Source organism: Ruegeria sp. B32, assembly GCF_025141855.1.
In the GTDB taxonomy this organism is placed as follows: domain Bacteria; phylum Pseudomonadota; class Alphaproteobacteria; order Rhodobacterales; family Rhodobacteraceae; genus Ruegeria; species Ruegeria arenilitoris.
Genome location: NZ_CP081107.1, coordinates 57,672 through 114,350, shown reverse-complemented (window position 1 = coordinate 114,350; position 56,679 = coordinate 57,672). Strand labels below are relative to the sequence as shown.

The window sequence follows — 56,679 nt, the reverse complement described above, 5'->3', positions numbered from 1 at the left end:
TGCGCGATCCTGTTCGGCGAAGAGTTCATGGAGGATCACCCCGTCACCACCGGCAACTGCAACGGCAACTCGCCGCTGGTCTGGGACGAGACCATGCTGGGGGCGATGCGCGCCTTCTGCCGCCGCAACCAGCCGGTGCTGTGCTCGCCGTTCGTTCTGGGCGGGGCCAACACGCCGGCCAGCGTGCCGGCGACGGTCGCGCAGCTGAACGCCGAGGCGCTGAGCGCGCTGGCCTATACGCAGGTGATCCGGCGTGGCTGTCCCGCTATCTACGGGCACTACCTGTCGACCGTCAGCATGAAATCCGGCGCGCCGATGGCGGGCACGCCCGAGATCAGCCTGATGAACTTCATGATCGGCCAGATGGCCCGGCACTACGGCGTGCCGTGGCGCAGTTCGAACACGCTGGGCGGGGCCAAGACATTCGATGCGCAGGCGGGCTACGAATCCGCCACCACGCTGTCGGCGGTGATCCATGCGGGGGCCAACTATATCTGGCATTCGGCGGGCTGGAACGAGGCCGGGATGCATTGTTCAACCGCCAAGTTCGTTGTTGATGCCGAGCAATGCGCCATGGCCTACCGCATGGCCGAGGGCCCGAAATGGCACGATTTCGGCGAGGCCGTTGCGGCCGTATCCGATATCGGCCCCGGAGGGCATTACCTGGGCCATCCGCACACGCAGGACAATTTCCAAGAGGCGTTCTTCATGCCCGAATTGTTCGACAACAACTCGATCGAACAATGGGTGACCGAGGGCGAGGTCGAAATCACCGAGCGCGCCCTGAACCACGCCCGCAAGCTGTTGGCCGAATATCAAGAGCCCCGGCTGGACCCGGCCACCGACGAGGCGTTGCGCGACTACATCGCCCGGCGCGAGCGGGAAATCCCGGCCGCCGACGAATTGAACCAGCACTATTAGGAAACACTCCACTTGCCCGCCTGCCTGTCAGGCGGGCATTTTTTCATTCGTCGCGCGCGCGCCATTCCTTCCAGCGCAGCACCATGTTGGCACCGATCTCAGACAACGGCCGGGGCGGCAGGCGTTTGGGACGATCCTCGGCGCCGAAATGCAGGCTGATCCCGGACCGCACGCCGCAGGCCATTTCGGCCGCGGCGATCCCGGTCAATGTGCCGCGCGCAGTGCCCAACCCGTTCTGGACGCAGGCGGAATAAACGCCAGTCTCGATCTCGCGGGTGACCGAGACGCCGTTCAGGCTCAGGCACAGATGGCCGGCCCATTCGTACTCCATCGCGATGCCGCGCAACTGCGGAAAGCGCCGGTCGAATTTGCGCCGCATCACCGCAGCCGCGCGCCGCAGGTCCGATGCCCGCGCCTCCATGCCCGGGCGCAGCACGGCGCAGGTGCGGGTGATGATCCGGTTGCCGCCCTGCCCGGTGTCGATCCGGCGCATGGTGGTGCCCATCGGATCGGACGGAGTCACGCCCCAGCGCGGCTGGCCACCCACCCGGGCCAGCGCATCGGCCTCCAGTTCTCGCGTCATCGCCGCGAACAGAAACAGCTGCATCAGCCGGCCACGCTCCACCCCGAAACTTTCCAGATGGCCGTTCACCGACAGGATCAGCCGACCGGTCGACACCTGCCCTTGCGCAGTCTGCACGCGCCAGCCTGCCCCGTCGCGCTGGAACCCCGTGACCGCACTGTTTTCAAATATCTGCACCCCATCGGTCGCCAAACCCGCCGCCAAACCGCGCACATAGCCCGCCGGCTGCAGCATGACCGTGCCCGGCGTATACAGACCCGAGACATAGTGCCCGGACCCGGTGAGTTCCTGCATCTGCTGCCGGTCCAGCATCTCGGACCGCTCGCCAAGGCTGTCCAGATAGCGGGCATAGCTTTGGTTGTGCGCGTGTCCCGCCGTGCTGGCCGCGCCGTTCACCTTGCCCGCCGGATCGAAATAATTGGGGTCAATGCCGTATTCCTCGACCGCCGCGCGGGCAAAGGCGATGGCCCGCCGGTTCAGACTGATCATCGCCCGGTCATCGCCCGCCCCGGCATAGTCGTCCGAGGCCAGATCATGCGGCAGATCGATCATGAAGCCCGAGTTGCGCCCCGCCGCGCCTTCCGCCACTCGCCCAGCTTCAAGCACCACAATCCGCGCATCGGGAACCAGCTGCCGCAGACGCCGCGCCGCAGACAGGCCGGAAAAGCCTGCGCCCACGATGGTGAAATCTGCGGTGATTTTGTCCGAAAGCTGACGCGCGGCAGGTTGCGGGTCCAGCAGGGCATTCCACGCCGCCGGGCCGCGCTGCACCGGCAGGCGGCAAGCGGTGAACCGCGTCAATCCACCGCCTCGTCGGCATCATCCGACAGGTCGATCCACAGCGTCTTCAGCTGCGTGTACTGGTCGTGCGCGTGCAGCCCGTTGTCCCGCCCGCCAAAGCCCGACTGCTTGTAGCCGCCGAACGGGGTCGAGATGTCGCCCTCGCCAAAGCTGTTCACCGTCACGGTTCCGGCCCGGATCGCGCGGGCACCGCGCAGGGCACGCTTGGCATTGGCGGTGAATAGCGACGCGCACAGCCCATATGGCGTGTCATTGGCCATCGCGATGGCCTCATCGAACCCCGCGACCTCGATCACCGACAGGACCGGCCCAAAGATTTCCTCGCGCGCCAGCAGCGCGTCATTGTCCGGAATCTCGACCACGGTTGCTTCGACGAACCCGTTCTCGGCCTTGCCGCCCAGAAGAACTGACGGTGCCTTGTCCAGATAGCCGCAGACCTTGTTGAAATGGTCTTTGCTGACCAGCGCGCCCAGCCGGGTTGCAGGGTCCAGCGGATCGCCCACAGTCCACTGGCGGGCGTGATGGGCGATGCGCTCCAGCAACTCGGGTTTGACCGCGCGGTGCACGATCAGGCGCGACGTGGCCGAGCAATTCTCGCCCATGTTCCAGAACGCCCCGTTCACCACATGGGCGGCAACCCGGTCGAGGTTCTCGGCATCCTCCAGCACGATGGCCGGGTTCTTGCCGCCCATCTCCAGCACCACCTCCTTGGCGTTGCTTTCGGCGGCATAGGACAGGAATTTCTTGCCCGTTACGGTCGAGCCGGTGAAGGACACCATGTCGACATCCATATGCCGCCCGATGGGTTCGCCCACCTCGGCGCCGCCACCCGGAACCACGTTCAGAACCCCGCGCGGCAGCCCGGCCTCGGCCGCCAGTTCGGCCAGACGCAGGGCGGTCAGCGGGGTTTCCGTCGCCGGCTTCACAACAACCGAGCACCCGGCCGCCAGCGCCGGGCCGATCTTCCAGGCCAGCATCAGCAGGGGGAAGTTCCACGGCAGCACCAACCCCACCACCCCGATCGGTTCTCGCAGGATCATCGCGATGTGGTCGTCGCTGGCGGGCGCGACCTGGTCATAGATCTTGTCGATCGCCTCGGCATGCCATTTCAGGCAGTGGATCGCCTCGGGCACATCGACGGTTTCGCAGTCATGGATCGTCTTGCCGCTGTCGACGCTCTCCATCACCGCCAGTTCGCGGGCATTGCGGGTCATGAGCTTGGCCAGGCGAATCAACACATCCTTGCGCGCCGACGGGTGCAGGCGCGACCAGCGGCCGTCGTCGAAGGACTCGCGTGCCTTTTCCACGGCTAGGTCCACATCGGCGGCGGCGCAGGCCGCGACCTCGGTCAGCACCGCGCCGGTGGCCGGGTTCACGGTGGGAAACACCGCGCCCGATATCGCCGGGCGATAGCCGCCGTCGATGAAGGCGCCGGTGGGCAGGTCCAGCCCGGCGGCGATGGACGCGTATTCGTCCCGTGTCAACAAGCCCATGCCTCAGCCCTCCGCCATGATGTCTGCAATCTTGCGTTTCAACACGCGGGTCACCTGTTCCAGCGCGCGCTTGTCATCCTTGTTCAGCCCCTTCAGAGGCGGCCGAACCGCGCCTGCCGGGATGCCGTTCATCGTGACCCCATGCTTGATGGTGTGGATGAACTTGCCGCCCTGTTCGAGGACCCGCATCAACGGCATCAGCGCCGACATGATCCGGCGGCCCTTGGCGAAATCGCCTTGCAGCACGCAGGCCTCATAAAGCGCCACATGCTCGCGCGGCAGAAAATTCGACCCGCCACAGACCCAGAACGGCGCGCCCCAAGCGAAGAATTCCAGCGCCTGATCGTCCATGCCGCAGCCGAGCTGAATATGCGGATAGTCCCGCGCCAGCATGTGTACACGGTTGATGTCGCCCGAGCTTTCCTTGATGCCGCAGAAATTGCGGCTGCGCCCGACACGGTCGAGGAACTCAGCCCCCATCATCGTGCCGGTGCGGTGCGGATAGTTGTACAGCATCACCGGCAGATCGGCCGCCTTGTCGATGGCCAGCGCATTAAGGGCGTTTTCCCGGTCGGTCGGCACCGAATAGGGCGGGCTGGCCAGCAGGATGGCATCGGCCCCAATCTGGCGCGCTCCTTGGGCCAACGCGATCGAATCCGGCGTCAACATCGCGCCGGTCCCGACCACCAAAGGCAGCCGACCCTTCAGACGCTGGTGGGTAAAACGCGCCAGTTCCAGCCTTTCATCAACGGTCTGGGCATAGTTTTCGCCCGTGGACCCGCCCGAGATCAGACCGTGCACGCCATTCTCGACCAGGTATTCGATCACCTCGGCCAGCGCATACCAATCGACGCTGAAATCATCCGCATAGGGCGTCACCACCGGGGTATAGATCCCCTGAAATCTGAACACGGGCGTCATCTCAATCCTCTTGCCGGGCACGCATGAAGCTTGCGCCCGACACCAAGGCTAAGAAAAATACAAGATGTGCACAATGCAGATTCCCGACATGAACGGCCCAGGGTCCGACATGTCGAGGAAAATCAGACGACCATGGGTCGGCCTGAACACCGTCAGCTGAGTGCGTGACCTTCCTGCCAGACCTGGAGCAGCCCGTGGTCGGAGACATGCAGCACATTGGCGCGGGCACCGGCCGCCAAACGGCCAAGATCTGATCTGCCGATCAGGTCTGCGGGCAACCGGGTCGCCATGTCGAAAGCAGCTTGCAAAGGCAGTTGCGCGAAGGCAACAACGTTGCGAACCGCGTCCAACAGCTCGAGATGCGCACCGGCGAGCGTTCCATCGGCGAGGGTCAACCGGTTGCCGTCGCGCAAGATCTGACGGCCGTTCAGCAGGAAGCTGTCGATATCCGACCCGGCGGTCGCCATCGCGTCGCTGACAAGAAAAACACAACCCGGCCCTGTTTTGGCCCGGATGGCATTGCGCACTGAAACCGGGTGGACGTGAATTCCATCCGCGATCAGGCCCGCAGACAGCTCACCAAGCGCCAACGCTGCGCCTACGACGCCGGGCTCTCGGTTACCCATCTGGCTCTGAGCATTGAACAAATGTGTGACGCAACGCGCGCCGGCCTGAGCCGCTTTCTGACAGGTTTCAAAACTCGCATCCGTATGGCCCAGCGAGACGACGATCCCCGCTTGGGTCATGGCATGTATCTGATCATCGGTCACGCTTTCCGGCGCCACCGTAACCTTGAGAACCGGCAACCGTGCGGCTGTGTCCAGCAACAAATCCAGATCAGCCTGCGCCATTGGTCGGATCAGGGCAGCATCATGTGCACCCTTTCGGGCTTGGGACAGGTGCGGACCTTCCAGATGAAGCCCGACAATGCCGGGAACACCCTCGTTCACGGCTGCAATCGTGGCCGCGATGGCCCGGCGCGTGACCTCAGGCGTATCCGTGATCAGCGTTGGCAAGATCGACGTTGCTCCGATACGAGCATGGGCCCGCGACATGGTCCGGAGCGTTTCCAGTTCGGGGGCGTTGTTCAGCATTGCCCCGCCCCCGCCATTCACTTGCAGATCGACGAAGCCCGGAACCAGCAGGCCACCGTCCAGCCGCGACACCCTCGCTGTGCCAGGAGTGTTCGAGACAGGCGTCACGCCCTCGATACGCCCTTCCGCGAACAGAAGGGCATGATCCTGCAGGATACCTGCAGGGGTCAGAATGTCCGCGCCCGCCAGAGCCTGCAGTTCGCTGGTCATACGGTTTCCGTCACCTTGTTCAGATGCCGCGGTGCGTCCGGATCGATCCCGCGCGAGGCGGCAAAGGCCTCGACCATCGCGTAGAAGGAGACGATCAAGCTCAGCGGATCAGTCAGGGCATGCCCCGTGCGGACATGCGGAATGCGCGTCGCGGCAGTAACCCTGTCCGTGGTCGCAAAGACACGGGCACCCTTGGCGCTGATCGCGTCGGCCACCTCCGCCAACGCAGGCTCTGCCGCATCTGCCGCTGCAAAGCTGAGTACCGGAAAACCGTCCTCGACGATGGACACCGGCCCGTGCAGAACCTCGGCCGAGGAATAGCTTTCAGCGTGCAACTGGCAGGTCTCCTTGAACTTCAGCGCAGCTTCGTTCGATACGGCCAGTGCCTGACCTCGGCCAAGCGTGAACAATGACGGGTGAGCACCGATAGCGTCACGCACTTCGGGCCAATCGATCCGGGCCGCCTGATCCAGCTGCTCGGGCAGGTCGCGCAACGCCGCCAGCAACGCCGCATCCTGCCCCCACTCTGCCAACAGCCACAAGCCGGCCACCGCCGATGTGACGAAGGTCTTGGTGGCTGCAACACTCAGTTCGGGGCCCGCCTGTATATCTATGGCGTGATCGCTGACCTCGGCCAATGGTGAAGCGGCGTCGTTGGTCAACGCTACTGTCAATGCGCCGTCGCGTCGGGCATTACGGGCCATGGCCACGATGTCGGGGCTTTTGCCGGATTGCGACACCGACAGGCACATCGCCTGGCGCATGCGCAGAACCGAGTCGTAGATCGATCCGATCGACGGCCCGACCGAGGCCACCGGCACACCCAACAGGATTTCCGAGGCGTATTTGAGATAGGTGCAGACGTGATCGGAAGACCCGCGTGCGACCGTCACGACAAATGTCGGGTCCAGTTCGCGGGCAACCGAGGCGACCGCCTCAATATCTACCTGACCCCGACTCAGAAGCCGCTCTACGGCCACGGGGATTTCATCAATTTCCCGGCGCATCCGGGTGATCTGCTGTTGCATGATGTGTCCTAGCTGTTGGCCAACCGCAATTCGGCGACAAAATCATAGGCGTCGCCGCGATAGATCGACCGAGTGAATTCAACGACCCGCCGATTGGACAGGTATGATGTTCGAACGATGCGCAGTCCGGCCGCACCGGGTTCGACCCCAAGCAAACCCGCGTCGGCGCTGTCCAGATTGATCGCCGATATGCGCTGCAGCGCCCGTACTGGCCGGTTTCCATCCCGCTCCAAGACTTCGTACAACGAAGCTTCGACTTCTTGCGGGCGCGGCAGAATGTCGATCGGCAGCGAGGCCCGTTCGATCGCCATGGGCCGATCATTGGCCATTCGCAGGCGCGAGATGCGCGCAACCGCTTCACCCGAGGACAGGGCCAGCGCCATCACCTCCTCGGGCGACGGAGTGTGCACACCGCGCTCAAGCCACTCGCTTGAGGATTCAAGACCGCGCCGGTTCATGTCCTCAGTGAACGAGGTCAGCCGTGACAGAGATTGCTCGACCCGAGGCGTGCCGTCGGCCACGAAACTGCCCGAACCCTGGCGCTGAATGACGATTCCCCGATCTACCAGATCCTGCATCGCCCGACGCACGGTGACGCGGGAAAGGCCCGTGAGGTTTGCGATCTCGCGTTCGGCCGGGAGCGGTGCACTTTCCGCCAGCAGACCATTCTCGATGCCCTCTTCGATCCGCTTGCGCAACCGAACGTACCGCGGCCCCACGGCCTGCTGCATCCAGTCACCGGTCCTGAGGAAGGTTTCGATCGTTTCGGCGGTCATGCTGCCCCCAATCTGGCGCGCTCCGCCAGCTGTGCGGCGAGCTGCAGCGCCCCGTCAAGGGCGGAGCCCTCCGGTTCGATCATCGCGCTCTGCACCTCGGCGGAAAGATAGGCGGTGTAATGCGATGCCACCCCGCCCACTGCACAGACCGGCTCGGCATCATCGCGACCAAGGGCCTGCAGCCCTGCAGCGACATAGTCGGCGCCCTCGCGCATCAGGGCCACGGCCACCACATCGCCTTTTTGAGCCGCCGCAATGATTTCGGGTGCGAAGTCTGCGATTTCGGCCGGCCGCGCCTGCCCCGCAAATCGCACGATCTGCATCGGGTCTTCGTCAAAACGTCTGCGTACGGATCGTGTCAGCGCGCTGTCGGGGGCTATTCCGTCCGCTGCAAGCAACACCCGCCGCAGCAGCTGCTGTCCCAGCCAATACCCGGACGCATCATCACCGATGAGCGCCCCATATCCGCCAATCAACCGGATTTCGCCATCGCTTTGCCGCGCCAGGAACGATCCAGTGCCGATCCCGATCAAACATCCATCGACCGCCCCCAACGCCCCGACCACGGCCGAGCGGCGGTCATCCTCGATCTGCACAATGCGCGATGGCAGGTGCCGTGCGATTTCAGCGCCTGTGTCCGCGTCGGTCACGCCAGCAAGCCCTGCGTAGATCGGAATCCCGGTCAAAGCCGCTTCGGGCATCGCTGCACGCTCGGCCAGAGCCCGCAGCCCGGCATTCAGCGTTGAGATAGCCGCCGCACGATCGGAATAGACATTGGCGCTTCCCAGAACCAGATCATGCCGCCCGGTGGGGCCGGCCATGGCAAACCGGCAGCGTGTACCGCCACCGTCAATTGCAATGAGATATGGGAGGGACTCATCCATATAGATACCTTTACAATACCTTTCGGCTGAAAAAAAGACCTCTTATGGCCAAGACTCGCTATTTTTTGCGCTTTTTGGTGGGTATTTGGCGATTTGAAACGAATGGTAGACAAAAGGTATTATATAGGTATTATCTTCGGTGCCAAAGGGGAATCACATGACGCCGCACATGCTGCCGCAAACCGAAATGCTGCGCGACGAATCCGAGGGGCTGGACCTGCGCCCGGACACCGAAGTTCTGCGCCTGCTGCTGGATGCGCAGAAAGCCGCGCTGAACGGGCTGGATGCTTGCCTTCCGGATATCTCGAAAGGTGCGGCATTGATGGCAGAAACCATCCGCGCCGGGGGGCGGCTGTATTATGCCGCCGCCGGGTCGTCCGGGCTGATGGGCTTGGCCGATGGGGCGGAAATACCGGGGACATTCGGCCTGTCACCAGAGTCGATCGCCATCTGCATGGCCGGCGGCATACCAACCGGGGCAGAGATGCCGGGCCACACCGAAGATGACACTCGGACGGCCGAAATCGCCGCTGCCGACCTCCGCCCCACGGACACGGTGATCGCGATATCCGCCAGCGGCACCACGCCCTACCCGCTGACCTTCGCCGGAATTGCAAAGTCCCGCGGCGCCAAAACCATCTGCATTGCCAACAACGCCGACGCACCGCTGTTCGAGCACGCCGATTGCGCAATTTGCCTGAACACCCCGCCCGAAGTCATTGCCGGATCGACCCGACTGGGCGCCGCAACCGCGCAAAAGGCGGCGCTCAACATGCTCTCGACCCTCATGGGTGTCAGGTTGGGCCATGTACATGACGGCATGATGGTCAACGTGGTGGCCGACAATGCCAAGCTGCGTCAGCGCGCAGAAGGAATCATCCGGAACATAACAGGCGCCACACCTCAGCACGCCGCTGATGCCCTCGATCGCGCCGAAGGCAACCTGAAGCTTGCCGTACTTTTGGCCGCCGGCGCCGCAACACGGGCGCAGGCCAGTGAACTGCTGACGGCATCGGGCGGCCATCTGCGCCCTGCGCTGGACCAGATTTGAACCAAGAAGAAGACCAAAAGGGAGAATACATCATGAGAACAACCACACTGACCGCCGTGCTGCTGGCGTCATCGGCCCTTGCCGGTACGGCAATGGCCGAAACCACGCTGACCATCGAAAGCTGGCGCAACGACGACCTGGCCCTGTGGCAGGAAAAGATCATCCCGGCCTTTGAGGCCAAGCATCCCGACATCAAGATCAAGTTCACCCCGTCGGCCCCGGCGGAATACAACGCCGCCCTGAATGCCAAACTGGATGCCGGTTCGGCCGGAGACCTGATTACCTGCCGTCCCTTCGACACCTCACTTGGCCTGTACGAGGCGGGCAAGCTGGCCGATCTTTCGGACCTTGAAGGCATGGCGAACTTCTCGGACGTCGCCAAATCGGCGTGGCAGACCGATGACGGCTCGGCCACCTTCTGCGTGCCGATGGCCTCGGTGATCCATGGGTTCATCTACAACAAGGACGCGTTCGACGAGCTGGGCCTTTCGGTTCCGGAAACCGAAGCCGAGTTCTTTGCCGTACTGGACAAGATCAAGGAAGACGGCACCTATATCCCCATGGCCATGGGCACCAATGACCAGTGGGAAGCGGCCACCATGGGTTACAACAACATCGGGCCGAACTATTGGAAGGGCGAAGAAGGTCGCCTCGCCCTGATCGAAGGTTCTCAGAAACTGACGGACGAGCCGTGGGTCGCCCCCTACCGCCAGCTGGCCAAATGGGGTGCCTATCTGGGCGACGGGTTCGAAGCGCAGACCTATCCCGACAGCCAGAACCTGTTCACACTGGGCCGCGCCGCCATCTATCCGGCCGGCAGCTGGGAGATCAGCGGCTTCAACAACCTGGCCGATTTCGAGATGGGCGCTTTCAAGCCGCCAGTCCAGAATGCCGGGGACGAGTGCTATATTTCGGACCACACCGACATCGCCATTGGTCTGAACGCGGCGTCGCCCAACGCCGATGCGGCACGCACCTTCCTGAACTGGGTCGGTTCCGAGGAATTCGCGCAGATCTATGCAAACGCGCTGCCCGGCTTCTTTTCTCTCTCCAGCTTCGATGTGGCGATGGAGGACCCATTGGCACAGGAATTCGTCAGCTGGCGGAACGAGTGCAACTCGACCATCCGGTCCACCTATCAGATCCTGTCGCGTGGAACGCCCAACCTTGAGAACGAGACATGGAACGCCTCGGCTCAGGTGATCAAGGGCGAGGAATCGCCCGAGGACGCCGGCAAGCGCCTGCAGGACGGGTTGGCCAGCTGGTACGCCCCGCACCAGTAACCCGTCTTTCGTGACGCAAACGGCTCTGGCCAGACGGCCAGAGCCACCCTGAGCTTTCGAGGAACAACATGGGCAATCGCCGGATCAAATGGCACATCGTGGTGTTTCTGGCACCCGCAGTGCTGGTCTACTCGGCCGTCATGGTCTTTCCGCTGTTCAACACGCTGCGGCTGGCGCTTTACACCGAGGTCGATCAGGCCCGTGTGTTCGTAGGCTTGGACAACTTCCGCACCCTGTTCGGCGACCCGATTTGGTCGGATGCGTTCTGGAACGCACTGGGCAACAATTTCTGGTTCTTCTTCATCCACATGCTGGTGCAGAATCCGATCGGGATCGCACTGGCAGCGATCCTCAGCCACCCTCGCCTGCGCTTTGCGGCGTTTTACCGTTCGGCCATCTTCATCCCGACGATCCTGTCCTTCGTGATCGTTGGCTTCGCCTGGAAGCTGATCCTGTCGCCGATCTGGGGCATCGCCCCCGATATGCTGGCCGCGGTCGGACTCAAATCTCTGTTCGCGCCTTGGCTGGGCAAAGAAGAATACGCGCTGACCACGCTGGCCCTGATTTCGGTCTGGCAGTTCGTGGGCATTCCGATGATGTTGATCTATGCCGCCCTGCTGTCGATCCCCGAAGAGATCCTGGAGGCTGCCGAAGTCGAAGGCATCACCGGCATGTCCGCCTTCTGGAAGATCAAGCTTCCGCTGATCCTACCTTCGATCGGCATCATCTCGATCCTGACATTTGTCGGCAATTTCAATGCGTTCGATCTGATATACGCATCTCAGGGTGCGCTGGCGGGGCCGGACTTCTCGACCGACATCCTTGGCACGTTCATGTACCGAACCTTCTTCGGCTTCCAATTGCAGCTCGGTGACCCGCATATGGGATCGGCCATCGCAACGGGCATGTTCGCCATCATCCTGACGGGGGTCTGCATCTATCTGTTCCTGATCCAGACCCGCATCCGCCGGTATCAGTTCTGAGGGGCCCGAGGAGAATGAACAAAGCCCGCAGAAACCCCTTCAACATCGCCGCCATGCATGGCGCGCTGATCCTCTATACGCTGATCGCCCTGTTTCCGGTCTTCGTGATCGTGATCAACAGCTTCAAATCGCGAAAGGCGATCTTCCGTGAACCGTTGGCGCTGCCGGATGCCGACTCGTTCTCGATGATCGGATACCAGACGGTGATGAAACAGGGCGACTTCTTCCTGTATTTCCAGAATTCGATGATTGTCACCGTCGTGTCGCTGTTCCTGATCCTGCTGTTCGGTGCAATGGCGGCTTTCGCGCTCAGCGAATACCGGTTCAAGGGCAACACGCTGATGGGCCTGTACCTTGCATTGGGCATCATGATTCCAATCCGCATCGGCACGGTTGCGATCCTCGACATGATGGTGGCGACCGGTCTGGTCAACACGCTGATGGCGCTGATCCTCGTCTATACCGCACAGGGCCTGCCGCTGGCCGTATTCATCCTGTCCGAGTTCATGCGGCAAGTCAGCGACGACCTCAAGAATGCAGGCCGCATCGACGGGCTGAGCGAGTATACCATCTTCTTCCGCCTTGTTCTGCCGCTGGTACGTCCGGCGATGGCGACCGTGGCCGTTTTCAACATGATCCCGATCTGGAACGATCTTTGGTTCCCGCTGATCCTGGCCCCGGCCGAAGAGACCAAGACCCTGACCCTCGGTAGCCAGGTCTTCATCGGGCAGTTCGTCACCGACTGGAACGCGGTGCTTTCCGCGCTCAGCATGGCGATCCTGCCGGTCATGGTTCTGTATGTCATCTTCTCGCGGCAACTGATCCGCGGGATCACCTCGGGGGCGGTCAAATGATCCGGGTTCTGATCGCAGGTTTGGGCAACATGGGTCTCAGCCACGCGCTGGCGCATCATCACCATCCCGACGCCCAGATCGTGGGTCTGGTGAACCGATCCGGGACAGTGGATCAACCGGATTTGCAGGGGTATCCGGTCTTCACCGATTTCCATACGGCGCTTGCGGACACCAACCCTGATCTGGCCGTGATTGCCACCTATTCCGACAGCCATGCCGATTATGCCTGTGCCGCAATGGACGCCGGTGCGCATGTGTTCGTCGAGAAACCCTTGGCCACCACCGTCGCGGACGCACGCCGTGTCGTCGAGAAGGCCACTGAAGCCAACCGCAAGCTGGTGGTTGGGTACATCCTTCGGCATCACCCCTCTTGGATGCGGCTGATATCCGAGGCGCGCGACCTGGGCGGCCCCTATGTCTTTCGCCTGAACCTGAATCAGCAGTCCGACGGCCCGACATGGGAGACGCACAAGGCGCTGATGCAAACCACCTCACCCATCGTGGACTGCGGTGTGCATTACGTCGACGTCATGTGCCAGATTACCGATGCCCGGCCCGTTCGGGTCAACGGCATGGGCCTGCGTTTGTCAGATGAGATCGCGCCCGACATGTACAATTACGGCCAGTTCCAGGTGGTGTTCGAAGATGGCTCGGTTGGTTGGTACGAGGCTGGTTGGGGTCCTATGATGTCCGAAACGGCGTTCTTCGTGAAAGATATCGTTTCACCCAATGGCGCGGTTTCCATAACCGAGGGCAACAAGGGCGCATCCGACGATGTGGACGGCCACACGAAGGTAGGCGGCATTCTGGTGCACAAAGCCAGCGGCGACACCATGATCGAGATGGATGGCGAACCCGGCCACCAGGAACTGTGCGACGCCGAACAAGCCTACATGCTGCAAACCATCGCGCAGGACATCGACCTGACCCGCCATATGAATGACGCGGTGCAATCCCTGCGGATCTGCCTTGCCGCCGACCAAAGCATTCGATCCGGCCAGCCGGTCGACCTGAAGGAGACGTGACGTGACCGCCCTGAAACTGACCAATGTGTGCAAGTCCTTCGGACAGGTAAACGTGCTGAAAAACATCGACCTGACCGTCGAGGAAAACGAATTCGTGGTCTTTGTAGGCCCCTCGGGATGCGGCAAGTCCACCCTGCTGCGCGTGATCGCGGGGCTTGAAGAGGCGACCTCGGGAACGGTCGAAATCGATGGCCAGACCGTCAACGAGGTCCCACCCGCCAAGCGCGGCATCGCAATGGTGTTCCAGTCTTATGCGCTGTATCCGCATCTGACTGTTCGGGGGAACATGGAACTGGGCTTGAAGCAGGCCGGGCATCCCAAGGACGAGATCGCGCGCCGCATCACCGAAGCCAGCCGCATGTTGTCGCTGGATCCCTATCTTGAACGTCGCCCGGCCGAGTTGTCCGGCGGTCAGCGCCAGCGCGTCGCGATCGGCCGCGCGATCGTGCGCAACCCCAAACTGTTCCTGTTCGATGAACCGCTGTCGAACCTGGATGCCGCGTTGCGCCTGAACACCCGGGTCGAAATCGCAAACCTGCACCGCCAGATCGACGCCAGCATGATCTACGTGACCCACGACCAGACCGAGGCGATGACTTTGGCGGACAAGATCGTCGTGTTGCGGGACGGCCGAGTCGAACAGATCGGCAGCCCGATGGAGCTGTACAACAACCCCGCCAACCGGTTCGTGGCCGAGTTCATCGGGTCTCCGGCGATGAATTTCGTGCCCGCCGATCGGATCGGTGGATCTGGCCGGCAACTTATCGGCATTCGCCCTGAATACGCTCGCCTTGGGCAGACGGGTCCGCTGTCAGGCACAGTCGTTCACGTGGAAAACCTTGGCGCAGATACCAACGTGTTGGTCGATATCGGTACCGAAAAGCCTTTTACCGTTCGGGCCTTTGGTCAGCATCAGGTGTCCCCGGGGACACAGGTCGGCATCGACTATGATCCGGCCAATGCACTGACCTTCGGAGAGGACGGGTTGCGGGTTTGACCGGGCGCGTTCAGCGCCCCCAATTGTCGGCCGGGTCGCTGTCGGCATAGTCTCGCAGCTGCGGAATGTTCGAGATTTCCGCGTGGTTGCGGTTGATCTTTACTCCCACCGCCTTGAGCCGTGAAAACGCACGGCTCAGGCTTTCGGGCTTCATGCCCAGACGCCCGGCGATCAGCATCTTGTCATAGGGCAGCTCAACTTCGCAGGCACCTTCGTCGCAGTCACACAGGTTCAGCAGGAACTCGGCTACCCGCTGCGCCCCGGTCTGGGCCTTGAGCTGTTCCAGCTGGGACACCAGCGAATGCAGATGGGTGAAGGTCGAAGCCAGGATCGATATCCCGATCTCGGGGTCGGTCTTCATCAAGGAAATCAGCACCGGGCTGGGAATGTGCATGATCTCGCAGGCCGAGACCGCCTCGGCCGAAACCGGATAGGGCACGTTGCGCAGCGCTACCGCTTCGCCAAAGCTTTCGCCGCGGGTAAAGACGCTGACCACGGCCTCAGCCCCGGTGGGCGACATGCGGAACAGCTTGACCCATCCGGCCAGCACCACATGCACGGCCTGGGCGCTTTCTTCCTGCACAAAGATCGTCTCGCCACGGTCATACTGACGCCAGATCGCGTGGCTCAGCAACGTTTCGACATGCTGATCCGGCAGGCTTTTGAGCAGCAGCGACTGCCGCGCAATGGCTTTTTGTGCTTCATGCGCCACGAAGGCATCCCCTTTTGTCCGGCCGAAAACCCGGCCCATCCATCCCTGCGCCAGCCTATGCCAAACCCGCGCGCCGCGCACCACCCTTTTCCCGGCGTCGCTTGACTATTGTCATGTTCCCGGCGTGCGCGCACCCATAGTCTGCCCGCCAACAGCCAGTTTTCCGGGGAGATCGAGACATGGATTACGAGCGTTTCTTCAGCCAGAGCCTCAGCGACCTGAAGGCCGAGGGCAACTATCGTGTCTTCATCGACCTGCAGCGCAAATGCGGCGCCTTCCCCAATGCCCGCCAGACCGATGGCGCGGCGGCACGGGACGTGCGCATCTGGTGTTCGAACGACTATCTGGGCATGGGCCAGCACCCGTCGGTTCTGGCGGCAATGCATGATGCGCTGGACCGCTGCGGCGCCGGTGCGGGCGGCACCCGCAACATTTCCGGCACCACCCACGACCACGTCCTGCTGGAGCAGGAACTGGCCGACCTGCACGGGAAAGAGGCGGCGCTGCTGTTCACCTCCGGCTACGTCTCAAACTGGGCCGCGCTGGGGACGCTGGCGGCAAAGATCCCAGGCCTGATCGTGTTCTCGGACGCGCTGAACCATGCCTCGATGATCGAGGGCATCCGCCATTCGCGGGCGCAGAAGGTGATCTGGAAGCACAACGATCTGGACGACCTGCGCGCCAAGCTGGCCGCCGCCGACCCCGAGGCGCCCAAGATGATCGCCTTTGAATCGGTCTATTCGATGGATGGCGACATCGCGCCGATCAAGGAAATCTGCGACCTGGCCGATGAATTCGGCGCCATGACCTATCTGGACGAGGTCCATGCCGTCGGCCTCTACGGCCCGCGCGGCGGCGGCATCGCCGAACGCGAGGGTCTGATGGACCGCCTGACCGTGATCGAGGGCACGCTGGGCAAGGCCTTCGGCGTGGTGGGCGGCTATATCGCCGCGTCGGCCGCGCTGTGCGATTTCGTGCGCAGCTTTGCCAGCGGCTTCATCTTCACCACCGCCCTGCCCCCGGCAATCGCCGCCGGTGCGGCGGCCTCGATCCGGCATCTGAAGCAATCGAATGCGGAACGCGACCTGCAGAAGGCGCGCGTGGCCCAGGTGCGCGCCCGGCTCGACGCCGAGGGCATCCCGCATCTGCCCAACCCCAGCCACATCATCCCGGTGATGGTCGGCGACCCGGTCAAGTGCAAGTTCATCTCTGACACGCTGCTGGAGGAGTTCGGCATCTACATCCAGCCGATCAACTATCCCACCGTACCCAAAGGAACCGAGCGGCTGCGCATCACGCCCTCGCCCGTGCATACCGATGCGGATATCGACCATCTGGTCGGCGCGCTGTCGGCGCTGTGGCAGCGGTGCCAGATCGCCCGGATGCCGATGGCCGCGCAATAGATTTCTGTCCCTGAACTGGCAAGCCGCCGTGCCCCTGTGCGCGGCGGTTCTTTTTGCCTCAAACCAGGTAGAGCGCGAAGATCAGTGCCGCAAAGCTGCTCAGCACCAGCGTGAAGCCCCGCAGCCAGGCCGGGCTGCGTTCAAGGTCGAGATACCGCGCCAGGATGATGCGGGCCTTGAACAAGGCCAGGAGCAGGATGCCGCCCCCGACCAGCCGGGGCCCAACGGGCACGAGGGTCAGCAGGGCCGAGGCCAGGCTGAGCGCGATCAGGCTGGCCCAGGCGCGGGTCATGCGATCCGCATGGGTGTCTCGGGCAAAGAAAAACCTCGGCATCGCGTCACCCCAGCAGGTAGATCACCGGAAACAGCAGGACCCAGACCAGATCGACCATGTGCCAGAACTGGCCCCCCGCCTCGATATTGCGGGGATCGTCGCGCCAGGCGACCAGCAGCAGAATGGTGACCCCGGCCAGCACATGCGCGGCGTGAAACCCGGTGAGAAGGTAATAGAACAGGAAAAACGGGTGGGTCTCATAGCTGATGCCTTGCGCGGCCTTGCCGGCATATTCCGCGCCCTTGATGATCAGGAAAACCACGCCCAGCAGGGCCGCACCGATCAGGGCCAACCGCGCTGCGCCGCGGCGCGCGGCCTGTCGCCAGCGCAGGGCCCGCGCCGCCAGAAAGCCCGAGGTGACTAGAACCCCCGTATTGAGCGCGGCCCCGGTGCGGTAGAGATGTGATTGCGCCTCGGCAAAGCCTGCCGGGTCGGTCAGGCGGACGCCCATGAAGGCGACCAGCCCGGCCCCGAACACCAGCAGTTCCGAGACGATCAGAACCCACATCAGCAGTTCGCCGGGCAGCTCGTCGATCAGGGAAGTATCGCTCATGCGCCGACCAGTTGGCGATAGATCTGCGGCAGGGCCATGGTCAGGCGGTTGGGGTCGGGGATCACCGCGAACCCGCCCTGCCCGAACATGCGCGGGAACCAGCTTTTGCCTGTCTTGTCGATGGTCACGCCAAAGACCGACTGCCCCGCCCGGCGCGCCTCGCGCACGGCCATGCAGGTGTCTTCGATGCCGTGGCGGCCCTCGTAGTGGTCCAGATCATTGGGCTTGCCATCGGTGATCACCAGCAGCAGCCGGCGTTTGCGCGCCTGCGCCGCCAGATCGGCCGAGGCATGACGGATCGCCGCCCCCAGCCGCGTGTAATGGCCCGGCCGCAGAGACGCGATGCGCTGCTCCACGGTTCCGGTCATGGGCTCATTGAACTTTTTGCAGCGCTGCACGTAGACCCGCTGGCGTTTCAGCGAACTGAAGGCGTGAATGGCGAAATCGTCGCCGCAGGCGTTCAGACCCCAGGCCAGCGCCGCCAGTGCCTCGCGTTCGATATCGATCACCGCACGCCCCGCGACCGCGCTTTCGGTCGAGCGGCTTATGTCCAGCAGGATCGACACCGCCAGGTCGCGCGCTTCGGGCCGGGATTGCATCCAGATGCGCTCATTGCCCTCGCCATTGGCGTGGCGGTCCACGGCGCTGCGCACGGCGGCCTCGATGTCCAGCTGGTCGCCGTCCAGATGGCTGCGGGTCATCACCCGGCCCGGGCGCAGCGCCTCGAACTGGCGTTTGACGGCGCGGATGCGGCGGGCGGTGGCCGGGTCCTTGCCGAACTCGGCGGCATCCTCGCGAATCTCGGCATCCGAGGTCAGAACGTTGGCGTGATCGGGCAGATACTGCCCCGTGCGCACATCCCATTCCGGGTACAGCACACGTCCCGAAAGGCGCTCGCGGTTCACGTCCTCGGGTGCCAGATCGAGATGCAGCTTCAGCCGCGTCGGCGGCGCCTTCGATATCTGGCCCAGCCCGATCTCGTCCTGATCATCGGCGGCCTTTTTCGCGTTGTCCGGGTCGTCATCGTCGATGCGGCGGTTGAGATTGAGGAATTCGGCCCAGCTGAGGATCGCTTCGAACTTGTGCAGGATCAGGCTGTCCTGCCGCTCGGCCTGATCGGATTTGCGCCGGCGGGCGCGGTGGGTCTTTTCCCCCGATTCCTCGGGTGGACCGTCGGTATCTCGGCTTTCGACCTCGGTGTGTTCGGAAAAGGCGACCGCGCGCAGTTCGGGCCACAGCGGCACCGGGCGAAACGGCTGGTACCCGCGCGGGGCGGCCACGTCGTCACCCAGGGCGTCGTAGGCCCGGGCGCGGGCGGACAGGGGGGCCGGGTCGCCCAGCATCCGGCGGATCAGGTCCTCGACGGCGGCCTCGGCCGGGGGCAGGCCGGGCAGGTCGCGCTGATACAGCACGCCCTTGCACAGCTCGGTGTAAAGCGGGCGCAGGCCCGGCGCGTCCTCGAGCGTGTCGGCGACCATCGCGCGGGCCGCCTGCAGGGCGCGGATGTCGGCGCGCAGAGGATCGTCCTCGTCGATGCGGGTTCCGGCATGGGCCGCCACCGCCGCCAGCCAGACATAAAGCGCGCCGTTGGCTTCGCGCGCGGGAAACACCGCCAGCCGGTCGGGCAGGCGCAGGACCTCGCCGTCGAAACTGGCGCGCGGGATCAGTTCGGCCTCGGTGGCCAGCTTGCGCCGCCAGCCTAGCCGGTGGCGCGAGAGCTCGGGCGAAACCGGGCGCAGCTCGACGCCCGGACTGCCCCCAAGCCCCCGGAAAAGAACGGCCAGCCGCCCCGCGACCTGCGACAGGTCGACCGCGGCTCCTTCGTGCACCTCTGGTGCATCAAGGCGGCTGGCAAGGGTGTGCCACAGTTTCCCGATGGTTTCTTCGGGTTCCCATGGCTCAAAGTCGATCCTGACCATCGCCGGCCTCACCCAAAGACGGCGGTGACAAGATCGAGGAGCCCGCGTTTGATATCCTCGTCATCAGTCAGAGGTTCGATCATGGCGGCAAGGATGGCGCGGTCGGTGGACATGCCCTGCGCGATCAGAGTCGCGGCATAGACGACCAGGCGGGTGGATACGCCTTCCTCGAGGTCCTGACCCTTGAGCCCGCGCAGCTTGCCCGCCAGCCGCACCAGCGGCTTGCAGCGCTCCAGCGGCAGACCGCTTTCCTGCGCGACCACCTCGGCCTCCATCTGAGGCGAGGGGAAGTCGAATTCCAGCGAGATGAACCGTTGCCGGGTCGAGGGTTTGAGGGTTTTCAGAATGTTCTGATAGCCGGGGTTGTAGGAGGCCACCAGCATGAAGCCGGTCGCGGCCTCAAGCTCTTCCCCGGTGCGATCGATCGGCAGGATGCGCCGGTCGTCGGTCAGCGGGTGCAGCACCACGGTCACGTCCTTGCGCGCCTCGACCACCTCGTCCAGGTAACAGATCGCGCCCTCGCGCACCGCGCGGGTCAGGGGACCATCGACCCAGACGGTCTCGCCGCCTTTCAGCAGGTAGCGCCCGATCAGGTCGGCGGCGGCCAGGTCGTCGTGGCAGGCCACGGTATAGAGCGGCCGACCCAGACTGGCGGCCATATGGGACACGAAGCGGGTCTTGCCGCAACCTGTCGGGCCTTTCAGCAGGACCGGCAGCTTGTTGGTATAGGCGGCGGCGAACACGTCGCATTCGTCGCCCTGGGGCAGGTAGAAGGGGGCGTCTGCCGCCCCCGTTCCCAGTTTCATGGAGCCGTCCATATTCATCACTCCGCCGGGGTTTCCGCGACGCCGGGTTCGATGACCTCTTTGCGCGGAACCCAGATCGAGTAGATGAACAGCAGCGCACCGATGACCACGACCAGACCGGAGCCGAAGCGCATCCAGTAGAAGATCGCGACCTGATCCTGCACATCCATGTAGTAGTCACCCACCACGCGCTGCATATGCGTCTGGACGGTGCCGGCAAAGGTCAGCACGAAGGTCATGAAGACCATGCCGCCGGTCATCAGCCAGAACGAGGCCATGTTCAGCACCTGGTTGTAGGGATCGCGGTTCTTCAGGATCGGCATCGCATAGGTGAAGATCGCCAGGTTGAGGCAGACATAGGCGCCGTAGAAGGCCAGGTGCCCATGGGCCGCGGTGATCTGCGTGCCGTGGGTGTAGTAGTTCACCCCGTGCAGCGTGTGCAGGAAGCCCCAGACACCGGCGCCGAAGAAGGCCAGCGTGGCACAGCCCAGCGACCACAGCAGCGCGGCCTTGTTGGGGTGGTCCCGACGGCCTTTCCAGACCATGACGAAGGCAAAGGCCATCATCGCAAAGAACGGGATCACCTCGAGGCTCGAGAAGATCGACCCGATCCACTGCCAGTACCCCGGCGTGCCGATCCAGTAATAGTGGTGGCCGGTGCCCAGAATGCCCGAGAACAGCGCGGCGGCGACGATGACATACAGCCATTTCTCGACCACTTCGCGGTCAACGCCGGTCAGCTTGAGCATCAGGTAGGCCAGGATCGAGGCCATGATCAGCTCCCACACACCTTCGACCCACAGGTGGACGACATACCACCAGTACTGCTTGTCGAGGCTCAGGTTGCCCGGGTTGTAGAAGGCGAACAGGAACAGCAGCGCCAGACCCCACAGGCCCAGCAGCAGGATGTTGGTAATGGCCGTCTTCTTGCCCTTCAGAACGGTCATCGACACGTTGTAGAGGAAGATCAGAGCCGCCACGACGATGCCGGCCTTGACCCATTTGGGTTGTTCAAGGAACTCGCGCCCCTCTTTGCCCAGCAGCCAGTTGCCTTCGAACAGGTTGAAGACATAGGTCAGCACCACACCCAGCGTACCCAGGATCAGGATCGCCAGCTGGATATAGGCCAGCTTGGTCGAGTGGATCTCGCGCTCGGCCTCTTCGGGGATCAGGAAATAGGCCGCGCCGAAAAAGCCGGTGATCAGCCACACGATCAGCGCGTTGGTGTGCAGCATCCGCACGATGTTGAACGGCAGAAGCTCGCTCAGAAAGTTGGGGGATACATAGATCCAGCCGGCCAGCAGACCGCCGATCACCTGGATCGCGAACAGGCCCATTGCGAATGCGAAATAGGCATAGGCCACTTTTTGGGATTCGTATTTCATTGCTCCGTTCCCTTCTCAGCCCGCGTCATTCGGGGGCCAGTCCTGAGCGTCGATGTTGTCCGTCCAGATCAGGAAGTTCGCCAGATCACGGATCTCTTCGTCGCTGAGGTTGAACCTTGGCATCTGCCGGCGACCGGGAATGCCGGTGGGTTGCGCCTCCATCCAGCCCTTGAGGGATTCAAAGGCCGATTCCGGGTCGTCCAGAACGCCCCAGCGGGTCATCACGTTGGCGACCTCGGGGGCGAAATAGGCACCCTCACCCATGATCGAGTGACAATTGATGCAGGCGTGTTTTTCCCAGACGTGTTTGCCCCGGATCACGCTCTCATCCAGCTTCGCCGAGTTCGGCGAATTGACGATGTACAGGTGTGAGTGGGCCGACAGGGCCAGAAAGATTAAGATGAAGAACAATGACCCGCCATAGAATATGTTGCGGGCCATGCTCTTGGTCATGACTTCTCGCATTGCGCTCTCCTTTGCGCCGCTTTGCTGGTGGAGGGACAATGGCGAGATGGGCGGTTTGCCGCCTTAACGAAAGTCAAGACTCCGTCCTGGCGCGCGGCCAATAGGCTACATTCCCTTAAAATAAGCGTGAAATGCCCCGAAATCGCCTTGAACCGCGTATATCAGAGTGCGAAGTCAGATGGAGTTTCCGGGTCCGTGATGTGCTGTTCCGGTGTCTTTGATTGAGCGAGTGAACGAGTAAGAGATGGCGAACTATTCCTATATCGGCTACGCGCCAGGGGTGATTTCACTTAGTTTTACCGGGTTTAACTCCGGTACCATCACTCTGAGTTCAGGCTATGATCCGAACACCGATCGCCGGGTATTTGACGTAACCGACGCGGCCGGTGGAACGCTCGTGAACGGAGATCCGGACAACGGAACTGATTTCAACGGCGACCGTTTCAACAACGAAGTCGGCGATGACCTGACACAGACAGGCGTCGTCACCAGCCTTGACGGATCAACCACCTTTGATTCCGGCGCTATCTATCTGGAAGAATCCTATGCCCTGACCAAACCGGGCGGCGGTACGATCGATGTTTTCCGGGTCGAGGTTGAAGGAAATCTTGTCGGATACATCACGTCCGAACCTTTGGTACCCGGTACCGCCTATTCCTTCATTCGTTCGAATGTGACCCCTTCAAACGCTCCGGACACCACCGATCCCACAGCCATTGTCGACGTGCCCTGTTTTACCGCCGGTACGCTGATCGAAACACCCACCGGCGCCAAGGCGATAGAAGATCTGGCCGAAGGCGATCTGGTGCTGACGCTCGATCACGGCCCGCAACCGATTCGCTGGGTCGGCTCGCGCATCCTGACGTCGGTCGATTTGCAGGCCAACCCACGCCTGCGTCCGATCTGTGTATCAGCCGGAGCGCTGGGGGCGGGTCTACCGCGGCGCGACCTGCGGGTCTCTCCGCAGCACCGGATGCTGGTTCGCTCGGCGATTGCCGTGCGCATGTTCGACGCCCAAGAGGTGCTGATCCCAGCCCACAAGCTGGTCGGCGTTCCCGGCGTTCATGCCGATGAAACCGTCAGCAGCGTGACGTACTACCACATTCTGTTCGACCGCCATGAAATCGTGACCGCCGAAGGGGCTCCGTCGGAAAGCCTGTACACCGGGCCCGAAGCACTCAAAAGCATTGGCCGCGATGCCCGAGACGAGATATTCGAGATTTTCCCCGAGCTTGACGACCCGGATCATGTCCCGATCGCCGCTCGGCCCATTCCCGAAACCGGCAAGCGTGCGCGGCACATGATCCATCGGCATGTCAAAAACGCGCGACCTTTGATCGACCGGGCCTGAGCCGCTCAGGACGGTACCGCACGCGGACCCACCAAGGCCGGCCACATCGCCACCACATACAGCGCCATCGCGCTGATCCACAGCCCGTCGGCAACCAGCATGGCAGTCAAGAATTGCGCGTCCAACCCGGACCCAATCCAGCGCAGAATCGCAGCCAGAGCCATAGCTCCGTAGGCGACGACCACCGGCGCGGGGGCGACCAGCGCCCGTCCGCTATGGCCAAGCGCCGCGCGGCTCATGACCGCCAGCGTCATGCCACCGACGCAGCCGATGCCCAACACATGCAGCGCACCAAGTTCACTGCCGAGGCCCAACAAGCCCATTCCCCACAGAACCAGTCCAAGGCCCAGCATCCCCAAGGCCAGATGCAGCGCAAACAGAATCGGCTGCCGGACAGCCCAAGCCCCCCGCCAACCTGACAGGCGCAAGCCCTGTATCGCTCCGAGGACCAGCGCCAAAATCGCGACCGCGTGCCCGGCCCCGAAGATCAGCATCACAGCGGGCAGCAGCAGGGCCAGCACCATGTTGCTTTTTTCCATCCAATCGCGACTGACAGGCCACTCAGCTTCGGGCACGCCTGCGCGCTTCATTGCGTTGCGCGTAAAGGCCGGAGTGATCCGACCACCCAGAATGGAGATCATGGAACACAAGGCCAGCAGTCCTGTACGCAGACCGACATCGAGGGTTCCGACCGTCACACCGATCCAGTCCAGATGGGTCAACAGGTTGGACACCCAGATGTAGGCCAGCAACAGAAGAAAGATCATGTTCTGCGGTTTTGGTCGCCGGATCAGCTGGGTGGCGATCTTGGCCGCAAGAACCGGCACGAAGGCGAGATCGAGCACCGCGACAATCACCGGGTCGATCACACCCGAAAACCACAGCGCCACGCGCCCGGCCAACCACAGCGCCGCTGCAGCGGCAATAAACAAACGCCGCGCCTCAGGGGCACCGGTCCAGTTGGGAACGGCGGTCAGAAAGAACCCGCCCAGTGCGGCACTGGCATAGCCGAAAATCATCTCGTGCGCGTGCCACATCGGCGGGCTCATGGCATAGGGCGCCTCGGTCCACATTTCGACCCCGGCCAGCGTTGCCAGCCACCCTCCCCAGGCCAGACCGGCAAACACGCCGTAAAGACCTGCAAACAGAAAAAAGACCCGGAACCCCTCACCCATAACGCGCGTGATTGCCGATGGCATGCCTGCTCTCCTTGGCCAAGCTGTTCGATGGCCAAGCACTAGCAACCGGCGGACCCGCGCCCCTTAACCAAAATCAAGCGTCGGCGAAAACATGACCCCAAAAAGCACTTATTTTCATGGCTTTTTTCCGCGTCATTTCCGTCTGAACACCCCCTCCGTTGACTTTCGTCAAGGAGAAGACGCCCGTCCCGGCGCAGTGTCCGGCCTGCCTCACCAGCAAACGGAGAGTGATCATGTCACTTGGAATCAGCCATTACACCACCGGCCGCGCCTTCAGGGTCGGTCTGGCCATGTTGTTGGGCAGCGTCGCTGCTCCGACATTCGCCGAAGAGCCAACCCTGAGCGACGAAGCCTTCGAGGCTTCGAAACAGCTCTACTTCGAACAATGTGCCGGCTGCCACGGCGTGCTGCGCAAGGGCGCCACCGGCAAGAACCTCGAGCCACACTGGAAGAAAACCGCAGCCGACGGCACCGTGACCGAAGGCGGCACCTTGCAACTGGGCCAGGAGCGCCTTGAAAAGATCATCGCGTGGGGCACCGAAGGCGGTATGAACAACTTCTCGGACATCATGACCGAGGAGCAGATCCGCGACATGGCGACCTACATCATGATGGACCCGCCCAAGCCGCCGGAAATGTCGCTGGAACAGATGAAGGCGACCCGCAAGGTCTATGTCGAAGAGGCAGACTATCCGACCGAGCCGCTGCACGGTCGCAACTGGGAGAACTTCTTCGTCGTCATCGAACGTGACGTGGGCAAGGTGGCCGTAATCGACGGCGACACCAAAGAGGTGCTGACCCACATCCCCACCGGCTATGCCGTGCACGTTCTGAAAGCGTCCGAACACCATAGCCTGACCGAACCGGAACATCCCGGCCGCTTCTGGTACACCATGGGTCGCGACGGCAAGATGACCAAAATCGACCTCTGGCAGACGCCGGACAAGATGTTGGTCTCTGAGGTCAAGATCGCCTATGACGCCCGCGACGTCGCAGTTTCCGGCGATGGCAAATACGTCATCGGTGGTGGTTACTGGCCGCCGCACTTCGCGATCGTTGACGCCAAAACCATGGAACCGCTCAAGGTCGTTTCGACCCGCGGCGTGAACGTGGACGGCGACTATGTCGAAGAAAGCCGCGTGGCCGCGATCTACACGACACCGAACGAACCGACCTGGATCGTCGCCGTGAAAGAGTTGGGCCAGTTGTGGCAGGTCGATTACACGGACCTCGACAACCTGCGCATCGACAAGATCGACAGCGCCAAGTTCCTGCATGACGGTTTCTTTGACCCGACAGGCCGCTATTTCCAGATCGCCGCGAACGCGTCGAACAAAATGGTGGTCGTCGATACTGAAACCCACAAGCTGGAGGCGATGATCGACACCGCCGCCCTGCCGCACCCCGGACCGGGCGCAAACTGGGTCGATCCGAACTGTGGACCGGTTGCCGGCACGACCCACCTGGGTGTGGGTACCGTGACCGTTTGGGGCAACGACCCCGAAGGCCACCCGGATCAGGCTTGGAAGGTCTGCTACGAAGTGGAGACGGACGGCCCCGGCCTGTTTGTCCGCACCCACCCGAACTCGGACTACATCTGGGCTGACCAGACCAAACACCCCGAGCCGGAAATCCAGCAGTCGGTGCAAGTCATCTCGAAAGAGACCGGCGAGATCGTGAAAACGATCCAGATCACCGAAGACGAAGGCAGTGCCGCCGTTCACTTTGAATTCAATGCCGACGGCACCGAGGTCTGGGTCTCCAAGTGGAACCTGTCGGACTCCAAGGAGCCCAACGGTCAAATCGTGATCTTCGACGCCAAGACGCTCGAAGAGATCGGCCGTATCGACGGGCTCTATGCGCCGACCGGCAAGTTCAACGTCTACAACCGCTCGAACCACGTCACCTGACGGGTTGGCAGCAAGCACAGGAAAGGGCGGGCCCCTCGCCCGCCCTTTCCACGTTTGTCCGCGGCGCCCTGCCCGGCATCCCAACCGCCATTCCAACCGGCCTGAAATCCAAGGCCAGACATGACAGCCAAAACGGAGCCTGGACATGACCCAGTCCGAACCGGAAAAGAAAAAACCGATCTGGCGCCGGTATTTCCTGTGGGGAATGCCCGTGGCCGGCATCGCCGCGGCCTTTGTCGCCGGCATCATCTTCTGGGGCGGGTTCAACACCGCCATGGAAGCCACCAACACCGAGAAATTCTGTGTCTCGTGCCATGAGATGCGCGACTATATCTACACCGAGTACAAGGGAACGATCCATGACGTGAACCGCTCGGGCGTGGGCGCGGTCTGTTCGGACTGCCACGTGCCCAAGGACTGGACGCACAAGATCATCCGCAAGATCAAAGCTTCGAGAGAGCTGTACGGCAAGATGGTCGGCTCGATCAGCACGCCCGAGAAATTCGAGGCCAAGCGCATCCATCTGGCCATGAACGAATGGCAGCGGATGAAAAAGACCGACTCGCGCGAGTGCCGCAACTGCCACGATTTCGAGTCGATGATGCCCGAGTTCCAGAAGCCACGCGCGCGGCAGCAGCACCTGAACGCGATGGAGGTGGGCCAGACCTGCATCGACTGCCACAAGGGTATCGCACACTCGAACATCCGTGACCGCGCACCCGAAGATTTTCTGGAAGAGCTCGAAGCCCCGAACCCGGCCTTCGCCCGTCCGATCCCGCCGGAATACCTGGCCAGCCTGGAGCGGATCGAAGCCAAGGAGGCCGCCGAGGCCGAAGCCGAGAAAGCCGCCCGCAAAGCCCAGCAGGAGGCGGTGCAGGCGCAGATCGCTGCAGCGGTCGACACCGCCTTGGCCGAGGAACGCGCCAAGGCCGATGGCACAGCAACCGACGCCGCGGCCTCGGGCGGCAGCGACGTTGGTGGCAACATCGACTGGAACGCCGTGGCCAGCACCGATCTGAAACTGTTCTATCCGGGACAGGCTTCGTTCGAATGGGTGCAGAACGGCAAGACCCACGGTGGCGCACGCCCTCTGACCAAGGGTGGCGACCAGTGCTCGACCTGCCACGCCAAGGAGCTGGACGCGATCGGCAACAAGATCGTCGCTGGCGGTGATCTCGAACCGACCCCCATCCCCGGCAAGCGCGGGGTGATCGACGCTACGGTTCAGGCCGCGCATGACGACGAAAACCTGTATATCCGGCTGCAATGGGCGGATGCGGGCCACAATCCCGTGCCCTTCGTCGACGGCGGCAAGATGGACCCGGACAACCCGATCAAGGTCGCCATGATGATCACCGGCACCGGGATCGAGCTGGGCGAACAGGTGGGGTGCTGGGCCTCGTGCCACGCCGACAACACCTATATGCCCTTTGCGCCCGATGCCGAAACCATCGCCGCCAACCCGGACGTGGCCGCACGCCTGACGGCCAAGGACACCGTCACCAAGTACATCAGCGAAAGCCGCACCGAGGTCGAAGTCAAAGGCCGGCGCGGCAAGCCGCTGGGCGGCTGGGACAAGCTGCAGGCCGAAGAGCAGATCGCGCAATACCTGCAGGACGGCACATTCCTTGACCTGATGCGCGTCTATGCCGACGGCAGCGCCACCAATGGCTATCTGCTGGAACAGCGCGTGGTCAACGATGGCGAGATCTCGGCCTCGGCCAGCCTGTCGGGCGGCATGTGGACGGTGGTGTTCTCGCGGCCGCTGAACTCGGGCGCACCGGGCGACGTGCCGCTGGAGCCGGGCAAGACCTACACGGTGGGCTTTGCCATCCACGATGACCACTCGGCCGCACGGTTCCACCACGTCACGCTGAACACCAGCCTCGCGCTGGATGACGACAGCGCCGACATCAACGTGGTCAAACAGTAACGAAAAGGGGCCGGCGATACGGCCCCTTTTCCACGGCCGAGGAGACACGCGACCATGACGACCAAGCCCCTTCTGACCGCAGTCCTGACCCTAGCGATGGTTCTGCCAGCCCTAGCCGATGAAGCCGACCAGATCTGCGCCGAGGCCGAGGAAAGATATGTCGAACTCTTCGGCGATCCTTCCGACGCCGTGCTGGATGCCGAGGTGGTGCTGATGTACAAGTACCACTTCTGCCCGGCCCAGATCACGGTCAAGCCCGGCACCACGGTGCGCTGGGTCAACGTGGACAAGCGCACCAGCCATTCGGTGCTTTTGAAGGACGGCAGCCAGCCCGAATCCGACCGCATCTTCCCTGAGGAATCGGTCGAGATGACGTTCCTTGAACCCGGCCCGCAGAACTATCTGTGCGGCCCGCATTGGGAAACGCAGAACATGGTCGGCATGGTCACCGTCGAGCCCTGAACGCAGGCAGACATACAGGCAAACTAAAGGAGCGCGGGCGCAAATCCCGCGCTCCTTAACTTATGTCAAGGAGGCCTCTTTGCGAATGCGCCAGTCTGCGGCCATGACACGCCCGGCCATCCCAGCAACGTCCCGATCCGCCGCTCTGTCCGCGCTCGGAACCGACCGGAACACCCGGGTCCCGATGACATTCAGACCAAGCGAGATTGCACCATGAGCGGTAAGGTTTTTCTGATCGGCGCCGGACCCGGAGACCCCGAATTGATGACCCTGCGCGCCTTGCGCATGCTGCGCGAGGCGGATGTGGTGGTCTACGACCGTCTGGTTTCGGAGGAGATCCTGGCCATGCACGCCCCCGGTGCGCGGCTGATCCCCGTGGGCAAGGCGCCCAAATGCCATACCGTGCCGCAGGACCGGATCAACCAGATCCTGCTGGAACAGGCCCGCGCGGGCCACAGGGTTGCCCGCCTCAAGGGGGGCGATCCGATGATCTTTGGCCGCGGCTCGGAAGAGGCGGCGTTTCTGATGGACCATGGCATTGCGGTTGAATACGCGCCCGGCATCACCGCGGCGCAGGGGGCAAGCTGTTCGACCGGCGTGCCGCTGACCCATCGCGGGCTGGCCACCTCGGTTCAATATGTCACCGGCCATCGTCAGGCCGATAAGGTGCTGGACCTCGACTGGAAGCGCCTGGCGGACCCTGACACCACCCTGGTCATCTACATGGGCGTCGCCAATATTGGCCAGATCGCCATGGGCCTGATGACCGAGAACCTGCCGGGAACGACCCCCGTCCTGGCCGTCGGCAAGGCGACAACCCCGGACGAACGCCGCCTTGTCTCGCGTCTGGACCGTGTCACCGCCGACGTGCGCGCGGCCGGTCTGGCCGCCCCTACCCTGTTCATCATCGGCAAGGTCGTATCGCTCTATGCCGAACGGCCGGTTGCCGAATTGCTGGAGCACGCTCATGGCTAGGACTCTGCCCATTGAACCGGCCCGCCGGGACTGGCCCGGGCGCGCGGTCCTGACCGCCGCCGTGCTGGTGGCCACCTCAGCCTTTGCCGCCGACACGCTGGACCCCAACGCGCTGAAGCGTCTGGTGCATCAGGATTGCGGGTCCTGCCACGGCCTGACCCTGAAAGGCGGGCTGGGCCCCGATCTGCGGGCGGGAAACCTGCAGCACTATGACCCCGAAATCCTGACCGGCGTAATCCTGGACGGCATCCCCGACACGGCCATGCCGCCGTGGCGGCCCCTCATCAGCGAGGAAGAGGCCGAATGGATCGCCCGTTATCTGCTGAAACCGGAGGCCCAATGAAACAGTTTGTCCTTGGCCTCGCGGCCTCGTTGCTGATGACCGCAGCCCATGCCGAGCCCACCGCCACCGGAGACCTGGGGCTGGTGATCGAACGGGCCACCGGCTCGGTCCTGCTGGTCGATCAGTCCGACCGTGCCGCGCTGGCCCGGATCGAAGGACTGGGCGATCTGTCCCATGCCTCGCTGGTCTATTCGCCGGATGAACGCTTCGCCTATGTCTTCGGGCGCGACGGCGGGCTGACCAAGGTCGATATCGTGACCCGTCAGATCGCCAAGCGGGTCGTGCAGGCCGGAAACGCCATCGGCGGGGCGATCTCTGACGACGGAACGTTGGTGGCGGTGTCGAACTATGAACCCGGCGGGGTGCGCGTCTTTGACGCCGACACGCTGGATCTGGTGGCCGACATCCCCACCGGCAGCAAGACCATCGGCCTGGTCGATGCGCCCGGCCGCCGTTTCGTGTTCACCATGTGGGATACGGGCGAAACCTGGATCGCCGATTTCGCCCGCGGCACCGACCCGCAAATCACCAAGATCACCGACATCGGCAAAAACCCCTATGACGCGCTGATCACCGCCAATGGCCGCATCTACATCACCGGCCTTTTCGGGCAGGACGGGCTGACCGCGCTGGACCTGTGGGACGAAACGCCCGAACCGATCCGGGTACTGCCCGGATATGGGCGCGGCCAACAAGAGATGCCCGTCTACAAGATGCCCCATCTGGAAGGCTGGGCGCATACGGGCGCCGAATTCGTCTTGCCGGCCGTCGGCCATCACCAGGTGCTCTGGGTCGATGCCGACACACTCACGGAAACCGGGCGCACCCAGACGTATGGCCAGCCCGTCTTTGCCATGGCGCGGCCCGACGGCCGGCAGGTCTGGGTGAACTTCGCCCACCCGCTGAACGACACGATCCAGGTGATCGACACGGTCAGCAAACAGGTCATCCACGAGTTCAAACCCGGCCCGGCGGTGCTGCACATGGAGTTCACCCCGCGTGGGCACGAGGTCTGGATCAGCGTGCGCGATGCCAACAAGATCATGGTCTATGACACCCACAGCTTTGAAAAGCTGCGGGAAATCCCGGCCGACAGCCCCTCGGGCATCTTCTTCACCGCGCGTGCGCACAGAACGGGGCTGTAAGCGATGTGCCATATCACCGACCCGATCGACCGAAGGCTGCTGGATGACTGGCAGCGCGATTTTCCCGTCACGGACCGGCCGTTCCAAGTGCTGGCCGCGGCGCTGGGACTGGATGAGGCCGAAGTGATCGACCGCCTGAACCGCATGCGCGCCGCCGGGCGCATCACCCGCGTCGGCGCGACGGTCGCGCCCGGCGTGGCCTCGGCCAGCACCCTGGCCGCCGTCGCCGCGCCCGAGGAGAAGGTGGAACAGATCGCCGCCCTGATCGACGCCGAACCGGGCGTGAACCACAATTACCAGCGCGAGGATGACTGGAACCTGTGGTTCGTGGCCACCGGCCCCGACCGGGCGCATGTGGATGCCACACTGGCCCGGATCAGCGACCGCACCGGGCTGCGCGTGCTGGATCTGCGTCTGGTCCGCCCGTTCAACGTCGATCTGGGTTTTCGCATGTCCGATTGTTCGCGCCGCGTGCCTCGGCCGCGTACGGTCGACCGGAGCGTTCTGCGGCAAGGCGACCGCGACATCCTGCAGGCGCTCAGCGCGGGGCTGCCGCTGATGGCCGACCCCTATGCGGCGCTGGCCCAATCCCTGAACCGCACTCCTGAGGACGTGATGGATCGCATCCGGGTGTTGCACAAGGCCGGCGTCATCTCGCGCCTGGGGGTCATCGTGCGGCATCGGGCGTTGGGGTGGTCGGCCAACGCCATGGTCGTGTGGGACCTGCCCGCCGACCGGATCGACCACGCGGGCCCCGCACTGGCCGCGCATCCCGGCGTGACCCTGTGCTATGAACGCCAGCCGGTCGAGGGCGTATGGCCCTATCGGCTCTACTCCATGATCCACGCCCGGTCGCGCTCCGAGGCGCGGGGTATCCTGGCCGGCGCCGCCGCCCTGCCCGAACTGGCGGGCGCCGCGCACAAGGTTCTGTTCTCGACCCGGTGCTTCAAACAGACCGGCGCATTGATCAAACCGAAAGAGGCCGCCGCATGACCCCGCTGGACGACACCGACCGCCGCCTACTGAACCGCCTGCAGGAGGACCTGCCGCTGACCCCCCGCCCCTATGCCGACGTGGCGGCCGAACTGGGGATCACCGAACAGGACCTACTGGACCGGCTGGCGCGGATGAAGGCCGACCGGGTCATCACCCGGTTCGGCCCGTTCTTCGACGCCGCCGCCATGGGCGGGGATTTCTGCCTGTGCGCCATGGCGGTGCCCGAGGCCGAGTTTGAAACCGTCCTGACCAAAGTCAATGCGCACCCCGAGGTGGCGCATAATTATGAGCGTACGCACCGGCTGAACATGTGGTTTGTTCTGGCGACCGAAACGCCCGAGGCGATCACCGCCACGACCGACGCGATCGAACGCGAGACGGGACTCACGGTTCACCGGTTCCCGAAACTGCAGGAATTTTTCATCGGCTTCCGGGTGGCAGCATGATCGACGCAACCGACAGACGGATCATCGAGGCGCTCCAGAGCGGGCTGCCCCTGGTGCCCGCGCCATATGCGCAGGTAGCCGGCGACTTGGGTATGCCCGAAACCACCCTGCTGGACCGGCTGGCCGCGCTGAAGGCGCGCGGGGTGATCCGGCGGATCGCCGCCGCCCCCAATCACTACAAGCTGGGCATGACGTCGAACGGCATGACGGTATGGGACGTGCAGGACGACCTGATCGGCGAACTCGGCGCCCATATCGGAGCGCTGCCCTTCGTCACTCATTGCTACGAACGGCCCCGCGCCCTGCCCGACTGGCCCTACAACCTGTTCGCCATGGTTCATGGCAGCGCGCCCGACGAGGTCGAACAGAAACGCGGCCAGATCGCCGCGATTCTCGGATCGGCCTGCCGGGGCAGCGACATCCTCTATTCCACGCGCATCCTGAAGAAAACCGGGCTGCGCCTGAAAGCGAAAGGCTGAGATCGATGTTCCGCCTGACCGAATACATGCAGCAGCTGGTCAACCCGACGCCGGTGCGCAAACGCCGCCCCGGACCGGTGAAACCGGTGGTGATCTGGAACCTAACCCGGCGCTGCAACCTGAAATGCCGCCATTGCTACACCGTGTCTGCGGATGTGGCCTTCCCGGGCGAGCTCAGCCACGAGCAAGCCATGGTCACCCTTGAGGATCTGGGCCAGTTTCGCGTCCCGGCCCTGATCCTCTCGGGCGGGGAGCCATTGGACCGGTTCGATTTCTTCGACATCGCCCGACGCGCGCGTCAGCTGGTGCCGATGCTGGCCCTGTCGACCAACGGGACGCGGATCCACGACGAAACGGCCGACATGATCGCCGATGTGGGCTTCAACTATGTCGGCATCTCGCTCGACGGTATCGGGGCCACGAATGACTGGTTCCGCGGGGTCGAGGGCGCCTTTGATGACGCCCTGCGCGGCGTGCGCGAATGCAAGAAGCGCGGCATCAAGGTGGGCCTGCGGTTCTGCCTGACCGAAGGCACCCAGCACCACCTGCCCGACCTGCTGAAACTGTGCGACGACGAGGGGGTGGACAAGTTCTATCTCTCGCATCTGGTCTATGCCGGGCGCGGCGACAAGAACCGGGGCGAGGACGCGGAACATCAGCGCACCCGGCAGGGGCTCGACCTGTTGCTGAACCGCGCATGGGAGGCCGCCTCGGGCGGACGCCCGCTGGACATCGTGACCGGCAACAACGACGCGGATGCCGGGTATTTCCTGAACTGGGCCGCCGCCCGGTTCGACGCCGATACCGTCGCGCATGTGCGCGAACATCTGGCCCATTGGGGCGGCAATTCCAGCGGTCTGGGCGTGGCCAATATCGACAATCTGGGCCGCGTCCATCCCGATACCTACTGGTCGGACTACACAGTCGGCAACGTCAAGCTCACTCCGTTCTCCGAGCTGTGGTCCGGCGATGACCCGATGCTGGCCCTGCTGCGCACGCGGCCGCGCCCGTTGAAGGGGCGGTGCGGCACCTGCCGGTTGCAGGATGTCTGCGGCGGCAATACCCGCATCCGGGCCCTGCAACTGACCGGCGATCCGTGGGCCGAAGACCCGGCCTGCTACCTGACCAATGACGAAATCGGCGTGGACGGCGCGGGCGAGCGCCTGCAGGTCACGCCTTTCCGGGGGAAAAGCCATGATCCGGCGCATCAGTTCTTTTAAGGCACTCAAATTCGGTACTTTGTGCTCGGTGTTGCTAGCTGGAACGGCTTGGGCGGATGCTCAATCAGATTACGCCGAGCATTGCGCCAGTTGCCATGGCGAGGCCCGGCTGGGCGGCGTCGGTCCGGCGCTGATCCCCGAAACGCTCAAACGCATGCGCGGCCCCCGCGTAGCCGCCGTCATCGCCGAGGGGCGTCCGGCCACCCAAATGCCCGCCTTCGCACACGAACTCGACGCGCTGCAGATCGAGGAACTGGCGGGCTGGCTGAAATCTCCGCTGGAGGTGGACCCCGAATGGGATGCCGAACAGATCATGGCCAGCCGTACTCTGGATGCCGATTACGCACCGGTCGATGCGCCGGTTTGGGACAGCGACCCTATGAACATCACGCTGGTGGTGGAAACCGGCGATCACCATGTCAGCGTTCTGGACGGCGACACGTTCGAGGTTCTGGACCGGTTCGAAACCCCCTTTGCCGTGCATGGCGGCCCCAAGTTCAGCCCCGATGGGCGCTATGTGTTCATCATGTCGCGCGATGGCTGGGTGCAGAAATACGACATTTGGGCGCTGAAACAGGTGGGCCGTATCCGCGCCGGCCTGAACAGCCGCAACATCGCCATGTCGGGCGACGGAAAGTGGCTGGCCGTGGCGAACTATCTGCCCAACAGCCTGACCCTGCTGTCGACCGAGGATCTGTCGGTGGCCAAGGTGGTCGAGGTCAAGGGCAAGCAGGGCAAGCCCAGCCGGGTCTCGGCTGTGTACCAGGCCCCGCCGCGCGAAAGCTTCGTGCTGGCGCTCAAGGACGTGCCCGAGATCTGGGAAGTGTTCTATGGCGACAACCCGCCGCAATTCGGGCTGGGCCATGATTTCCGGATCGAGGGGCAGTTCAAGAACCCCGACCCCTTCCCCGTCCGCAAGATCACCACGCCCGACTATCTGGACGATTTCTTTTTCGACCAGAGCTATGAATACGTCATGGGCGCGTCGCGCGATGGCAAGGGCGGTCAGGTGATCGACCTCGTGATCGGGCAGAAAGTAGCGGATCTGGACCTGCCCGGCATGCCGCATCTGGGCTCGGGCATCACCTGGCAGCGCGATGGCACCACGGTGATGGCCACGCCGCACCTGACCGAAGGCACCATCTCGGTCATCGACATGAGCACTTGGGAAACGATCAAGCGGATCGAGACCGAAGGCCCGGGCTTTTTTATGCGCAGCCACGAGAACTCGCCCTATGTCTGGGCCGACGTGTTCTTTGGCCCCAACAAGGATGCGATGCATGTGATCGACAAGCAGAGCCTCGAGATCTTCAAAACCCTGCGGCCCGCGCCGGGCAAGACCGTGGCGCATGTGGAATTCACCCGCGACGGCACCCATGCGCTGGTGTCGATCTGGGAGGATGACGGCGCGGTGATCGTCTATGACGCGCAGACGCTCGAAGAGATCAAACGCCTGCCGATGCGCAAACCTTCGGGGAAATACAATGTCTGGAACAAGATCACCTTCTCGGAAGGCACCAGCCACTGACGGGCGCTGGCCGGTCTGGAAACTGGCCATTCTGTTGTATCCGGCGACGGCGCTGACCGTCGCCATCAACCTGTTTCTGGCCGGGTTGATCGCCCATGCGCTGGGGTTCGGCGCAGTTACACCGGTGGCCGCGCTGATCTGGTGTGTGCCCCTTGGGGTTCCGGCCAGCTGGCTGGCGGGGCGCTGGGTGCGGCGGCTGATGGATGAGGCCGACGGCTGATCCCGAGCGAACTGCCCAGGGCCGAAGTGCCATTTTTTTGACCACCTGATCGAAGTCAAGTCGTGCCGCCTGCCAATCCCTTACGACTCGGGCAACATCAAATTCGAGTCGGAGTCTCCATGCCCGCCGCCCGCCAAAACCACAGCCTCCCGGTCCGCGCGACACGCGTGGCCGCCGGGCTGGCGGGCATCTTTCTTTTGATGTTGCAGGTGCTTGGGCCAGCGCTGGCGAGTCCCGGCCAGGGCACCTGGATGGAGATCTGCTCGGAGGCAGGAGCGGTCTGGGTCCAGGTGGACCTGGAAGACGACACCGGCGACCCGACCGCGCCCTGCCCGAAATGCGCCGATTGCGCCCTGTGCGCGATTACGGCGGCGGCACCGGCCCCGGACCTGCCGCAGGTGCAACAGCCCGGGTTTGTACAAATCCCACGGTGTGCGTTCACTGATCTGTTGGATCTGTACAACTTCGAACGGCTGTGGCCCGAAACCCGCGGCCCCCCGGCCGCGCCCGAAATCAGAACCGATCGCGCGTCGCGCGCGTCCATGGCGTCAACCCGAACCGAAGGAGGTGCGCCGTGGTCGTGACCCGCGCAGCCCATTTCCTTGTGGCCTTTGTCCTGTCCTGCCTGCTGGCGCTTGGCGCGCGGGCCGACAGCCTGGCCAGCTTCCTGCCCGAGATCGAACCCGCCGAACTGGCGCCTGGTGCCGATGCCATCGGTCCGGTGCGTGATGACGTGCCGGTGGCCCCGGTGCTGACCGGCGGCGAAACCGTCGCCTGGGCCTTCCTGACATCCGATTTCGTGGGCACCACCGGCTATTCCGGCAAGCCCATCCATGTCGTCGCCGCCATCGACGGTGATGCGGTGCTGACCGGCGTCAAGCTGGTCAAACACTCCGAACCCATCGTTCTGATCGGCATTCCCAATGCGCGCATGGTCGAACTGACCGCAGGTTATGCCGGTCTGGACCTCAAGCGCGAAGTCGAGACCGGCGGCGAGGGGCATGACCTCGACATCATTTCGGGCGCGACGGTGACGGTGATGGTCATCGACGACAGCGTCGTGCGCGCCGGGATCAAGGTGGCCCGTGCCATGGGTCTGGGTGGGCTGTCCGAGGTGCAGGCCGACGGACCCAAGCGCGAAGTCGACATGGCCAAGGCCGACACCCATGACTGGGCCACGCTTTCGGGCGACGGCTCGATCCGGCGGCTGACGCTGGACGTGGGTCAGGTGAATGCCGCCTTCGAGGCCACCGGCGACCAGCGCGCGATCAAGCGCCCCGAGAAGGGCAACCCCGAGGACACCTTCATCGACATGCATGTGGCGCTGGTCTCGGTGCCTTCGATCGGCAAGTCGCTGCTGGGCGAGGCCGAGTACCAGAACCTGGTCAACTGGCTGGACGAGGGCGAACACGCGATCTTGGTGCTGGGCCGCGGCAAGTACAGCTTCAAGGGCTCGGGCTATGTGCGCGGCGGGATCTTCGACCGGATCCAGCTGATCCAGGGCGACAATTCGGTACGGTTCTTCGACCGTCAGCACCGTCGCCTGGGCACAGTGGCCGCCGAGGATGCGCCCAGCTTTACCGAGCTGGACATCTTCAAGATCCCCGCCGATGCCGAGTTCGACCCGACCGAACCGTTCCGCCTGCAACTGCTGGTGCAGCGGGCCATCGGCGCGGTGGAAAAGACCTTCCTGACCTTTGATCTGGGTTACAATCTGCCCGAACAATACCTGTTGCCGGTCGCGGCGGCGCCCAAGGTCGTGAACGATGCCACCGGCGAGGCCGCCGCCAAGTCGGCCCTGTGGCAGCGCATCTGGAAGGACCGCCAGGTCGAGATCGCCGTCTTGGGCGCTATGCTGCTGGTGCTGACGATCACTTTCTTCTTCCAGTTCCACGCCACGATGAACGCGCGGGTCTTCTACTGGTTCCGCATCGGGTTCCTGACGATGACGCTGTTCTTCATCGGCTGGTACGCGAATGCGCAGCTGAGCGTGGTGAACATCATGGCGCTGGCCGGCAGCCTGCGCGGCGGCTTCACCTGGGATGCCTTTCTGCTGGACCCGCTGGTGTTCATCCAATGGTTTGCCGTGGCCGCCGCGCTGCTGTTCTGGGGGCGCGGGGCCTATTGCGGCTGGCTGTGCCCCTTCGGTGCCCTGCAAGAGCTGACCAACAAGATCGCCCGCGCGCTGAAAGTGCCGCAATGGACCCTGCCTTGGGGCCTGAACGAGCGCCTGTGGCCGATCAAGTACATGATCTTCCTGGCGCTGTTCGGCCTGAGCATGGTGTCGATCCCGCTGGCCGAGAAATATGCCGAGGTCGAGCCGTTCAAGACCGCGATCATCCTGAAATTCATGCGCGATTGGCCCTTCGTGGTCTTTGCGGTGGGTCTGCTGGTAATAGGTCTGTTCATCGAACGGTTCTATTGCCGCTATCTGTGCCCGCTGGGCGCGGCGCTGGCGATCCCCGCCCGAATCCGCATGTTCGACTGGCTGCGCCGCTACAAGGATTGCGGCAATCCCTGTCAGACCTGCGCCAACGAATGCCCCGTTCAGGCCATCCACCCCACTGGCGAGATCAACCCGAACGAGTGCGTCACCTGCCTGCATTGTCAGGTGCTCTATCAGTCCGAGAGCAAATGTCCCGTCGTCATCCGCCAACTGAAACGGCGGGCCAAGACCGGGTCGGTCAAGATCAAGACCCCCCTCGGACAACCACCGGCGAACCATCCGAACGCCAAACCGCAAACCGTTTCCTAAAAGGAGGAACGACCATGTCGGACCACGACACCAAACTGAACATCACCCGCCGCGGGATGCTGGGGGCCACGGCCACCGGGGCCGTGCTGGCCGGAACCGGCCTTGGGTCCACGATGATGACCGCCAAACAGGCCAGCGCCGCGGCCAAGGTCGAACTGGCGCCAGGCGAGTTGGACGAGTATTACGGCTTCTGGTCTTCGGGCCAGACTGGCGAGCTGCGCATCATGGGCTTCCCCTCCATGCGCGAACTGATGCGGGTGCCGGTGTTCAACCGCTGCTCGGCCACCGGCTGGGGCCAGACCAACGAGTCGCTGAAGATCATGACCGAAGGCCTTCTGCCGGAAACCAAGGAGTTCCTGGCCAAGCGCGGCATGAAAACCTATGACAACGGCGACCTGCACCACCCGCACATGTCGTTCACCGATGGCACCTATGACGGCCGCTATCTGTTCATGAACGACAAGGCCAACACCCGCGTGGCCCGCGTGCGCTGCGACGTGATGAAATGCGACAAGATCATCGAGATCCCCAACGCCAAGGCGATCCACGGTCTGCGCCCGCAGAAATTCCCGCGCACCGGCTATGTCTTTGCCAATGGCGAGGACGAAACCCCGCTGATCAACGACGGCAGCGTGCTGGACGATCCGTCGCAATACGTCAACATCTTCACCGCCATCGACGGTGACACGATGGAGATCGCCTGGCAGGTGATGGTGTCGGGTAACCTCGACAACACCGATTGCGACTATCAGGGCAAATACGCCTTCTCGACCTCGTACAACTCGGAAATGGGCATGAACCTGGCCGAGATGACCGAGAGCGAGATGGACCACGTGGTCGTCTTCAACCTCAAGGAAATCGAGGCCGGCATCGCCGCGGGCGACTATCAGGAGATCAAGGGCGTCAAGGTTCTGGACGGGCGCAACGGGTCGAACAAAAAATACACCCGCTACATCCCGATCCCGAACTCGCCGCACGGCATCAACACCGCTCCGGACGGCAAGCACGTCTGCATCAACGGCAAGCTGTCGCCGACCGTGTCGATCATGGACGTGACCAAGCTGGACGCGCTGTTCGAAAGCGACGCCGATCCTCGGTCGTGCATCGTGGGCGAGCCGCAGCTGGGCCTTGGCCCGCTTCACACCGCCTATGACGGTCAGGGCAATGCCTTCACCACGCTGTTCCTGGACAGCCAGATCGTCAAATGGAACATCGACAAGGCCATCCGCGCCTACAACGGCGAGGACGTGGACCCGATCATCTCGAAGGTCGACGTGCACTATCAGCCGGGCCACAACTCGACCTCGATGGGTGAGACCAAAGAGGCCGACGGCAAGTGGCTGATCTCGATGAACAAGTTCTCGAAAGACCGGTTCCTGAACACCGGTCCGCTCAAGCCCGAGAACGAACAGGTGATCGACATCTCGACCGACGAGATGAAGGTTGTTCATGACGGCCCGACCTTCGCCGAGCCGCATGACTCGATCATCGTGCGGCGCGACATCGTGAACCCGGTCAACGTCTGGGACCGCAACGACCCGACCTGGGAAGATGCGCGCAAACAGGCAGAGGCCGATGGCGTCGATCTGGAGGAAGGTGCCGAAGAGCCCATCCGCGACGGCAACAAGGTGCGGGTCTACATGGTCTCGCAGGCCCCGACCTTCAGCCTCGAGAAGTTCACCGTCAAACAGGGCGACGAGGTCACGATCTACGTCACCAACCTGGATGACGTGGACGATGTGACCCACGGCTTCTGCCTGGGCAACTACGGCATCGCCTTCGAGGTCGCGCCGCAGGCCACCGCCTCGATCACCTTCACCGCCGACCGTCCGGGCGTGCACTGGTTCTATTGCCAGTGGTTCTGCCACGCGCTGCACATGGAAATGCGCGGCCGGATGCTGGTCGAACCGCAGGGAGCCTGACCCATGCGCTGGCCCCTGCTCATCCCGCTTCTGCTCGGCTCGCCGCTTTGGGCGGCGGACTGGGACGTGCCCAACCGGGCGGGGGCCATCACTGAGACACTGGCGCAGGCGGCGGATGGAGACACCCTCCGCCTGAGCCCCGGCGTCTATGCCGAACGCCTGGTTCTGGACCGGCCCGTCACCATCGACGGGCAGGGCCAGGCCACCATCGACGGTCAGGGCACCGGTAGCGTCATCACCGTGACCGGACCCGACATCAACCTGCGCGGCCTGACCGTGATCGGGTCGGGGTCGGACCATGGTGAGATCGACAGCGGCATCCAACTGACCAAGACGGCCCGCGCCGCCGTGGTGGAAAACAACGTGCTACTGGGCAATCTCTATGGCATCGACATCCACGGTGCCGATGACAGCATCGTGCGCGGCAACCGCATCGAGGGCCGGCAGGACCGCCGGATGAACGACCGCGGCAACGGTGTTTATGTCTGGAATGCGCCGGGCGCGGTGGTCGAAGGCAATGACATCCGCTTTGGCCGCGACGGAATCTTCGTGAACTCGTCGAAGAAGAACACCTTCACCGGCAACACCTTCCGCGATCTGCGCTTTGCCGTGCACTACATGTATGCCGACGATTCCATCGTCAGCGACAATGTCTCAATCGGCAACGATCTGGGCTATGCGGTGATGTTCACCTCGAACGTGCAGGTGATCAACAACGTCTCGGTCGGCGACCGCGAACACGGGGTCATGCTGAACTATGCCAATGACAGCGTGATCTCGGGCAACGTGGTGAAAGGCGCCAAGGAGAAGTGCACCTTTCTGTACAATTCCAACAAGAACGAATTCACCGACAACTGGTTCGAAGGCTGCGGTATCGGGATCCATTTCACCGCCGGCAGCGAACGCAACCGGATCGTCGGCAACGCCTTTGTCGGCAACCGGACACAGGTGAAATACGTCTCGACCAGATGGGTCGAGTGGTCGGAAGACGGCCGCGGCAACTACTGGTCTGATTTTGCCGCCTATGACGTGAACGGCGACGGCATCGCCGACGCCCCCTATCGCCCCAACGATAGCATGGACCATGTGCTGTGGACCCAACCCGCAGCCAAGCTGCTGCTCGGCTCGCCTGCCGTGCAGCTGGTGCGCTGGTCGCAATCGGCCTTTCCCGCGCTGCTGCCGGGCGGCGTGATCGACAGCCACCCCTTGATGCAAGCCCCTCAACCCCCAGCCATGAAAAAGGTGCCTCATGACGGATAAGGCCCTGACCATCGAAACAGTCTGCAAGGATCGCGGCAAGATCCGCGTTCTGAGCGATATCTCCCTGACGCTCGAGCCCGGCCAGCGCGTGGCGCTGCTGGGCCACAACGGCGCCGGAAAATCCACCCTGATCAAGTCGATCCTGGGTCTGACGCCCATCCAGGCCGGCACGATCCGCATCGGCACCGCCGCCCCCGGCAGCGCGCAGGCGCGCCGCGACACGGCCTATCTGCCCGAGGCGGTCTCGTTCCACCCGGCCCTGACCGGGCGCGAGCAGCTGACCCTGTTTGCCAAGCTGTCAGGCGCAAAAGCCGACGTGCCCGCCCTGCTGGACCGTGTCGGGCTGGGCGATGCGATGGACCGCCGGATCGGTGCCTATTCCAAAGGGATGCGGCAGCGGCTGGGCCTTGCGCAGGTGCTGCTGGGTCAGCCGAAACTGGCGCTGCTGGACGAACCCACCTCGGGGTTGGACCCGATCTCGCGCCAGGACCTGTACGCCATCATCGACGAGTTGGCCGCGCAGGGCACCGCGGTGCTGATCGCCAGCCATGCCCTGACCGAGGTCGAGGCCCGCACCGACCGCATCGCCATCATGCGCAAGGGCCGGATGGTAGCCGATGACACGCTGGCCAACCTGTCGGCGCTGGCCGGGTTGCCGATCCGTCTGCGGGTCCGCGCGCGTGCCAATGCCGACGCGCTGGCCGCCGAACTGGGCGGCAACCGGATAAACGGCGCCTCGGTCGAATTGCTGTGTTCGCCCGCCGACAAGATGCAGGCGCTGCGCCGCATCGCCGGTCTGGGTGATGCGGTGGCCGACGTGGAAATGACCCCGCCCAAGCTGGAAGACCTCTATCGCCACTATGCTCAGGAGGCGTTGCAATGACCCGTTTCCTTGCCATCACCCGCACCGAGATGCTGATCCTGCGCCGCAACCTCTGGCTGCTGGTGGCGACGCTGATCATGGTTCTGTTCGCGCTGGCGCTGACCTTTGCCGGCAGCGCGCCCACCGGCACGCTGGGGGTCGACATGCTGACGGTGTCGGTCGCCTCGATGACCACGTTGTCGGTGTATCTGGCGCCGCTCTTGGCGCTGATGATTTCCTTTGACGCCATCGCCGGCGATGTGGACCGGGGCAGCCTGTCGCTGCTGCTGTCCTATCCGGCGGGGCGCGGAGAAATTCTGCTGGGCAAATTCACCGCCCACCTGGTGGCGCTGGCCTTTGCCATGACGGTCGGTTTCGGCACCGCCGGGGCGGTCGCCGCGTGGTTCGGCGGCGCGGGCGCGGACAGCCTGTTCGCGCTTGGCCGGCTGATCGTCACCTCGATCCTGCTGGGCGCCGTGTTTCTGGCGCTGGGATACCTGCTGTCCGCCCTGGCGAGGGGCGCAACGGCGGCGGCAGGTCTGTCGGCCGGGCTCTGGCTGGTCTTCGTCGTCCTCTATGATCTTGGGCTGTTGGGAGCCGTCGTCATGGACAAGGGCGGCGTCTTCACCCAATCCGTCTTTCCCTGGGTGATGGTGGCCAACCCGGCCGACGCTTTCCGTCTGTGGAACATCGCCGCGACCGAGGGTGTGGCCATGGCGTCCGGCATGACCGGCGCGGCGCAGGCCCTGCCCGCCTGGGCGGCGCCCGCCTCGCTGCTGATCTGGCCGGTGCTGGGCTTTGCCCTGGCCCGGCTGGCGTTCCGGAGGGTCGAGCCATGACACGCCTTGCCCTGATCGCGCTGATCGCGCTGGCGGCCTGCAAGGAAGAACAGGCCGCCGCCCCACCGGATCCGGTCGATCTGACCGAAACCGCGCTCAGCTATTTCTGCCAGATGAACGTGGCCGAACACGGCGGGCCCAAGGGGCAGATCCATCTGGAGGGCTATCCCGCGCCGCTGTTCTTTGCGCAGGTGCGCGACATGGTCGCCTATCTCAAAAGTCCCGAGCGCGATGCCGAAATCACCGCGGTCTATGTCAGCGACATGGGCGCGGCCCCCAGCTGGCACGAGCCGGGCATCTCGAACTGGATCGCCGCCGATCAGGCCACCTTCGTGGTGGGCGCCGGCGTGGCCGGCGGCATGGGCGCGCCCGAGATCGTGCCCTTTGCCACGCCGGACGCCGCCGCGCGGTTCATCGAAACTTATGGCGGCACCGCCCTGCCCCTGACCGACATTCCCGACGACGCGGCGCTTGGCCCCGTCGATCTGACCCAATCCCTGGAGACACCCGCATGACCCGCCTGTCCCGACGCCGTTTCCTGACCATCTCGGCCGCCTGCGCCGCCTTGCCGACCGTGGTGCGCGCCGCACCGGTGGCCCGCTGGCGCGGCACCGCGCTGGGGGCACCCGCCAGCCTGCAACTGGTCGGACTGAGCGACGCGCAGGCCGCGCCGATCATCTCCGCGCTCGAGGCCGAACTGGACCGGCTGGAGAATATCTTCAGCCTGTACCGCCCGGATTCGCAGCTGAGCCGCCTGAACCGGGACGGCACCCTGCCCGCCCCGGCGCCGGAATTGCTGCAGGTGCTGGCCCAAAGCGCCGCCCTGCATGACGCGACCGGCGGTGCGTTCGACCCGACCGTTCAACCGCTGTGGATGGCGCTGGCGACCGGCGTGCCGGATGCCGAAGTGGCGCAGGCCCGGGCGCTGGTCGGCTGGCAGGGGGTTTCGGTTTCGGCCGAAGCGATCCGCCTACCCCATCCGGGCCGCTCGGCGCTGACGCTGAACGGGATCGCTCAGGGCGCCGTGACCGACCGCATCGCGGCGCTGTTGCGGGCGCAGGGGCTGACCGATGTGCTGGTCGACATGGGCGAGATTGCCGCCATCGGCACCCGCGCCGACGGGTCGGACTGGCGCGTCGGCCTGGCCGGCCCCGAGGGCGTGACCCGGCGCATCGAACTGCGCGACCGGGCGGTGGCGACCTCGGCCCCTGATGCGACGCAACTGGCCGGGCGTCATGGCCACATTCTGGGCCCGCAGGGTCAGCCGGTCCGGCATCGGGCGGTTTCGGTCTCGGCCCATGACGCGGCGCTGGCCGACGGGTTGTCGACCGCGCTGTGTCTGCTGCCCGCCGACCGGATCGCTCCGGTTCTGCAACGCTTCCCCGAGGCCCGACTCGAGATGCTGATCTGACCGGAATGACCATCCCGGAACTCTGCCGTTGAAATTTGTCGCGCGATAAGAAAAGGTAAAACAGCGACAAATTCAGAGCGGCGCGGGCCTGGCCCCGCGCCAGAGGCAAGGCATGGCACCCAGAAAAATCCGGAACATGGAGGAGTTTGCGGCGGTCAGCGGGATCTCGCGCCCGACGGTATCGAAATATTTCAACGATCCCGACAGCGTCCGACGGTCGACCCGCGAACGGATCGAGCAGGCGCTGGAGCGGTTCGACTATCGCCCCAACATCTTTGCCATGAACCAGAACCGCAAGCTGACCAAGAATGTCGGCATCGTGGTGCCCTATCTGGCCGACCCGTTCTTTGCCGAGATCGCCCGCAACATCGAGGAAAAATGCATCGAGGCCGGATTCCGCCCGACGCTCTACAGCGCCTATGGCGACCCCGCGCAGGAGGCCGAGATCCTCGACAGCCTGCGCGCGCTGAAACCGGCGGGCGTGCTGCTGGCACCGCTGGGGCGCGACTCCGACCGGTCGTTCATCGAGAAATTCTGCAAGGACATCCCCACCATCCTGTTCGACAGCAACCTGGAAGGCATGGGCGCGGCCTTTGTCGGGTCGGACAATGCCAGCTTCATCGAACAGACCGTCGATTACCTGTGCCGCAGCGGCGAACCGCCCGCGTTCTTCGAGATGCGGCACCCGGCCAACCCCAACGCCAACAAACGCCGCATCGCCTACATCAAAAAAATGGAGAGCCTGGGCTTTGAGCCGCAGGTGATCAAGGTCGACGGTCGCGGCTGGGGCTTCGAGGAAATCGGTCGCCAGGGCGCGTTCAAGCTGTTGGATCAGCCCAACCTGCCCTCGCGCACCATTCTTTGCAGCAATGACCGGCTGGCCATCGGGTTCCTATCGGCCTGCTATGAAAAGGGCCTGCGGGTCGGGTTGGGCGAGGATTGCGACCTGCGCGTCGCCTCGCATGACGACCATCCGTTTTCCAAGTTCACCTGCCCGTCGCTGACCACCGCGGCGCATGACTACACCGCAGTATCGAATCGCTCCGTCGAGACGCTGACGCAACTGGTCGAATCCGGCGGGCGGCTGAGCGCGCGCACCGAAACCCTGTTTCCCGCGCGTCTGATACTGCGGAGTTCGGCCTGATTTTCGACAACTTTTTTACGCGCGTAAAATTTTAGTTGACGCGCGGCAAATAATTCACGATGCTTTCCTCCAGGTAATTCGACACCAGGGAGGAAAGAATGTACCTGAAATCTGTTCTATGGGCGGCCAGTGCCGCGGCCCTGACCGCCGGCGCCGCGTCGGCCGAGACGATCACGATCGCCACCGTCAACAACGGCGACATGATCCGGATGCAGAAATACACCGACAAATTCACCGAAGCGACCGGCCACGAAGTGGAATGGGTCACGCTGGAAGAAAACGTTCTGCGCCAGCGTGTGACCACCGACATCTCGACCAAGGGCGGCCAGTTCGACATCATGACCATCGGCATGTACGAAACGCCGATCTGGGGCGCGAACGGCTGGCTTGTGCCGCTGGACGGCATGTCGGCCGAGTATGACGTGGACGACATCCTGCCCGCCATGCGCGGCGGCCTCAGCCACGACGGCACGCTGTACGCGGCGCCGTTCTATGGCGAAAGCTCGATGATCATGTACCGCACCGACCTGATGGAGAAGGCCGGTCTAGAGATGCCTGAGGCGCCGACCTGGCAATTCATCCGCGAAGCGGCAGCTGCGATGACGGACCGGGACAACGACATCAACGGCATCTGCCTGCGCGGCAAGGCCGGCTGGGGTGAGGGCGGCGCCTTCATCACCGTGACCGCGAACTCGTTCGGCGCGCGCTGGTTCGACGAAGACTGGAAACCCCAGTTCGATCAGCCCGAGTGGAAAGAGGCGCTGACCTTCTTCGTCGACATGATGAACGAATCCGGCCCCGCCGGGTATGCCACCAACGGCTTTAACGAGAACCTGTCGCTGTTCCAGCAGGGCAAATGCGGCATGTGGATCGACGCCACCGTTGCGGCTTCTTTCGTGACCAACCCCAACGACTCGACCGTCGCCGATCAGGTTGGATTTGCTCTGGCACCGAACTCGGAAGGCGTTGACAAGCGCGCCAACTGGCTGTGGGCCTGGGCCCTGGCCATTCCGGCCGGTACCCAGAAAGAGGACGCCGCCAAGCAGTTCATCGAATGGGCCACCTCGAAAGACTATATCGAGCTGGTCGCCGAGAACGAGGGCTGGGCCAACGTTCCGCCGGGTGCGCGCACCTCGCTGTACGAGAACCCGAACTACAAGGACATCCCTTTCGCGCAGATGACGCTGAAGTCGATCCTTGCGGCCGATCCGGAAAACTGCTGCGTCAAGCCGACGCCGTATACCGGGATCCAGTTCGTCGCCATCCCCGAATTCGCGGGCATCGCCACCCAGGTGAGCCAGGAATTCTCGGCGGTCTATGCCGGACAGCAGTCGGTTGACGAAGCTCTGGCCAAGGCACAGGCCTTCACGGCCGAAGAAATGGAAGCCGCAGGGTACTGAGGCCTCCTCCCGGCGGGTGGGCAGGTTTCTGTCCCCCGCTCTCCCCCTTCCACAACCCGTGTTAGTCTCGCAGGCAACAAGCCGCCTGAACAGAGAGGTCTTGCGTCATGGCAACTCAACACTCCCGATCCGTCGCACGCCTGATGATGGCCCCCGCCGTGGTCCTGTTGCTGGGCTGGATGCTGGTTCCGCTGACGATGACCCTGTATTTTTCCTTCAAGAAATACCTGCCGCTGCGCGGCGGTGACCTGGGTTGGGTCGGGTTCGACAACTACGTCCGGTTCGTGACCTCGAGTTCCTTCTGGCCCGCCGTTCAGGCGACGCTGGTGATCGTCGGCGGTGTGCTGGCCATCACCGTGGTGCTGGGCATCCTGCTGGCGCTGCTGCTGGATCAGCCGATGTGGGGCCAGGGCGTCGTGCGCATTCTGGTGATCGCCCCGTTCTTCGTGATGCCCACCGTTTCGGCGCTGGTCTGGAAGAACATGTTCATGGACCCGGTCAACGGCCTGTTTGCCCATCTGTGGCGGTTCTTCGGGGCCGAGCCAATCTCGTGGCTGTCCGAGGCGTCGATGCCGTCGATCGTGATGATCGTGTCCTGGCAATGGCTGCCCTTTGCCACCCTGATCCTGCTGACCGCGATCCAGTCGCTGGACAGCGAACAGCTGGAGGCCGCCGAAATGGATGGTGCGCCACCGCTGAAACGCTTCTTTTTCATCATCCTGCCGCATCTGAGCCGCGCGATCACGATCGTCATCCTGATCCAGACGATCTTCCTGCTGTCGATCTTCGCCGAGATCTTCGTGACCACGGGCGGCGCCTTCGGCACCCGCACCCTGACCTATCTGATCTACCAGCGCGTGCTGGAAAGCCAGAATGTCGGGCTGGGCTCGGCCGGCGGGGTCTATGCCATCATCCTTGCCAACATCGTCGCCATCTTCCTGATGCGCATCGTCGGCAAAAACCTGGACGCGTGAGGAGGACGAAAACATGGCCCGCACCGTCACCACACCACGCAAGCTGATCAACACCGCCTTTGCCTGGGCTGTCGGCCTGCTGATCTTCTTCCCGATCCTCTGGACGATTCTGACCAGCTTCAAGACCGAGGCCCAGGCCATCGCCAGCCCGCCGATCTTTCTGAACTTCGACTGGACGCTGGAGAACTATGCCGTGGTCCAGGAGCGGTCGAACTACATGCGGTATCTGTGGAACTCGATCATCATCGCGGGCGGGTCCACCCTTCTGGGCGTGATCGTCGCGGTGCCCGCCGCCTGGGCCATGGCTTTCGTGCCCTCGGCGCGCACCAAGGATATCCTGTTGTGGATGCTGTCCACCAAGATGCTGCCGGCGGTGGGGGTGTTGTACCCGATCTACCTGTTGTTCATCCAACTGGGCCTGTTGGACAGCCGCGCCGGGCTGGTGGTGGTTCTGATGCTGATCAACCTGCCGATCATCGTCTGGATGCTGTACACCTATTTCCGTGAAATCCCCGGCGACATCCTGGAAGCCGCGCGCATGGACGGCGCCACGCTGAAAGAGGAAATCCTATACATCCTGACGCCGATGGCGGTGCCGGGCATCGCCTCGACCGTGCTGCTGAATTTCATCCTGGCCTGGAACGAGGCGTTCTGGACCCTGAACCTGACCGCCGTCGACGCGGCCCCGCTGACCGCGTTCATCGCCAGCTATTCCAGCCCAGAGGGCCTGTTCTTCGCCAAGCTCAGCGCGGCATCGACAATGGCCATCGCCCCGATCCTGATCCTTGGGTGGTTCAGTCAGAAACAACTGGTCCGCGGCCTGACCTTCGGCGCCGTGAAGTAAGGAAAGACACATGGGACGCATCGTACTTGAGAAAGTCAGCAAGAGCTTTGGCGACGTGGAAGTCATTCCGCCGCTGGATCTGGAAATCAACGACGGCGAATTCGTGGTGTTCGTGGGCCCCTCGGGCTGCGGGAAATCCACCCTGCTGCGCCTGATCGCGGGGCTAGAGGACGTCAGCGGCGGCCGCATCCTGATCGACGATCAGGACGCCACCGCGGTGCCGCCGGCCAAGCGGGGCCTGGCCATGGTGTTCCAGTCCTACGCACTTTATCCGCACATGACCGTGCGCAAGAACATCGCCTTTCCGCTGCGCATGGCCGGGCTGGACAAGGCCGAGCAGGACCGCCGCGTCGAACAGGCGGCCGAGGTTCTGAACCTGACCGACTATCTGGACCGCCGCCCCGGCCAGCTTTCGGGTGGCCAGCGCCAGCGGGTCGCCATCGGTCGCGCCATCGTGCGCGAACCGGCGGCCTTCCTGTTCGACGAGCCGCTGTCGAACCTGGACGCGGCGCTGCGCGTAGGCATGCGGCTGGAGATATCCGAGCTGCACAACCGGCTGGAAACCACGATGATCTACGTCACCCATGACCAGGTCGAGGCCATGACCATGGCCGACAAGATCGTGGTCCTTCAGGCAGGCGTGATCGAACAGGTGGGCTCGCCGCTCGAACTGTACCGCGCGCCGCGCAACAAGTTCGTGGCCGGCTTCATCGGCTCGCCCAAGATGAATTTCATCGAAGGCCCCGAGGCCGAAAAGCACGGCGCCCACACGATCGGCGTCCGCCCCGAGCACATTGCCGCCTCGCCCAACGAGGGCCTGTGGAAGGGCACGGTCGGGGTGTCCGAACATCTGGGCTCGGACACGTTCTTTCACGTCCATGTGGACGGCTTCGCCGAGCCGATGACCGTGCGCGCCGGCGGCGAGGTCGGCCTGCGCCACGGCGACACGATCCATCTGACGCCGGAGGAGGACAAGATCCACCGGTTCGACGCGGCGGGGCTGCGGATCGCATGAACCGGCTGGTTGGAAAACGGGCCCTGATCACCGGGGCGGCGCGGGGCATCGGGCTGGCCTTTGCCCAGGCCTATGCCGCCGAGGGCGCGCAGGTGGCGCTGGCAGACATCGACGTGCAGCAGGCGCGCAAGGCCGCGCGCGAGATCGGGCCGCAGGCGATTGCGGTCGAAATGGATGTCTCGCAGCAGGACAGCATCGAGGCGGGCGTGGCCGACGCCGTGGCGCGGATGGGCGGGATCGACATCCTGATCAACAACGCCGCGATCTTCACCGCCGCCCCGATCGTGGAAATCACCCGCGCGGATTACCAGCGCCTGTTCGACATCAACGTCGCCGGCACCCTGTTCACCCTGCAGGCGGTCGCGCGCCAGATGATCGAGCAGGGTACCGGCGGCAAGATCATCAACATGGCCAGCCAGGCCGGCCGTCGGGGCGAGCCGCTCGTGGCGGTCTATTGCGCCAGCAAGGCGGCGGTGATCAGCCTGACGCAATCGGCGGGGCTGAACCTGATCAAACACGGGATCAACGTGAATGCCATCGCCCCCGGCGTGGTGGATGGCGAGCACTGGGACGGCGTCGATGCCTTCTTTGCCAAATACGAGGGCAAGGCGCCGGGACAGAAGAAGAAGGAAGTGGGCGAAGCGGTGCCCTTCGGCCGGATGGGCCGGGCCGAGGACCTGACCGGAATGGCGGTCTTTCTGGCCTCGTCCGAGGCCGATTACATCGTCGCTCAGACATACAACGTGGATGGTGGAAATTGGATGAGCTGATGGTGGAGCGCCCCGCGGATACCCGACCGGTCCAGTTGTGTCAGGCCAATCTGGGCGCGTTGCCCAAAGGTGTTCTGCGCCCGGAATACGATCGCGCGGCGCTGACGCCGGGGATCGTGCATATCGGAGTGGGCAATTTTCATCGCGCGCATCAGGCCTGGTATTTGCACCGGCTGATGCAGCAGGGCGCGGCGCAGGATTGGGGCATCATCGGTGCCGGCGTGCGCGCCTATGACGCCGAGATGCGGCGCAAGCTGCTTGCTCAGAACTGTCTGACCACGCTGGTCGAGCTGACCGAAGGCCAACGCCGCGCCGAGGTGACCGGCGCGATGATCGACTACCTGCCCCCGCAAGAGGACAACGGTCCGCTGATCGCGCAGCTGGCCGACCCGGCGATCCGCATCGTCTCGCTGACCGTGACTGAGGGCGGCTATTTCGTGCACCCTATGACCAAGGGGCTGGACACCGACCACCCTGACATCCGCTACGATGCCGCCAATCCCGACCGTCCGCGCACCGCCTTCGGTGCCATCGTCGCGGGCCTGCGACTGCGGCGCGATGAGGGCATCGGTCCGCTGACCGGGCTGAGCTGCGACAACCTGATCGGCAACGGGCAGGTTCTGCGTCAGGCGGTGGTGGGGCTGGCGCGACTGTCGGACCCGGAGCTGGCCGACTGGATCGACAAGCAATGTACTTTCCCCAATTCGATGGTCGATTGCATCGTGCCCGCCACCGGCCCGACCGAGCTGGAGCTGGTGCGCGCGCTGGGGATCGACGACGCCGCCCCTGTCACCCATGAAAGCTTCCGCCAATGGGTGATCGAGGATGCCTTCTGCGCCGGGCGGCCGGATTGGGACAAGGTCGGCGCCACATTTACCGACCGCGTTCATGACTATGAGGTCATGAAGCTGCGCATTTTGAACGCGGGCCACCAGGTTCTGGCCAATGTCGGCGAGATCCTGAGCCTGAATACGATCGCAGACTGCATGGCCGATCCACTGGTTTCAGCATTCTTCCGAAAGGTTTTGGTCGAAGAAATCGCGCCTTTCGTGCGTCCGGTGCCCAATCAGTCGGTTGCGGACTACGTAACCTTGATCGAGGAGCGGTTCCGCAATCCAGCCATCGTCGACACCACGCGTCGCGTTGCTTTTGACGGATCATCCCGGCATGTGGGATTTGTGCTTCCCACAGTCTATGATGCGTTGGCTGCCGGCGCGCCGATCAACGGGCTGGCCCTGGTCGAGGCGCTGTGGGCCCGCATGTGTGCCGGCGCTCGCGAGGATGGAAGTATTATCGAACCCAACGATCCCAACTGGTCCGATCTGGTCACCTCGGCCAACGCGGCCCGCGACAACCCGACCACCTGGCTTGAGCAGACCCAGTACTATCAGGACCTGTCACAATCCGGCGCGTTTCGCGACGCGTTTGACCGGTGGCTCAGGGTGATCTGGGATCAGGGAGCGCGCCAGGCCCTGACGACGTATCTGGGCGACCAAACCTGACCGGTGCAGGATCTAGCAGTGTGCGGCTTTGCCCAAGCCCTCTTCTGCATCGAACAGGGTCTCGGCAACCGACGCCGCATCGTCCAGATGCCGTTCGACGGCTCGGCGCGCGGCGGAGGGGTCGCCGGACTGAATCGCAGAACAGATGGCCTCCATATGTTCGATCCCGGGGCGGTCGCGTTCTGTTGCCGTCAAGGTCATCATCCGCAACCGGCTGATCCGACCATTCAGGCGCTGGACCACATCCCAGGCCACATGATGCCCTGCTCCCTCGAAAATCTCTGAGTAGAAATCGGAAGTGGCTCGGAAGATCGAGCCCGGCGTCTTGTCCACGAATCCCTGCTTGAGCCGCTCCAGCGCCCCATGCAGGCTGCTGGCCCTGTCTGATGTGATATTGCGCGCGCAGTTCTCGGCGGCCGCGGTTTCCAGCATGCGGCGGATATCGTAGATCTGCCGTGCCTCGTCCCGTGTGATCGAAGCCACGATCGGCCCGTGCCCGGGCAGAATTTCGACCAGCCCCTCGGCCTCGAGATAGCGGATCGTTTCCCGGATGACTGTCCTGCTGACACCAAGCTGATCACATAGCGGACGTTCCACCAGCCGTTCGCCGGGCTGGAAAACACCTTCGATGATGGCCTCGCGCATGCGCTCCTGCACCATGTCGCGCAGGGTTGCCGGAGGATGATCGATCTTGGTCAGTCTTGGCGTTGTCATGGACGGGAATCTACCGGTCGCGCGTTGCCTCAGCAAGGTATGATTGACATCCTGTCTTATGGTATACCATCATGCCGGAAACGGAATCACAGGACCTTTGCGATGCCCGCCACCATCCGTAAAACACTGCTGCATGTCGAAAACACGCTGATCGAAGGTGGCAAAGCCGCCGAGCGCCCTTTGACCTTGATCGCGGCGGTCGCCGTTGTGACCAACCCCTGGGCCGGTCGCGGCTTTGTCGAAGACCTGCATCCAGAGATACACGATTGTGCTCCGGGGCTGGGCCACATGCTGACCGAGATGATTCTCGAGGCGGCCGGCGGCGGTGACCGGGTTGAAGCCTATGGCAAAGCCGCCGTTGTCGGAGTGAATGGCGAGGTCGAGCACGGGTCGGCCCTGATCCATACCCTGAGGTTCGGAAATGCCTATCGCGAGGCGGTCGGCGCAAAATCCTACCTTGCCTTCACCAACACGCGCGGACCGGCGAATGCGGCCATGCAAATTCCCCTGATGGACAAGAATGATGGTGGGCGGCGCAGCCACTATCTGACCATCCACCTGCAGGTCGCCGACGCTCCGGCCCCGGATGAGATCATGATCGGTTTGGGCGCCTCGATCGGAGGGCGCCCGCATCACCGCATCGGAGATCGTTATCAGGATCTGAAGGATTTGGGACATGACGTCGACAATCCGGCAGCTGTCTGAACCATTCGGGCGTCTTGGCTTGCGCTTTGCCGGCCCCCCCGATGGCGAACCTCTGGTCCTGTTGCACGGGGTCGGTATGCAGTCGGAGGCCTGGGCGCCGCAGATCGATGCCTTGTCCGACTTGCACGCGGTCTACGCACTGGATCTGCCAGGGCATGGCCAATCCGACCCGATCGCTGTGGGGGCACAGTTACCAGCATTTGTGGAGTGGCTGCAGGCGGCGCTGGACGCTTTGAACCTGGATCGCGTGAACCTTGTTGGTCATTCGATGGGCGCACTGATTGCCGGCGGGTTTGCGGTCGAACATCCCGATCGGGTCCGGCGCGTCGCCTTGCTGAACGGAGTGTTTCGTCGGGACGACCAGGCCAGGGACTCTGTGCTGGCGCGCGCGGGTTTGATCAGCGCCGGAACCTTTGATCTGGAAACCCCGCTACAGCGCTGGTTTGCAAACAGTCCGGCCGACCGCACCGCTCGGGATAGGGTCGCGGCATGGTTGGCCGCGGTCGACATAAACGGCTATTCGGCGGCCTACGATGCCTTTGCCCGGGGCGACATGGTCTACGCTGATCGCTACCCTCAGATCTCTTGCCCTTTGCTGGCGTTGACGGGTGCTGAGGATCCGAATTCCACACCCGACATGACCCGCGCCATCGCCGCGGCCGCCAAGGGGCAGGCGGTTGTCGTCGAGGGTCATCGGCACATGGTGAACCTCACTGATCCAAAGACTGTCAACGCGGCCCTGGTTTTGTGGCTGAAGACCCCAACGCACGAAAGGTCGCCCGTATGACCGATTTCGACCCTCGCGCCCTGCGCAGCGCGTTCGGAACCTTTCTCACCGGTGTCACGGTGGTCACGACCCATGACGAATCCGGCCGACCGATCGGCTTTACCGCCAATTCCTTTTCCTCGGTTTCGCTGGACCCTCCGCTGATATCGGTCTGTCTTGCCAATACATCCAGCAATTTCAACACATTCTCTGAAGCCACCGGATTCGCCGTCAACATCCTGTCGGAGGATCAGATCAGTGTTTCGAACACCTTCGCACGCCCTTCACAGGACCGGTTTGCCGATGTCGATTGGAAGCCTGGACCCAACGGCGCACCAATCCTTGACGGGGTTTCAGCCTGGTTTGACTGCTCGGTTTTCAAGACAGTCGAAGCCGGCGACCACCTGATCCTGATCGGTCGGGTCGAGGCCTTCGACCACTCGATCGCACCTGGCCTGGGCTATGCCCGCGGCGCCTATGTGACGCCTGCCGCCGAAGCCCTGGCGCTCAACCGTCGCGCGGGCGTCGTGGTTTCCGCGTTGATCGAGCGGGACGGCCAGATCCTTCTGCTGGACGATGGCAACGGCGGGCTGACCATTCCGGCAACCGAGGACATGGAGAACGGCGCCGATACTGCATTAGCCCAGTTGATCGCGGAATGTGGGATCAAGGCAGAACCGGGCTTTATCTATTCGGTCTACCAGGACAAGTCGCGACGACAGCATATCTCGTTCCTTTGCCAAGCCGAGGACGGCACCCCAGCCAAAGGGGCTTTTACGCAGATCGTCGAGTCGACGCTGATGGATGTCGCGGACCCGGCGATCTGTACGATGCTGGAACGTTTCGCCCGGGAAAGCCGCATGGGCAATTTCGGCATATACTACGGAGATGAAACCAGCGGACGGGTCAAACCGTTGGTTCGGGGGAGTTGAAATGAAGTTCTCGCTGTTTGCGCATATGGAGCGGATTTCGCCAGAGCAGGACCAGAAGCAGTTGTATGACGAGTTCATCCAACTGTGCAAAATCGCCGACGACGGCGGGATGCATGCCGTCTGGACGGGCGAACACCACGGGATGAATTTTACAATCGCACCCAACCCGTTTCTCA

At 63.5% G+C, this 56,679-nt stretch carries 56 protein-coding genes (2 of these 56 running past the window's edge); 40 read left to right on the top strand and 16 right to left on the bottom strand.

The window, feature by feature from the left end; translation table 11 throughout:
• On the top strand, positions 1-921 hold the 3' portion of the coding sequence (locus K3752_RS18050; protein ID WP_260066673.1) for a trimethylamine methyltransferase family protein. 630 nt of this gene lie to the left of the window's left edge; 921 of the gene's 1,551 nt are visible here — the last part of the coding sequence; its start codon lies beyond the left edge, outside the window; its stop codon occupies positions 919-921.
• Positions 922-964: 43 nt separating this feature from the next.
• Here K3752_RS18050 and K3752_RS18045 read toward each other — a convergent pair whose 3' ends face one another.
• The 7 genes from K3752_RS18045 to K3752_RS18015 form a co-directional block, all read right to left on the bottom strand.
• Positions 965-2,305 (bottom strand): FAD-binding oxidoreductase, encoded by a 1,341-nt coding sequence (locus tag K3752_RS18045; RefSeq protein WP_260066671.1) that lies wholly within the window; start codon positions 2,303-2,305, stop codon positions 965-967.
• Positions 2,302-3,798: an aldehyde dehydrogenase gene (locus tag K3752_RS18040; RefSeq protein ID WP_170452747.1), complete on the bottom strand. Its 1,497-nt coding sequence runs from the start codon at positions 3,796-3,798 to the stop codon at positions 2,302-2,304. Before K3752_RS18040 ends, K3752_RS18045 begins: the two co-directional genes overlap by 4 nt.
• Before the next feature lie 3 nt (positions 3,799-3,801).
• Positions 3,802-4,719 carry a dihydrodipicolinate synthase family protein gene (locus K3752_RS18035; RefSeq protein WP_260066669.1) on the bottom strand — a complete coding sequence of 306 codons (918 nt, stop codon included), beginning with the start codon at positions 4,717-4,719 and terminating at the stop codon, positions 3,802-3,804.
• A 152-nt stretch (positions 4,720-4,871) separates the two neighbouring features.
• Positions 4,872-6,023: an N-acetylglucosamine-6-phosphate deacetylase gene (gene nagA, locus K3752_RS18030; RefSeq protein ID WP_170366018.1), complete on the bottom strand. Its 1,152-nt coding sequence runs from the start codon at positions 6,021-6,023 to the stop codon at positions 4,872-4,874.
• Positions 6,020-7,051 carry an SIS domain-containing protein gene (locus tag K3752_RS18025; protein WP_260066666.1) on the bottom strand — a complete coding sequence of 344 codons (1,032 nt, stop codon included), beginning with the start codon at positions 7,049-7,051 and terminating at the stop codon, positions 6,020-6,022. The genes nagA and K3752_RS18025 overlap by 4 nt, the downstream gene beginning before the upstream one ends.
• Positions 7,052-7,059: 8 nt before the next feature.
• Complete coding sequence (locus K3752_RS18020) at positions 7,060-7,827, bottom strand: GntR family transcriptional regulator (protein WP_170341797.1); 768 nt, start codon at positions 7,825-7,827, stop codon at positions 7,060-7,062.
• Positions 7,824-8,711: a BadF/BadG/BcrA/BcrD ATPase family protein gene (locus K3752_RS18015; RefSeq protein WP_260066664.1), complete on the bottom strand. Its 888-nt coding sequence runs from the start codon at positions 8,709-8,711 to the stop codon at positions 7,824-7,826. Before K3752_RS18015 ends, K3752_RS18020 begins: the two co-directional genes overlap by 4 nt.
• A gap of 157 nt (positions 8,712-8,868) precedes the next feature.
• On the opposite strand from K3752_RS18015, the gene K3752_RS18010 reads away from it, so the two are divergent.
• The 6 genes from K3752_RS18010 (at position 8,869) to K3752_RS17985 (ending at position 14,904) form a co-directional block, all read left to right on the top strand.
• Entirely contained in the window at positions 8,869-9,762 is an 894-nt protein-coding gene (locus K3752_RS18010) for an N-acetylmuramic acid 6-phosphate etherase (protein ID WP_260066662.1), read from the top strand.
• 32 nt (positions 9,763-9,794) lie between these two features.
• Positions 9,795-11,045, top strand: a complete 1,251-nt coding sequence (locus tag K3752_RS18005) for an ABC transporter substrate-binding protein (RefSeq protein ID WP_170366025.1) — start codon at positions 9,795-9,797, stop codon at positions 11,043-11,045.
• A gap of 68 nt (positions 11,046-11,113) precedes the next feature.
• On the top strand, positions 11,114-12,028 hold the full coding sequence (locus K3752_RS18000; protein WP_093963180.1) for a carbohydrate ABC transporter permease: 915 nt from the start codon (positions 11,114-11,116) through the stop codon (positions 12,026-12,028).
• A gap of 14 nt (positions 12,029-12,042) precedes the next feature.
• Positions 12,043-12,882: a carbohydrate ABC transporter permease gene (locus K3752_RS17995; RefSeq protein WP_170341791.1), complete on the top strand. Its 840-nt coding sequence runs from the start codon at positions 12,043-12,045 to the stop codon at positions 12,880-12,882.
• Complete coding sequence (locus K3752_RS17990; RefSeq protein ID WP_260066656.1) at positions 12,879-13,907, top strand: Gfo/Idh/MocA family protein; 1,029 nt, start codon at positions 12,879-12,881, stop codon at positions 13,905-13,907. The genes K3752_RS17995 and K3752_RS17990 overlap by 4 nt, the downstream gene beginning before the upstream one ends.
• Before the next feature lies 1 nt (position 13,908).
• Positions 13,909-14,904, top strand: a complete 996-nt coding sequence (locus K3752_RS17985) for an ABC transporter ATP-binding protein (RefSeq protein ID WP_170359714.1) — start codon at positions 13,909-13,911, stop codon at positions 14,902-14,904.
• 10 nt (positions 14,905-14,914) lie between these two features.
• Here the strand turns inward: K3752_RS17985 and K3752_RS17980 are convergent, their stop codons facing one another.
• The gene (locus tag K3752_RS17980; protein WP_170359769.1) at positions 14,915-15,616 is read right to left on the bottom strand and encodes a Crp/Fnr family transcriptional regulator; all 702 of its coding nucleotides are present in this window, start codon (positions 15,614-15,616) and stop codon (positions 14,915-14,917) included.
• 179 nt (positions 15,617-15,795) lie between these two features.
• On the opposite strand from K3752_RS17980, the gene hemA reads away from it, so the two are divergent.
• Positions 15,796-17,019: a 5-aminolevulinate synthase gene (gene hemA, locus K3752_RS17975; protein WP_170461594.1), complete on the top strand. Its 1,224-nt coding sequence runs from the start codon at positions 15,796-15,798 to the stop codon at positions 17,017-17,019.
• A 58-nt stretch (positions 17,020-17,077) separates the two neighbouring features.
• Here hemA and K3752_RS17970 read toward each other — a convergent pair whose 3' ends face one another.
• The 6 genes from K3752_RS17970 to K3752_RS17945 are packed head-to-tail and all read right to left on the bottom strand — an operon-like array spanning position 17,078 to position 22,481.
• Positions 17,078-17,353, bottom strand: coding sequence for a cytochrome C oxidase subunit IV family protein (locus tag K3752_RS17970; protein WP_260066651.1), 276 nt, complete (start codon positions 17,351-17,353; stop codon positions 17,078-17,080).
• 4 nt (positions 17,354-17,357) lie between these two features.
• Positions 17,358-17,906 (bottom strand): cytochrome c oxidase subunit 3, encoded by a 549-nt coding sequence (locus tag K3752_RS17965; protein WP_260066649.1) that lies wholly within the window; start codon positions 17,904-17,906, stop codon positions 17,358-17,360.
• Entirely contained in the window at positions 17,903-19,825 is a 1,923-nt protein-coding gene (locus K3752_RS17960; protein ID WP_260066648.1) for a nitric oxide reductase activation protein NorD, read from the bottom strand. Before K3752_RS17960 ends, K3752_RS17965 begins: the two co-directional genes overlap by 4 nt.
• A gap of 8 nt (positions 19,826-19,833) precedes the next feature.
• Positions 19,834-20,649 carry a CbbQ/NirQ/NorQ/GpvN family protein gene (locus K3752_RS17955; RefSeq protein ID WP_409233628.1) on the bottom strand — a complete coding sequence of 272 codons (816 nt, stop codon included), beginning with the start codon at positions 20,647-20,649 and terminating at the stop codon, positions 19,834-19,836.
• Positions 20,649-22,016 carry a cbb3-type cytochrome c oxidase subunit I gene (locus tag K3752_RS17950; RefSeq protein WP_170457580.1) on the bottom strand — a complete coding sequence of 456 codons (1,368 nt, stop codon included), beginning with the start codon at positions 22,014-22,016 and terminating at the stop codon, positions 20,649-20,651. The genes K3752_RS17955 and K3752_RS17950 overlap by 1 nt, the downstream gene beginning before the upstream one ends.
• A gap of 15 nt (positions 22,017-22,031) precedes the next feature.
• Positions 22,032-22,481, bottom strand: coding sequence for a cytochrome c (locus tag K3752_RS17945; RefSeq protein ID WP_005977183.1), 450 nt, complete (start codon positions 22,479-22,481; stop codon positions 22,032-22,034).
• A gap of 244 nt (positions 22,482-22,725) precedes the next feature.
• Here K3752_RS17945 and K3752_RS17940 point away from each other — a divergent pair, with 244 nt between their 5' ends.
• Positions 22,726-23,832, top strand: coding sequence for a Hint domain-containing protein (locus K3752_RS17940; protein WP_260066646.1), 1,107 nt, complete (start codon positions 22,726-22,728; stop codon positions 23,830-23,832).
• A gap of 5 nt (positions 23,833-23,837) precedes the next feature.
• On the opposite strand, the gene K3752_RS17935 is transcribed toward K3752_RS17940, so the two are convergent.
• Entirely contained in the window at positions 23,838-25,031 is a 1,194-nt protein-coding gene (locus K3752_RS17935; RefSeq protein ID WP_170452722.1) for an NnrS family protein, read from the bottom strand.
• 233 nt (positions 25,032-25,264) lie between these two features.
• Between K3752_RS17935 and K3752_RS17930 the strand changes: the two genes are divergently transcribed.
• The 27 genes from K3752_RS17930 to K3752_RS17800 all read left to right on the top strand — a co-directional run bounded on the left by K3752_RS17930 (position 25,265) and on the right by K3752_RS17800 (position 53,386).
• A complete protein-coding gene (locus K3752_RS17930) occupies positions 25,265-26,941 on the top strand; it encodes a cytochrome D1 domain-containing protein (protein WP_170359698.1) in 1,677 nt (558 codons plus the stop codon).
• A 145-nt stretch (positions 26,942-27,086) separates the two neighbouring features.
• Positions 27,087-28,874: a NapC/NirT family cytochrome c gene (locus K3752_RS17925; protein WP_260066644.1), complete on the top strand. Its 1,788-nt coding sequence runs from the start codon at positions 27,087-27,089 to the stop codon at positions 28,872-28,874.
• A gap of 54 nt (positions 28,875-28,928) precedes the next feature.
• Complete coding sequence (locus K3752_RS17920; RefSeq protein ID WP_170529798.1) at positions 28,929-29,336, top strand: plastocyanin/azurin family copper-binding protein; 408 nt, start codon at positions 28,929-28,931, stop codon at positions 29,334-29,336.
• 213 nt (positions 29,337-29,549) lie between these two features.
• Complete coding sequence (cobA, locus tag K3752_RS17915; protein WP_170529797.1) at positions 29,550-30,311, top strand: uroporphyrinogen-III C-methyltransferase; 762 nt, start codon at positions 29,550-29,552, stop codon at positions 30,309-30,311.
• Positions 30,304-30,654: a cytochrome c gene (locus K3752_RS17910; protein ID WP_170391604.1), complete on the top strand. Its 351-nt coding sequence runs from the start codon at positions 30,304-30,306 to the stop codon at positions 30,652-30,654. Before cobA ends, K3752_RS17910 begins: the two co-directional genes overlap by 8 nt.
• Positions 30,651-31,799 (top strand): cytochrome D1 domain-containing protein, encoded by a 1,149-nt coding sequence (locus tag K3752_RS17905; RefSeq protein WP_170529796.1) that lies wholly within the window; start codon positions 30,651-30,653, stop codon positions 31,797-31,799. The genes K3752_RS17910 and K3752_RS17905 overlap by 4 nt, the downstream gene beginning before the upstream one ends.
• Before the next feature lie 3 nt (positions 31,800-31,802).
• Entirely contained in the window at positions 31,803-32,792 is a 990-nt protein-coding gene (locus K3752_RS17900) for an AsnC family transcriptional regulator (protein WP_260066640.1), read from the top strand.
• A complete protein-coding gene (locus K3752_RS17895) occupies positions 32,789-33,241 on the top strand; it encodes an Lrp/AsnC family transcriptional regulator (protein ID WP_260066638.1) in 453 nt (150 codons plus the stop codon). The genes K3752_RS17900 and K3752_RS17895 overlap by 4 nt, the downstream gene beginning before the upstream one ends.
• Positions 33,238-33,720 carry an AsnC family transcriptional regulator gene (locus K3752_RS17890; RefSeq protein WP_170596345.1) on the top strand — a complete coding sequence of 161 codons (483 nt, stop codon included), beginning with the start codon at positions 33,238-33,240 and terminating at the stop codon, positions 33,718-33,720. The genes K3752_RS17895 and K3752_RS17890 overlap by 4 nt, the downstream gene beginning before the upstream one ends.
• Positions 33,721-33,725: 5 nt before the next feature.
• The gene (nirJ, locus tag K3752_RS17885) at positions 33,726-34,940 is read left to right on the top strand and encodes a heme d1 biosynthesis radical SAM protein NirJ (protein WP_170457573.1); all 1,215 of its coding nucleotides are present in this window, start codon (positions 33,726-33,728) and stop codon (positions 34,938-34,940) included.
• Positions 34,915-36,468 (top strand): nitrite reductase, encoded by a 1,554-nt coding sequence (locus tag K3752_RS17880; RefSeq protein WP_260066635.1) that lies wholly within the window; start codon positions 34,915-34,917, stop codon positions 36,466-36,468. The genes nirJ and K3752_RS17880 overlap by 26 nt, the downstream gene beginning before the upstream one ends.
• Positions 36,425-36,688, top strand: a complete 264-nt coding sequence (locus K3752_RS17875; RefSeq protein WP_093963201.1) for a hypothetical protein — start codon at positions 36,425-36,427, stop codon at positions 36,686-36,688. Before K3752_RS17880 ends, K3752_RS17875 begins: the two co-directional genes overlap by 44 nt.
• Positions 36,689-36,807: 119 nt before the next feature.
• Positions 36,808-37,272, top strand: a complete 465-nt coding sequence (locus tag K3752_RS17870; protein ID WP_260066633.1) for a DUF2946 family protein — start codon at positions 36,808-36,810, stop codon at positions 37,270-37,272.
• Positions 37,263-39,443, top strand: a complete 2,181-nt coding sequence (locus tag K3752_RS17865) for a 4Fe-4S binding protein (protein ID WP_409233627.1) — start codon at positions 37,263-37,265, stop codon at positions 39,441-39,443. Before K3752_RS17870 ends, K3752_RS17865 begins: the two co-directional genes overlap by 10 nt.
• A 14-nt stretch (positions 39,444-39,457) precedes the next feature.
• Positions 39,458-41,365, top strand: a complete 1,908-nt coding sequence (gene nosZ, locus K3752_RS17860; RefSeq protein ID WP_260066631.1) for a TAT-dependent nitrous-oxide reductase — start codon at positions 39,458-39,460, stop codon at positions 41,363-41,365.
• 3 nt (positions 41,366-41,368) lie between these two features.
• A complete protein-coding gene (locus K3752_RS17855) occupies positions 41,369-42,625 on the top strand; it encodes a nitrous oxide reductase family maturation protein NosD (RefSeq protein ID WP_260066629.1) in 1,257 nt (418 codons plus the stop codon).
• Positions 42,615-43,508 (top strand): ABC transporter ATP-binding protein, encoded by an 894-nt coding sequence (locus tag K3752_RS17850; RefSeq protein WP_260066627.1) that lies wholly within the window; start codon positions 42,615-42,617, stop codon positions 43,506-43,508. The genes K3752_RS17855 and K3752_RS17850 overlap by 11 nt, the downstream gene beginning before the upstream one ends.
• On the top strand, positions 43,505-44,326 hold the full coding sequence (locus K3752_RS17845; protein WP_260066625.1) for an ABC transporter permease: 822 nt from the start codon (positions 43,505-43,507) through the stop codon (positions 44,324-44,326). Before K3752_RS17850 ends, K3752_RS17845 begins: the two co-directional genes overlap by 4 nt.
• On the top strand, positions 44,323-44,841 hold the full coding sequence (locus K3752_RS17840) for a nitrous oxide reductase accessory protein NosL (protein ID WP_170407292.1): 519 nt from the start codon (positions 44,323-44,325) through the stop codon (positions 44,839-44,841). The genes K3752_RS17845 and K3752_RS17840 overlap by 4 nt, the downstream gene beginning before the upstream one ends.
• A complete protein-coding gene (locus K3752_RS17835; RefSeq protein WP_170407288.1) occupies positions 44,838-45,737 on the top strand; it encodes an FAD:protein FMN transferase in 900 nt (299 codons plus the stop codon). The genes K3752_RS17840 and K3752_RS17835 overlap by 4 nt, the downstream gene beginning before the upstream one ends.
• A 112-nt stretch (positions 45,738-45,849) precedes the next feature.
• On the top strand, positions 45,850-46,881 hold the full coding sequence (locus tag K3752_RS17830) for a LacI family DNA-binding transcriptional regulator (protein ID WP_170366074.1): 1,032 nt from the start codon (positions 45,850-45,852) through the stop codon (positions 46,879-46,881).
• A gap of 98 nt (positions 46,882-46,979) precedes the next feature.
• Positions 46,980-48,281, top strand: a complete 1,302-nt coding sequence (locus K3752_RS17825; protein ID WP_260066622.1) for a sugar ABC transporter substrate-binding protein — start codon at positions 46,980-46,982, stop codon at positions 48,279-48,281.
• A gap of 107 nt (positions 48,282-48,388) precedes the next feature.
• The gene (locus K3752_RS17820; RefSeq protein ID WP_149775359.1) at positions 48,389-49,255 is read left to right on the top strand and encodes a carbohydrate ABC transporter permease; all 867 of its coding nucleotides are present in this window, start codon (positions 48,389-48,391) and stop codon (positions 49,253-49,255) included.
• 13 nt (positions 49,256-49,268) lie between these two features.
• Positions 49,269-50,099, top strand: coding sequence for a carbohydrate ABC transporter permease (locus K3752_RS17815; protein WP_170341115.1), 831 nt, complete (start codon positions 49,269-49,271; stop codon positions 50,097-50,099).
• Between the two features lie 10 nt (positions 50,100-50,109).
• Complete coding sequence (locus tag K3752_RS17810; protein WP_170589078.1) at positions 50,110-51,114, top strand: ABC transporter ATP-binding protein; 1,005 nt, start codon at positions 50,110-50,112, stop codon at positions 51,112-51,114.
• On the top strand, positions 51,111-51,884 hold the full coding sequence (locus K3752_RS17805) for an L-iditol 2-dehydrogenase (protein ID WP_260066618.1): 774 nt from the start codon (positions 51,111-51,113) through the stop codon (positions 51,882-51,884). The genes K3752_RS17810 and K3752_RS17805 overlap by 4 nt, the downstream gene beginning before the upstream one ends.
• Complete coding sequence (locus tag K3752_RS17800; RefSeq protein WP_260066616.1) at positions 51,884-53,386, top strand: mannitol dehydrogenase family protein; 1,503 nt, start codon at positions 51,884-51,886, stop codon at positions 53,384-53,386. The genes K3752_RS17805 and K3752_RS17800 overlap by 1 nt, the downstream gene beginning before the upstream one ends.
• Before the next feature lie 12 nt (positions 53,387-53,398).
• Here the strand turns inward: K3752_RS17800 and K3752_RS17795 are convergent, their stop codons facing one another.
• Positions 53,399-54,100 (bottom strand): GntR family transcriptional regulator, encoded by a 702-nt coding sequence (locus tag K3752_RS17795; RefSeq protein WP_260066615.1) that lies wholly within the window; start codon positions 54,098-54,100, stop codon positions 53,399-53,401.
• Between the two features lie 102 nt (positions 54,101-54,202).
• Between K3752_RS17795 and K3752_RS17790 the strand changes: the two genes are divergently transcribed.
• The 4 genes in view from K3752_RS17790 to K3752_RS17775 are tightly spaced (at most 1 nt apart) and all read left to right on the top strand, a layout consistent with a single transcriptional unit that may run on beyond the window.
• Positions 54,203-54,805 (top strand): amino acid synthesis family protein, encoded by a 603-nt coding sequence (locus tag K3752_RS17790; RefSeq protein WP_170529782.1) that lies wholly within the window; start codon positions 54,203-54,205, stop codon positions 54,803-54,805.
• Positions 54,777-55,592 carry an alpha/beta fold hydrolase gene (locus tag K3752_RS17785; protein WP_260066614.1) on the top strand — a complete coding sequence of 272 codons (816 nt, stop codon included), beginning with the start codon at positions 54,777-54,779 and terminating at the stop codon, positions 55,590-55,592. Before K3752_RS17790 ends, K3752_RS17785 begins: the two co-directional genes overlap by 29 nt.
• Complete coding sequence (locus tag K3752_RS17780; protein WP_260066613.1) at positions 55,589-56,503, top strand: flavin reductase; 915 nt, start codon at positions 55,589-55,591, stop codon at positions 56,501-56,503. Before K3752_RS17785 ends, K3752_RS17780 begins: the two co-directional genes overlap by 4 nt.
• A gap of 1 nt (position 56,504) precedes the next feature.
• Positions 56,505-56,679 carry the 5' portion of an LLM class flavin-dependent oxidoreductase gene (locus tag K3752_RS17775; protein ID WP_260066612.1) on the top strand. The gene runs 863 nt beyond the window's last position, so the window shows 175 of its 1,038 coding nt (coding positions 1-175); the start codon lies at positions 56,505-56,507; its stop codon lies off the right edge, out of view.

Excerpts from the sequence above, each read along its gene's own strand:
- K3752_RS18040 (WP_170452747.1), bottom strand. The coding sequence starts at position 3,798 with ATGGGCTTGTTGACACGGGACGAATACGCGTCCATCGCCGCCGGGCTG.
- K3752_RS18035 (WP_260066669.1), bottom strand. The coding sequence starts at position 4,719 with ATGACGCCCGTGTTCAGATTTCAGGGGATCTATACCCCGGTGGTGACG.
- nagA (WP_170366018.1), bottom strand. The coding sequence starts at position 6,023 with ATGACCAGCGAACTGCAGGCTCTGGCGGGCGCGGACATTCTGACCCCT.
- K3752_RS18025 (WP_260066666.1), bottom strand. The coding sequence starts at position 7,051 with ATGCAACAGCAGATCACCCGGATGCGCCGGGAAATTGATGAAATCCCC.
- K3752_RS18020 (WP_170341797.1), bottom strand. The coding sequence starts at position 7,827 with ATGACCGCCGAAACGATCGAAACCTTCCTCAGGACCGGTGACTGGATG.
- K3752_RS18015 (WP_260066664.1), bottom strand. The coding sequence starts at position 8,711 with ATGGATGAGTCCCTCCCATATCTCATTGCAATTGACGGTGGCGGTACA.
- K3752_RS18010 (WP_260066662.1), top strand. The coding sequence starts at position 8,869 with ATGACGCCGCACATGCTGCCGCAAACCGAAATGCTGCGCGACGAATCC.
- K3752_RS18005 (WP_170366025.1), top strand. The coding sequence starts at position 9,795 with ATGAGAACAACCACACTGACCGCCGTGCTGCTGGCGTCATCGGCCCTT.
- K3752_RS18000 (WP_093963180.1), top strand. The coding sequence starts at position 11,114 with ATGGGCAATCGCCGGATCAAATGGCACATCGTGGTGTTTCTGGCACCC.
- K3752_RS17995 (WP_170341791.1), top strand. The coding sequence starts at position 12,043 with ATGAACAAAGCCCGCAGAAACCCCTTCAACATCGCCGCCATGCATGGC.
- K3752_RS17990 (WP_260066656.1), top strand. The coding sequence starts at position 12,879 with ATGATCCGGGTTCTGATCGCAGGTTTGGGCAACATGGGTCTCAGCCAC.
- hemA (WP_170461594.1), top strand. The coding sequence starts at position 15,796 with ATGGATTACGAGCGTTTCTTCAGCCAGAGCCTCAGCGACCTGAAGGCC.
- K3752_RS17970 (WP_260066651.1), bottom strand. The coding sequence starts at position 17,353 with ATGCCGAGGTTTTTCTTTGCCCGAGACACCCATGCGGATCGCATGACC.
- K3752_RS17965 (WP_260066649.1), bottom strand. The coding sequence starts at position 17,906 with ATGAGCGATACTTCCCTGATCGACGAGCTGCCCGGCGAACTGCTGATG.
- K3752_RS17960 (WP_260066648.1), bottom strand. The coding sequence starts at position 19,825 with ATGGTCAGGATCGACTTTGAGCCATGGGAACCCGAAGAAACCATCGGG.
- K3752_RS17955 (WP_409233628.1), bottom strand. The coding sequence starts at position 20,649 with ATGAATATGGACGGCTCCATGAAACTGGGAACGGGGGCGGCAGACGCC.
- K3752_RS17950 (WP_170457580.1), bottom strand. The coding sequence starts at position 22,016 with ATGAAATACGAATCCCAAAAAGTGGCCTATGCCTATTTCGCATTCGCA.
- K3752_RS17945 (WP_005977183.1), bottom strand. The coding sequence starts at position 22,481 with ATGCGAGAAGTCATGACCAAGAGCATGGCCCGCAACATATTCTATGGC.
- K3752_RS17940 (WP_260066646.1), top strand. The coding sequence starts at position 22,726 with ATGGCGAACTATTCCTATATCGGCTACGCGCCAGGGGTGATTTCACTT.
- K3752_RS17935 (WP_170452722.1), bottom strand. The coding sequence starts at position 25,031 with ATGCCATCGGCAATCACGCGCGTTATGGGTGAGGGGTTCCGGGTCTTT.
- K3752_RS17930 (WP_170359698.1), top strand. The coding sequence starts at position 25,265 with ATGTCACTTGGAATCAGCCATTACACCACCGGCCGCGCCTTCAGGGTC.
- K3752_RS17925 (WP_260066644.1), top strand. The coding sequence starts at position 27,087 with ATGACCCAGTCCGAACCGGAAAAGAAAAAACCGATCTGGCGCCGGTAT.
- K3752_RS17920 (WP_170529798.1), top strand. The coding sequence starts at position 28,929 with ATGACGACCAAGCCCCTTCTGACCGCAGTCCTGACCCTAGCGATGGTT.
- cobA (WP_170529797.1), top strand. The coding sequence starts at position 29,550 with ATGAGCGGTAAGGTTTTTCTGATCGGCGCCGGACCCGGAGACCCCGAA.
- K3752_RS17910 (WP_170391604.1), top strand. The coding sequence starts at position 30,304 with ATGGCTAGGACTCTGCCCATTGAACCGGCCCGCCGGGACTGGCCCGGG.
- K3752_RS17905 (WP_170529796.1), top strand. The coding sequence starts at position 30,651 with ATGAAACAGTTTGTCCTTGGCCTCGCGGCCTCGTTGCTGATGACCGCA.
- K3752_RS17900 (WP_260066640.1), top strand. The coding sequence starts at position 31,803 with ATGTGCCATATCACCGACCCGATCGACCGAAGGCTGCTGGATGACTGG.
- K3752_RS17895 (WP_260066638.1), top strand. The coding sequence starts at position 32,789 with ATGACCCCGCTGGACGACACCGACCGCCGCCTACTGAACCGCCTGCAG.
- K3752_RS17890 (WP_170596345.1), top strand. The coding sequence starts at position 33,238 with ATGATCGACGCAACCGACAGACGGATCATCGAGGCGCTCCAGAGCGGG.
- nirJ (WP_170457573.1), top strand. The coding sequence starts at position 33,726 with ATGTTCCGCCTGACCGAATACATGCAGCAGCTGGTCAACCCGACGCCG.
- K3752_RS17880 (WP_260066635.1), top strand. The coding sequence starts at position 34,915 with ATGATCCGGCGCATCAGTTCTTTTAAGGCACTCAAATTCGGTACTTTG.
- K3752_RS17875 (WP_093963201.1), top strand. The coding sequence starts at position 36,425 with ATGTCTGGAACAAGATCACCTTCTCGGAAGGCACCAGCCACTGACGGG.
- K3752_RS17870 (WP_260066633.1), top strand. The coding sequence starts at position 36,808 with ATGCCCGCCGCCCGCCAAAACCACAGCCTCCCGGTCCGCGCGACACGC.
- nosZ (WP_260066631.1), top strand. The coding sequence starts at position 39,458 with ATGTCGGACCACGACACCAAACTGAACATCACCCGCCGCGGGATGCTG.
- K3752_RS17855 (WP_260066629.1), top strand. The coding sequence starts at position 41,369 with ATGCGCTGGCCCCTGCTCATCCCGCTTCTGCTCGGCTCGCCGCTTTGG.
- K3752_RS17850 (WP_260066627.1), top strand. The coding sequence starts at position 42,615 with ATGACGGATAAGGCCCTGACCATCGAAACAGTCTGCAAGGATCGCGGC.
- K3752_RS17845 (WP_260066625.1), top strand. The coding sequence starts at position 43,505 with ATGACCCGTTTCCTTGCCATCACCCGCACCGAGATGCTGATCCTGCGC.
- K3752_RS17840 (WP_170407292.1), top strand. The coding sequence starts at position 44,323 with ATGACACGCCTTGCCCTGATCGCGCTGATCGCGCTGGCGGCCTGCAAG.
- K3752_RS17835 (WP_170407288.1), top strand. The coding sequence starts at position 44,838 with ATGACCCGCCTGTCCCGACGCCGTTTCCTGACCATCTCGGCCGCCTGC.
- K3752_RS17830 (WP_170366074.1), top strand. The coding sequence starts at position 45,850 with ATGGCACCCAGAAAAATCCGGAACATGGAGGAGTTTGCGGCGGTCAGC.
- K3752_RS17825 (WP_260066622.1), top strand. The coding sequence starts at position 46,980 with ATGTACCTGAAATCTGTTCTATGGGCGGCCAGTGCCGCGGCCCTGACC.
- K3752_RS17820 (WP_149775359.1), top strand. The coding sequence starts at position 48,389 with ATGGCAACTCAACACTCCCGATCCGTCGCACGCCTGATGATGGCCCCC.
- K3752_RS17815 (WP_170341115.1), top strand. The coding sequence starts at position 49,269 with ATGGCCCGCACCGTCACCACACCACGCAAGCTGATCAACACCGCCTTT.
- K3752_RS17810 (WP_170589078.1), top strand. The coding sequence starts at position 50,110 with ATGGGACGCATCGTACTTGAGAAAGTCAGCAAGAGCTTTGGCGACGTG.
- K3752_RS17805 (WP_260066618.1), top strand. The coding sequence starts at position 51,111 with ATGAACCGGCTGGTTGGAAAACGGGCCCTGATCACCGGGGCGGCGCGG.
- K3752_RS17800 (WP_260066616.1), top strand. The coding sequence starts at position 51,884 with ATGGTGGAGCGCCCCGCGGATACCCGACCGGTCCAGTTGTGTCAGGCC.
- K3752_RS17795 (WP_260066615.1), bottom strand. The coding sequence starts at position 54,100 with ATGACAACGCCAAGACTGACCAAGATCGATCATCCTCCGGCAACCCTG.
- K3752_RS17790 (WP_170529782.1), top strand. The coding sequence starts at position 54,203 with ATGCCCGCCACCATCCGTAAAACACTGCTGCATGTCGAAAACACGCTG.
- K3752_RS17785 (WP_260066614.1), top strand. The coding sequence starts at position 54,777 with ATGACGTCGACAATCCGGCAGCTGTCTGAACCATTCGGGCGTCTTGGC.
- K3752_RS17780 (WP_260066613.1), top strand. The coding sequence starts at position 55,589 with ATGACCGATTTCGACCCTCGCGCCCTGCGCAGCGCGTTCGGAACCTTT.